The following is a 56,484-nucleotide window of genomic DNA, read 5'->3' as shown; positions in this document are numbered from 1 at the left end:
AGTAGACGTCGATGCCGTCGGGCACCGCGGCCTTCAGCTGCTCGGCGAAGTCGGGGGCGCGGTGGTCGAGTGCGACGTCGAAGCCGAACTCGTCGAGCAGGGCGGCGCACTTCTTCGGCCCGCCCGCGATGCCGACCGCGCGGGCGCCCTTGATCTTGGCGATCTGCCCGACCGCCGAACCGACGGGTCCGGTGGCGGCGGCGACCACGACGGTCTCCCCGGCCTTCGGCTGGCCGATCTTCAACAGGCCGGAGTACGCGGTGAACCCGGGCATACCGAGCACGCCGAGCGCCGTCGAAACCGGCACCTTCTCGGGATCGAGCTTGCGCAGGCTCGAAGCGGACGCGACATCATGCGACTGCCAGCCCGAATGGGCCAGCACCACATCACCTTTCGCGAATCCTGAGTCGCGGGACTCGACCACCTCGGCGACCGTTGCGCCGACCATCACGGCGCCGACCTCCACCGGCTTCGCGTACGACTTCGCGGCACTCATCCGCCCACGCATATACGGATCGAGGGACAGATACAACGTCCGCAACTGCACCTGCCCCTCTTCCAGGGGCGGCAACTCAGCCGTTTCGGTGCGGAAGTTCGCCGCGGTGGGCGCACCTTCCGGGCGGGCAGCAAGCACGATTCTCGTCGTCTCGACCATGGATCCGAGCTTAGCCCTGAGATCATCGGCCCCCGGCCGGAAGTCAGTACCCCGGGTGATCGAAAGAATGGTCGCCCCGCCGGCTGATCCGGCACTACTCCTGCGCGCCGACAACCTCGTGACCAGCGACAACTAACGGCGATAACGGTAGGTCCGATAGGCCAAGTGTCGGATGCCACGACAGTAGCTTTTGCGCGTCGAACGAAAGGAGCGCCGAAATCGGTAAGAAAATGTGCGGCGCGCGGCGTGCGAGTTTGCTCACTCCGGCATCCGCTGACCTCGCGGCCGATCGGCACCTGGCCGCACCCTGATAGGGCTCCGCTCTGTCTCGTCTACGACCACCTGCATAGGGAGTTTCTCTTGGCACGCCTACCTCGCACCCGCGTCGCACTGACGATGACCACCGCCGCGATGGCGGTCCTGCTGACCGCGGGGACCGCACAAGCCCGTCCGATCGGCCCGTTCGATGTCGGCGGGGCGATCGAGGTCGAGTACGACCAGGCCGGCGGGGGCGGCGTCTTCGGCGACCCGGTCAACCCGGAATCCGATGCGGGTCGCGGCGGCAAGTACCAGGCCTTCGAGCGCAACGCCTCCATTTACTGGCACCCGGCCACCGGGGCCAACCAGATCGGCGGCGCGATCCGCGACAAATGGGGCAACCTCGGCTTCGAGAACGGGCTGCTCGGCTACCCCGTGACGCGGGAAGAGTCGACACCCTCGAAACCCGGTCGCTACAACCACTTCCAGGGTGGCTCGGTCTACTGGTCCGTCGGCACCGCCGCGCATCAGATCGGCGGCGCGATCCGCGACAAGTGGGGCTCCTACGGCTGGGAGAACAGCCCCCTCGGCTTCCCGATCACCGACGAGGCCACCGCCAAGAACAACGGCCGCTACAACCTCTTCGACGGCGGTGCCATCTACTGGTCCGGCGCCACCGGCGCGCACGTCATCTGGGGCGCGATCCGCACGACCTGGGAGGCCAGAGCGGGCGTCAACGGCGGCTACGGCTACCCGACCAGCGACGAGTACGACTACCAGAACGGCAAAGCACAGGACTTCCAGGGCGGCCGCATCACCTGGCAACCCTGACCTGCGCGAGCGCTGGTCGGGCTCGCATGCCATCATCGCCTACCAACGCTCCGCCCTGTCTCGTCACCGAATAACGCCTGACTGAGGAGTTCTCTTGGCCCGCCTTCGTACCCACCGCCCGTCCGGCCGCGCCGCGCTGGCCACGGCCACCGTCGCGCTCGCGATGCTGCTGACCGCGGGCACCGCGCAAGCCCGTCCGGTCGGCCCGTTCGAGGTCGACGGCGCGATCGAGGCCGAATACGACGCGGCGGGCGGCGGTGGCGTCCTCGGCGACCCGACCTCGCCCGAGTCCGACGCCGCCAACGGCGGCAAGTTCCAGACCTTCGACCGCAATGCCGCGATCTACTGGCACCCCGACACCGGCGCGCACGAGCTCGGCGGCCCGATCCTGGACAAGTGGCGCGGGCTCGGCGCGGAGACCGGCGGCCTGCGCTATCCCGTGACCAGCGAAACGTCCACCCCGGTCAAGGCAGGCCGGTTCAGCCACTTCCAGGGCGGCTCGATCTACTGGTCGGTGGGCACCTCGGCGCATCAGGTGGGCGGCGTCATCCGCGACAAGTGGTATGCCCTCGGCGCGGAGAACAGCCCCCTCGGCTTCCCGGTCACCGACGAGGCCCCCGCCAAGAACAGCGGACGCTACAACCTCTTCAACGACGGCGCGATCTACTGGTCCAAAGCCACTGGCGCACACGCGGTGTGGGGCGCCATCCGGACCAGCTGGGAAGCGCGAGCGGGCGCCGACGGCGTCTACGGCTACCCCACCGGCGACGAATACGACTACGAGAACGGTAAGGCCCAGGACTTCCAGGGCGGCCGAATCACCTGGCGCCCCTGACGAATTCGACCACGCTCAGGCGGGCTGGCCCATCTCGCTCGGGAACTCGGGCCTGCCGTCGCCTGCGGGCAGGGTTGGGTAGGCGGCGCGCAGGCGTTGGTGTGCGGCGGGGGTCGCGTCGAGGTGGTCCAGGCCGAGCAGCGCGGCCCCGAGAACCGGTGGGGCGACGACTATTCGGGGTTCGGCGAGGGGCGCGGCGGCGGCGAGCCGGGTCTTCACGTTGTCGATCAGCAGGGGTTGGCGGGCCGCGAGGACGCCGCCGCCGAGGATGACCGGGGTGGGCTGATCCAGCAGGTCCAGCTTGCGCAGCACGACGAACGCGAGGCGGGTGATCTCGTCGGCTTGGCGATCGATCAGGCGCAGCGCGGTCGGGTCGCCCGCCTCCGCGGTGGTGAACAGGACGCGGACCAGTTCGTGCAGCCGGTGCTCGGCCAGCTGACCGAGGTGCATCGCCTCGGCGACCGCATTGGCACCGGCCAGCCCGAAATACGCACCGATGGCGGCGGACAGCGCGGTCGGCTCGCCACGACCGTCCTCGGCACGCGCGGCATGCCACATGGCCTCGGCCGCCATGCCGCCACCGCCGCCCCAGTCACCGGTCAGTACGCCGAGGGCGGGGAACCGGGCGGTGCGGCCGTCCGGCAGCAGACCGACACAGTTGATCCCGGCGCCGCAGACCACCGCGACGCCGCGCGGACCGTCGGTGCCCGCGCGGAGCAGGCCGAAGGTGTCGTTGACGACGCCGACGGTCAGTCCCCACGGCCGCGCCGCCATTGCCGCATGGATCCGCTGTTCCTCGATGGGCAGATCGACATTGGCCATACAGGCGCTGACCCGAGTGGTGAGCACCCCGCCGCGGGTGAGACCCGCCTGCCTGGCCACCGCCTCGACCAGCGGGCTCAGCCCCTCGATCGCCTTGCGCGCGCCGGTCTTGTGCGGCTGGTAACCGCCGCCTCGCGCGGCGCCGAGGATGGATCCGTCGCGCGCGACCAGGGCAACATCGGTCTTGCTGTTGCCGGCATCGATGGCGAGCACGCCCGGAACCTGTTCATTCTGTGGGAGTTTCATCAGACGCTTCCCCCGCCAGCAGTTAACGGTGTTTGTCGGCATGATCACGCCCAATCCAGGTAGGCGCGGTTGTGGGCGATCAGCCGGTCGGTCAGCTGCTCGGCCAGTTCGTTCTGGCCGACCAGCGGGTGTGCGAGTAGAGCGTCGAAGACCCGGCCGCGGCCGCCTTCGAGCGCGGCCCGCAATGCGAGTTGCTCATAGGCGGTGACGTGGGCGATCAGGCCCGCGTGTAGGGGTTCGACCGGGTGTTGCGGAAGTGGGCGCACCCCTGCGGCGTCCACCTCCGCTGGCACTTCGATCACGGCGTCGTCGGGCAGGAACGGCAAGGTGCCGTTGTTGCGGGTGTTGACCACTTGGACGCTGGCACCGGTACCGAGCAGCGCGGCTAGCAGATGGACCGCGGCCTCCGAATAGAAAGCGCCGCCGCGTGTTCCGAGCAATTCCGGTTTGGTATCCAGGGCAGGGTCGGCGTACATCGCCAGCAGCTGCCGCTCGATGGCCGCGACTTCGGCGGCGCGGGAACCCTTGGTCGTGAGCTCCTCGACCACCACGTCGTGCTGATAGAAGTAGCGCAGGTAGTACGACGGGACCACGCCGAGGTGCTGGATCAGCGAAAGCGGTAGCCGCACATCTGCGGCGATCTCGGCGCCGAAGTCGGCGAGGAGCTTGGGTAACGCCTCGTGCCCGGTGCCCGCGCCCGGGTGGTCGAGCACGGTGACCCCGCGCACCCAGGTGAGGTGATTGAGGCCGACGTGGTCCAGCCGGATCAGTTCCGGCTCGATACCCAAGTGCGCGGCGAACTTTCGCTGGAAACCGATGGCGACGTTGCACAGGCCGACGGCCTTGTGTCCCGCGGCTTGCAGTGCGCGGGTGACGATGCCGACCGGGTTGGTGAAGTCGATGATCCAGGCGTCCGGGCTGGCCCGGCGCACCTGCTCGGCGATGTCGAGCACCACCGGAACCGTGCGCAGTGCCTTCGCCAGCCCGCCCGCTCCGGTCGTTTCCTGTCCGACGCAACCACATTCGAGCGGCCAGGTCTCGTCCTCGTTTCGCGCGGCCTGCCCGCCGATCCGCAGCTGGAGCAGCACGGCGTCGGCGTCGGCGACCCCGTCCGCGACCGAGGTAGTCGCGGTCACCCGCGCCCCGTGCCCCTGTTTGGCCAAAATCCGGCGAGCCAGCCCCGCGATCAGCTCCAGCCGATCCGCGGCCGGATCTACGAGTACCACCTCATCGATCGCCAAAGTGTCACGGAGCCGGGCGAATCCGTCGATCAACTCCGGCGTATACGTGGAACCACCACCGACTATGGCTATTTTGAGTGCGCGCATCAGCCTTTGACCCCTGTCAGTGTCACGCCTTCGATGAAGGCTTTCTGTGCGAAGAAGAACAGGATGATCACCGGCGCCATCACCAGCAGGGTGGCGGCCATGGTGAGATTCCAGTTGGTGTGGTGGGCGCTCTTGAACGACTCCAGGCCATAGCTGAGGGTCCAGGCGCCGGGGTTCTCGCTGGCATAGATCTGCGGCCCGAAATAGTCGTTCCAGCAATAGAAGAACTGGAACAGTGCCACCGCCGCGATGGCAGGCTTGGCCATCGGCAGCACGATCCGCAGCAGGATGCGCAGTTCGCCGCAGCCGTCGATGCGGGCGGCCTCGAGGTAATCGTTGGGGATGGTCAGCAGGAACTGCCGGAGCAGGAAGATGGAGAAGGCGTCGCCGAAGGCCAGCGGGATGATCAGCGGCCACAGCGAGCCGGTGAGGTGAAACTGCTTGGCCCAGATCAGATACATCGGGATAACAGTCACCTGCGGCGGCAGCATCATCATCGAAACGACGGCCATCAGCGCCAGATTGCGGCCGCGGAAGCGAAACTTGGCCAGTGCGTAGGCCACCGGGATGCTGGACAGCAGGGTCAGCGCGGTGCCCGCCACGGCGTACACCAGCGTGTTACGCCACCAGGTGAGGAACCCTGGTGTGTCCCAAACCTTTACATAGTTGCCCCAGTGCCATTCGGCGGGCCAGAGGTCGGCGGTGAGCGCCTGCCGGTCCGACATCACCGAGGTGAAGAAGACGAAGACGAACGGCATCAGGAACAGCACCGCGGCCGCGATCGCGAGCGAGTGCGTCGCCACCCAGTTCAGCGTGTTCTTCCGGCGCGCACCCTTGGCCTCGGTAGTCGGCACGGTGACCGGAACCGGCCGCGTCGTCGTCATGGTCATCGCTAGTCCTCCTGCAGGAAGCCGGATTTGCGCCGCAGCAGCAACGCGGTGAAGGCCATCGACAGGGCGAACAAGATCACCGCGACGACACACGCGGAGCCGAGGTCGAAGCGCTGGAAGCCGAGGTTGTAGACCATCTGCGGCAGCGTCCAGGTGGAACCGTGCGGATAGCCCGCCTCGAACGCCTCCCCCGAGTTGCCCGCCTTGCCGCTGGCGACCTTCCCGGCGACCATCGCCTGGGTGTAGTACTGCATCGTCTGGATCACGCCGGTCACCACCGCGAACAGCACGATGGGCATGATGTTCGGCAGCGTGACGTACCGGAATCGTTGCCAGGGGCCCGCGCCGTCCAGCTCGGCCGCCTCGTACTGCTCCCTGGACACGTCAAGCAAGGCCGCCGTGAAGATGACCATCAGGTCACCGATGCCCCACAGCGCCAGCATGGTCAGCGCAGGCTTCGACCAATCCGGGTCGGTGAACCAACCCGGTTGCGGCAGACCGAGATTGCCGAGCAGGTGGTTCACCGGCCCGGTCCCCGGGTTCAGCAGGAAGGCGAAGGCGATGGTGGCCGCCACCGGCGGCGCGAGGAACGGCAGATAGAACACCGTGCGGAAGAACCCGAGCCCGGTCTTGATCTTGGTGACCAGCAGCCCGATGCCAAGCCCGAAGATCACCCGCAGCGACACCATGACCACGACCAGCCACAGCGTGTTGCCGAGTCCCTGCCAGAAGAAGGGGTACTTGTCGAGGACGTAGTCCCAGTTCTTCAGGCCGGTGAAGGTCGGCGCGGCGAACCCGTCGTACTTCATGAAGGAGAAGTAGAGGGTGGACAGCAGCGGGTAGGCGAAGAAGAAGCCGAACCCGATCAGCCACGGCGAGAGGAACGCCAGGGTGCGCAGCGTGCCGCGGCGGCGCTTGCGTTTCAGCGCCGCCGGGACGGTCGCGGTCATCGTTGCCATCGCTACATCACTTCGCCTGGACGATCGCCTCGTCGATTTCCTTCGCGGTCGCGGCCAGGCCCGCCGCGAGATCGGTGCTGCCCGCCTCGTAGTCGTAGCCGAAGTTGCGCAGCGAAAGCTGGTACGCGCCACCGTTGATGCTGGACGGCGTGGTCGAAGAGTTCGGGTTCTTGGCGATGTCGATGAAGGTCTTGAAGTTCGGATCGGCCGTCAGTTTCGGCGAATTCAGCGACTCGATGGTGCTCGGCACGTTGTGGATGGCGTTGGCGAAGCTGACCACCGCGTCGGTGTCGGTCGTCAGATATTTGACCAATTGCCAAGCCGCGGTCTGCTTTTGGCTGGAGTTGGCGATGCCGATGATGGTGCCGGTCTGGTAGCCGCGACCATAGGTGGCTGCCTGATCATCCGGGACCGGGAAGGGCGCGGTGGCCCAGTCGAAACTCACCGGATTCTCCGCGATCGAGGCGGTGCGCCACTCCCCGTCCAACGACATGGCCACCTGGCCGGTATGGAACGGATTCTTGGCGCTGAACTCCTCGCCGAAGGTCGTGCGGTATTTCTCCAGCTTGTCGTACCCGCCGAGCTTGGCGATCAGATCCTTCTGCCACGCGAACATCGCGGCGACCCTGGGATCGGTCGCGATGTTCGACTTCCCGTCCGCGGCGAAATAGTCGGCGCCGTACTGCGCCAGATAGCGGGTGGCGGCGGTCTCGTAACCGTGATAGTTCGGCAGGAAGCCAAGCTGTTTGAAGCTGTCTCCCTCGGGGATCGTCAGTTTGCGCGCCGCCGCCTCGAACTCACTGAATGTCTTTGGTGGCGAGGTGATTCCGGCCGCCGCGAACGCGGTCTTGTTGTAGTACAAGCCATACGAATCGCCCAGCAACGGCAGCGAGCACTGATTGCCCTGGAACTGGCTGTACTCGAGCATCCCGGCCGGGAACGTCTTGGCGGGGTCGATGCCGTCCTTCTTCATGAACGGCGCGAGATCGGCCCAGACCTTGGCGGCGCAGAACTTGCCGACATTGTCGGTGGTGAACGAGGACACCACATCCGGAGCGTCCCGGCCGCCGCCGCGCAGCGCCTGTTCGAGCTTGTCGTCGGCGATATTGCCGACCGGCTTGACGTGGATGTTGGGGTGCAGCTTCTCGAACGCGGCGATGTTGTTCTCGATCGCCTTCACCTCGCTGTCCTGACTCCAGCCGTGCCAGAAGGTGATGGTGACGTCCTTGCCGTCGGCGGAGCCGTCGTCGCCGCCACTGGAGCTCTGCCCCGTGCAGGCGGTGACGAAGAGCGCGGCAGTCGCGCATGCGGTGAGGGCGGCGAGGGTGCGGCGGGTGGTTCTGCGCATGTGCGGTTCTCCTGGTACTGCTGGGTGTGCGGTGGATCAATGGGTCGAGAACACGTTGTCCCTCGTGGTGGCCAAGGCGCGTTCGAGCGCTCCGTGCAGTACCGGCGAGCCCGGCAGGGTGCTGGAGCGCACCTCGGGTCGCGGAAAGGTGAGCTCGGTGAGCGCGTCTTCGACGAGTGCGCGCAGCCGTTCGCCGCCCGCGCTCGGCACGTCACCGGCCAGGATCAGCAGTTCCGGGTCGACCACCGAGACGATCGAGGCCAGCCCGAGGGCCAGGCGGCCCGCGAATTCGGCGAGGAACGCGTCGCCGGCGCCCGGTGTCCGCAGCGCCTCGGCCACCACCCGGGCGGCCGTCGGCGCGGCCAGCCCGTGCCGCTTCGCCAGCGCCAGAACCGCTGGCGCACCGGCCAATTGCTGGAACCCGCCGGAATTCTTCCGGCGCACGTCGTGCACGATCGGCGCACCTGGCAGCGGCATGTAGCCGACTTCGCCTGCGCCACTGTGGAAGCCACGGTGCAACCGGCCCGCGATCACGATCGCCGCACCGACGCCGACGCCGGTCCAGAGCAGCACGAAATCCTCGCAGCCCTGCGCCGCGCCGTGCGCCTGCTCGGCGATGGCGGCCAGGTTGACGTCGTTCTCGATCGACACCGAGCAGCCGATGGCCGCCGTCAGCTCGTCGACCAGGTGCGGGGAGTGCCAGCCGGGCAGGTGCGTCGCGTAGCGCAGCTTGCCGGTGGCCGGGTCGAGCGCACCGCCGATGCCGATGACCACCTCGCAGCAGACGCCATCGGCGAGCCCGGCCAGCTCGACGGCCGCACCGACCGCGACGCCCACCCTGGCTGTGGTCTCGGCGGCAGGCCAGCCCTTAGTGGAGACCTCGTGTTCGGCGAGCACGCGACCGGTGATGTCGGCGACGGCGATTCGAATCCTGGAGGCTGTCACATCGAGCCCGGCCACATAACCCGCGGCCGGATTGACTTGGTACAGCTGCGCATTCGGCCCTCGGCTGCCTGGCAGGGTGCCGACCGGAACGACCAGCCCCGCCGTCTCCAATCGGGAAAGCAGCTGGGAGGCGGTCGGCTTGGACAGGCCGGTGAGCGTGCCGATCTGGGTTCGCGACAGCGGGCCGTTGGCGAGCAGCAGTTCCAGCGCGGCGCGATCGTTGATGGCGCGCAGCAGGCTCGGCGTGCCGGCGAGGGTCTGTCGCGTCGTCACCGTGACACCCCTCCCCCACCCAGCGCCGGGTGAACTATTAGGAAAGTTTCCAATTACTTTGAGGAGCGACTGTATGTCCGGTTTGACCGCCTGTCAATCGCTGTCCGCGTGGCGAATACCCAAACGTCATCCGTGCCGACCTCGCGGTTGACCTCAACCACTATTGAGGAAATAGCGTCGTCCTCGACCGACCGGAACCGAAGGGGCTGCTATGAAGATTCGCGAAGTAACCATCAGCACAACAGATCTCGATGCGGCCGCCGACTTCTATCGGAACAAGCTGGGACTTCAGGTCGCCGCTGACGCCGGTCGCGTGACAGTGAATATCGGGTTCAGCAAGCTGGTCTTGACCCCCGGCGCACCGTTCGAGGGCGTACATCATCTTGCGTTCGGCATTTCCCCAGACGATTTCGATCTTGCGCGGAAGTGGTTGCGCCGTCAGGTCGAGCCCATCACGGTCAACGCGCCTCGGCCGCTATCGATCAGCGAGGTCGGCTTCGACTTGCCCGACGTCGAGCAAGCGACCGGCGAGCTCGGTGAATCGTTCGGTCCGCAAGGATGATCAGTTACTTGCGCGGCGCCGCTTGTCGTATGCCGCACGGAGATTCGCGGTGGCCTTCTTGGCGGCGTTGTGCGCTTGCTGTCCGCGCTCGGAATTGAGCAGCTGCCTGGCGGCCTCGCCGGTGTGCCGACTCGCGTCCTGCCCTAGCCGACGGAGCTGGGCCGCCTGGGTCGATTCGCGCACCTGCCGGAGGCGGTCGTCCTCGGCAAGCTGTTGCGCATGTTGCTTCATGGCGTTGGTGACCGCTTGCATTCGCTCGCGGCCTAACTGGGTGCCCCGTTCGACGATCGCCGCGTCTCGCGCGGCCTGCCATGACTTTTGGTAGAGACCCGCGCGAACAACCGTTGTCCCCGCGACGCGGTCGATCATGGTTCGGCCGCCCGCCAAGGGGACCGCGTTGAGTACCAGCGCCGCGACGGCGACAACCCAAAGGGTAAGGGACAGAACGAACTTCCCCGCGAGTAGCGCGATACAGGCCCCGGCGTACAGTCCGACATCCAGCAGGGTGCTCGCGAAGGCCCTGCGGGCCGACTGCCACTTGCCGAGGGCACCGTGCGGATCCGTGAGCGAATGAACTCGGATGTCCAGCAAGAACTTTCCGAGCGTGCGCCCCTTCCAGGCCAGGGACGCGAACTGGTACGCGAACACCATCAACACCAGTGCGACGAACGCCTCGGCGATCAGTAGCAGGATTTCACCGAAGACGTCCCACCCGAACGCCTTTCCCGCGCCGCCCCAGTCTCCGTTGGCGCGGAACAGGTCCCAGCCGCCCGATTCCGCGAGCCCGGGCCAGCCCGAGAGGTAGTCGGCGATCCGGTAGTGCGTGACCGAGCCGAGCAGCGCGGCCGCACCGAGAATGAGAGCGAAGTCGATCGCCCACGCGGCGATTCGCCGTCCGGCCGGAGCGCTATCGGGTGGCGGGACGTGCTCGGCCATCGTGTGCACCTCTTCGCAGTACCGGAGAACCAGGGTTACCACCCGGCTATCCGGCGGTCCGTTCTTGCCCCTCACAGATTCCTCGCCGTAACGAGGTCACACCATCGGCCGAACAACCGACACTCGACAGGAATTACGGGTCGATGGCCGAATTTGCCGTCGCCTGCCCGGTCAGGAGTCCGCAGCGCGACCGCGAGATAATGCAGGGACGCCGAAGATGTAGGCGGAGAAGAGGTTCAGAGATGCGGCGCGAGATGTGCGCGCTACGCGGATACGCTCGGGGAGGGCGTGGTACGGACGTCTACGGCAACAGCCCGACGTCGGGGCGCAGGCCGCCGCTGCGCCAAATGCGCGGCCACCACCACACCGTGCGTCGCGATCACGACGGCTGACGCAGTACCGATTCCCACCAGCAGTAAACCCACGACAGATACCGATCCTTCCAATGCACGGTTCCGAGGGCGCCCTGTGCGCCGTCGGGCAGTATGCCCCGACCCCCGCAGCCCAAACGGCGTGTGATCCAGAACACATCATCGAGCCACGCGGGCAGCCCGGCACTTCCATGATCGTTAGGCTGACGTGGTGATCACCTGCGTTGTGGAATATGTGATCGATCCCGCGAAGATCGACGCGTTCGAGCGATTCGGTCGCCGATGGATGGAGCTGGTAAATCGGCACGGCGGCACCCATCATGGCTATTTCCTGCCCTCGGAGGGGGCCAGCGACAAGGCCATGGCGCTGTTCAGCTTCGCCAGTCTCAGTGCCTACGAGCAGTACCGAGCGCTGTTCGGTGTCGATCCGGACTTCATTGCGGCCGATCGCATCCGGGAAGAGAGCGGATGTGTACTCCGGTACGAGCGCACGTTCATGCGGCCATTGCTCCCGGACGGTGCGGAGCGGACGTAGTTCCGGTCAGGCAGGGGCACGGACGTGCACGGGCACGTCGTCGGCCCACGGCTGCCGAGTCACCATGTCCGCGACGTAGACGAAGCCGCGCTCGAATTCGCCGGTGGCGGCGTCGACGAGGCGATACTCCTGCGTCCCCTTGTTGATCGGTTGTGCGTCGAGCAGCACCACGCGTACTTCGCCGGGCTCGAACCGGCACCGCTGCTGCATCGCGGCGATGAGCTGCTCGTTGTGCATGTGACCGTCGCCGAAGTTCCAGCCGACCGCGGTGCTGCAGATGCGCTCGCCGTCGGTGATGGTGTACTCGTTTTCGCGTCCGGCGGGCATGGCGCGATGCACCAGGGTGAACAGCGCGCGCCCGTGCGTGTTCATGGCGCGGAAGGCATATCCCATGTACATCGGAATCTGCGCGCGGTCCTTGCCATAGAACCGCTCCAGCTGCGCCTGCGGCATGCTGGCGATCGCGACGATGCCGCGGCCGATCTTCGCCGCCGCCGACGGCGTGACACACCACATCGTCGTATCCCAGTTGCCCGCGTAGTAGCGCATGCCGGGCAGGAACGAGATGGCGCGCGGGAACAGATTTCCGGCGATCACGATGCCCGCGATTACGACGAACAGCAACGCCACCAGGACGGGGTGGTGCAGGTCGCCGACCCCGAGATCGGCGTGCGCGACGAACAAGACCAGCACGCCGAAGATCATGAAGACGTTCCACTCCAATGGCACGCCCATCGGCACGGCGGTCAGGATTCCCAGGTGGAAGCCGACCATCACGACCGCGGCAATCGCCGTCACGAGGCCGCCATGCGAGAAGAACAACGCCACCGGGACCAGCATCTCCACGGCCGTCGCACCGTGCGCGAACAGGCGAGACAACCGGCCCGGCCGCAGATCGTCGGGAAAGTCCTCGAAGAACTTGCGCTTGAGCGACTTTCGCCGGAAGACCGGGCTGTTGGACATCATGGTCGAGATCACGAACGGGAAGTGCTTGTTCAGCTTCGACAGGGCCGCGCCCATCCAGATCACCAGGAAAACGAATTTCGCGGCGACGATGCTGTCGACGCCGGTGAACAAGAAGGCGACGACCAGCGGGGCGTAGACCTCGCCGCGCGCCGCCAGGAAGATCACCTTGTCGCGCAACCCGAGCACCGCGAGCAGGACGAGAACCGCCACGATCTGCCATACCGGCAGCAACCCCACCGTCGTAGCCAACTCCGGTATCGGGCCGGTCCCGTTGGACAGCAACGCGATCACGGTCATCACCAGCAGCGCGGCATACAGCGCGACATCCAGCACCGATCGGTTTGTGCCCCTGGTCAACGGAATACGCCCCGGCCATGGCGGCAGCCGAATGGTGTTGGGCCGCAACCAATACAGGATCGAACCCAATGGCGGGAAGAACCTGTTGTTCAGCGGCCCGAACCCACAACCGAGCCCGACCACCTCGAAGAGCAACGTATACAGCACCGCCTTCTGGAAGACGATCGGCTCCGACCACCAGTCACCGACGCTGGTGAATCCATCGATGCCCCTGGTGCACAACACGATCAGCCAGCCGCCGAGCACGTAGAGGCAGATCTTGCCGACATAGAACAGGTGCAGCGCGACCGGCGTCCCGAAGCCAACCTCGGCCCAGTGCCGGGCCATCGGCCGTATTCGTTCGCTCCGAGTGCCCTTGCTCCACTCCGCCATATCGACGACGGGCAGTTCGGGCTCGAGAAACCCCATAGAGCACTCTCCGATTCGACAACACCGAAGCGCCAAGCCTGATCAGGCACCTCATGGTCCTTCGATACGTTGACAGGAACTGGAACACGTGTCAATTCTGTAGGCTCTATCTGATCGATCCGACGGAGTCGCGCGCGGTAGGCAGGGGTCACCGGGACAATCACCGGACGCGGGCGGCGGTCGCCGGGATAATCGGTGGGGTGCGTGCCGCGGCACGCCGGTCGAGAGGAGACCTTCGTGTCCGAATCGCACAATTCCCGTTCGTTTGCCGTAGGCACCATGGCCGGTGTCAATCCGCCGCTGGGTGCCGCGCGCTTCCTGGTGCGGATGGCTCGGCTCGGCCGGTTGGATTCCGTGCTGGCGCCGGATCATTTGATCAGCGTGTTTCCCAAGGCCATCTGGGACACCGATTTCACCCCACAGGCGAAGACGCTGCGCAGTCCGGACGAGCAGTTCGATTACGCGCCACTGCTCGCACATCTGGCCGCCGGGGCCGGGCGCGTGCAGCTGGGGGTCGGCGTGACCGATCCACACCGCAGGCATCCAGTACTGCTGGCACAGACCTTTCTCACGCTGGCACATATGACGAAGGTGCCGCCGATCCTCGGTCTCGGGTCCGGCGAGACCGAAAATCTCGATCCGTACGGGTTCACCTGGAATCGTCCGGTCGATCGCCTGGAGGAGGCGTTGCAGGTGATTCGCGCGGCGCTGACCGACGCGAAATCCATCGACTTCGCCGGCAAGTACTACCGAATCGACGGGGCGCCAATGGATTTGAATGCTCCGGCGGACCGGATGCCGCAAATCTGGCTCGGCGCGCACGGGCCACGCATGCTCGAACTGACCGGGCGCTACGCCGACGGCTGGTATCCGTGGGAGACACTCGCCCCTGATGAGTACGAACGCCGACTGAAGCTGGTGCACACCGCCGCCCGCGCCGCCGGTCGCGACCCCGACGCGATCGTCCCCGCGCAGATGATCCAAATGCTCACCGCGCGAACCCAAGCCGGGCTACGGCGACTATTACGCGCCCCGGCCGTCCGCTACCTCGGCTTGCTCGCGCCGGACCCGGTGTGGGCGCGCTACGGCGTGAAACATCCTCTCGGCGAAGGCTTCCGCGGTCTGATCGATCTGATGCCGCATCAGCTCACCAAGGCCGAGGTGCAGGCGGCGATCGCGGAGGTCCCCGACGAGGTACTGCACGACTGGCTCATGATCGGCACTCCCCCAGAGATTCTCGCGCGCATCCGCACCCTGGCCGACGCGGGCCTACGGCACGCCATCGTCTTCCCCACCAGCGCCCTGGTATCCGGCGCCGACGCGGCCTTCGGTTACGGTGCCGTGCTCTGGCTGGCGGCACGATTACGGCGACATCCGGCGTGAATCGCGCGGGCGGATCGATGCGCATCCTCATCTCCGGAGCAAGCGTCGCCGGACCCGTGCTCGCATACTGGCTCAACCGGTTCGGCTTCGACGTCACGGTCGTCGAACGCACCCCGGCACCACGAAAGACCGGCGGCGGCCACGCGGTAGATCTGTTCCGTCCCGCCATGCGGATCGTGGAACAGATGGGAGTGGTCGACGAGATCAGGGCGAAAGCCACGGGGACCGACACCCTCGTGCTACGCCGACCCGGCGGCAAGCCGGTAACCCTGGATCTGCACAAGCTCTTCACTGCCGTGTCCGACGATCACGTGGAGATCATGCGCGATGATCTGAGCGAGATCCTCTACAACACAACCAGTTCCGACGTCGCCTACCTCTTCGCCGACTCGATCACCGCCATCGGCGACGACGGCGAGGTCACCTTCGAGCGCAGCCCGGCGCAGCGCTTCGACCTGATCGTCGGGGCCGACGGTCTGCACTCGAACGTCCGCTCATTGGTGTTCGGCCCGGAGTCCGGCTTCACCACCTGGCTCGGCGCCTACCTTGCCATCCTTTCCGTGCCCAACCATCTCGCGCTGGATGGGGCGATGGAGATGATCGTCGATCCCGGCCGGATCGCGGGCGTCTACAGCGCCGCCCACATGGACGACGCGCGAGCGGGATTCTTTCTCCGCACACCGCAACCGCTGGACTACCACCACCGTGACACCGAGCAGCAGAAAGAGTTGCTGCGTAACCACTTCCACGACATGCGGTGGGAGGTTCCCCGGCTGCTCGCCGAACTGGACGACACCCCATCCTTCTACTTCGATTCCATCACGCAATTACGATTGGATACCTGGTCCCGTGGCCGGGTCACCCTGGTCGGCGACGCCGCGTACTGCCCAGGCCCGGCGGTCGGCGGCAGCACCAGCATGGCGGTGGTCGGCGCCTACATTCTCGCGGGCGAACTGGCCACGCACGCCGGCGACCATTCCGCCGCCTTCGCCGCCTACGAGAACGAGATCGGCGAATACGTCCGACGCAGTCGCAGTTTCGCCCGCACCGCCGCGAAGACCCTCGTCCCCGCCGGCCGCTTCGAGGTGTGGGCAATGGTCAACGCCATCCGCCTGATCACCGTGCTGCCCGCACCCGTGAGCCGGGCAGCCGCCAAGCTCAACAGCAAAGGCGTGCGCCTACACGATTCGTTCGCGGTAAAAACTACGCGGCATTCGACAAACATGAATAATGCTGTTGGACAAGTGATCACGGGGAACTGGTGTCGGTGGCTCTCGGCCGATACCAGCACCATTTCCCCGTGATCGGCTGACCAACAGTCGGAACGCGTCCGCTGCCGACAGCGGGGGCGGGGTGGGTCGGTCGTTGCTCGCGGCGGTGTCCGCCAGATGCGGTCGGTCTTGACCTCTGACCAAGGATTCAGGGGTAGTCCGGCGCAAAGTCTGGGCCTGATTCGGTTTCCACTAGTTGCCAACCGAATGCATGCAGGCTGATGTCATTTCGGGCACCGAAGTGCCGCAACAGATCCGCGACAGAGCTGACCGGAAGGCGCGCGGCGACGTCGTTGAACAGTAACGATGGATCCACTCCCAGCCTTTCCGCCACGACGAAATGAACTGCGATGTCGACCATCAGATCGCGAGGATCGCCGGGGTTTTGCAACTCTGCCGCTGCCGTTGCCAGAAGTGCGTCTGTCAGCAGGATGGTCGAACCTTCGCGCAATGCCACGGTGACTTGTCGCGCACCGTATCTGGCGAGTGCGACATTGTCGCGGCTGTCCAGGGTTTCGAGGAAGCTCTCGCTGATCGTGTCCGGAATCCGCCGCAGGATCTCTTCTGCTCGCTCGTCACCATCGGCAGAAATCCGAACAAGATTGGGCTGCACTTTCGCAGTTTAGGCAGAATCCGCAGCGACCGTCCCCCGTTCGGCTACAACCCGCCCAAACATGTTGCGTGGGTTGCCAGTTCGCGCGCCCGCCACTGGACCCGCACGCCGCGCAAAGGACGTCGACGTGAGTCAAATGGTCGCCAGTTGATCTTCAAAAGCAACCATTCGACTCACCTCAACTCGGCCGACGCTTTGCAGGTGCTGGGACAGGGGTGGGGCGGATCGGTAATGATGTTGTCTTATGGTGGATTACGCGACGACATTCGACCGGGTTCGAGGATCTCTTGTGGGTGGGGCGATTGGGGACGCGCTGGGGTGGCCCATCGAGTTCTTGAAGTGGGATCAGATTCAGGGACGGTACGGGGAGCAGGGGGTGACGGGCTTTCTGCCGCAACACAACGCGGGTGCGCCGCAGGAGATTACCGACGACACGCAGATGACGCTGTTTACCGCCGAGGGGATGCTGCGGGCGGCGGCGGGAGCCGACCCGGTGCCTGCCTTGCGGCGGGCCTACCTGCGGTGGTTGCAGACGCAGCGGGAGGAAGGGCCTGCGGCGCATACCGATGGATGGCTGGCGAGTTTGCCGTTTTTGTATGCGTCTCGGGCACCGGGAAACGCGTGCATGTCCGGGCTCGCCCAGCAGTCGCGAGGATATGTCGCGCCGGCACCGTTCGGCGAGAACGGGCCGGTGAATGCGCACTCGAAAGGGTGCGGGACGGTGATGCGATCGGCGCCGTTCGGGCTGGCGGGGATGGGGCCCGATCGGGCGTTCCACACGGCGGCGCGGGCCGCGCAGTTGACCCATGGGCATCCAACGGGATACCTGGCGGCGGGCGCGTTCGCGGCGATTCTCGATCGCGTGGTGAGCGGCACGGTATTGCCGATCGCGGTGCAGGAGACACTCGTTCAGCTCGACGGGTTCCCGGCGACCGCGGAGACGGTGGACGCGCTGACCAAGGCCGTCACGTTGGCCGAGGAACCGCCGACGGCCGAGCAGGTCGAGCAGGTCGGCGCGGGGTGGATCGCCGAGGAGTGCCTGGCCATCGCGGTGTACTGCGCGCTGCAGTCGGCGAAGTCCGGCGATGTGCGCGCGGGCCTGCTGCTGTCGGTGAACCACTCCGGTGATTCCGATTCCACCGGCGCGGTGGCGGGCAACCTGATCGGTGCCGTCCACGGTATCTCCGCGCTGCCGATGGACTTGGCGTCGACGGTCGAGGGACGCGACGTGCTGATCCAGGTCGCCGATGACCTCGTCATGAACTTCGGGGTTGGCGACCGGTCCGGACTCGACGCGCGCTTCCCGCTGGACGCGGGCCTGTGATCGGTTAACGACTTACCCGAACGGATCGATGAACAACAAGATCGTTGGGGTGGACTCGACATGGGAGACGATATGAAGCCAATTGTGTTGGCTATAGCGGCAATCGCCGCGGTAGGTGCGTTGACTGGGTGTACGGACAGCGGGAAGAGCTCTGTTACCAGCGGCTCATCTGATACGGGCGTACCGGTTTCCGCGGGCGCCACGGAACGCGCACCGCAAGGTAATTCGACCGCGGCACCGGAGACAGCGGCTGGCGCCGCCACTACGAAGCTGCCCTCTCGGGACGACGCGACCGTCGACGCGCGGGACTATGCGAGCGACGGCAAGTACTACTTCCAGTCGCCGAGCGGCAACATCCTGTGCGGGTTCATCGAGGCCGACGGCATCGGCACCGGTTGCCAGCTGGCACACGCGTCGGTGGTACCCGCGGAGCTCCCCGACTGCGGCACTCGCGCTAACCGCGAGGTGTCGGCGCAGATATTGGGCGGTAAAGGGCAATACCGCTGCCTGAGCCAAGGCATTTTCGTCGGCCCGCCGCTGGATGGCGGCAACAGGGGCGGAGGCAAGGTGCTCGGCTACGGCCAGACCATCATCGTCCGGGGCACCGCGTGCACCTCGATGTCCGCCGGGGTCAGGTGCGATCAGGGTGGCCACGGTTTCTTCATCGCGGCGGACGCGCAGTCGCTGTTCTGACCGATACTCCCCGGCCGCATCGCGCGCCGGGGAGTATCGGAACCGGTCAGCAGCCTAGTGTTTCGGCGAGCTCGACGAAGCTGGTGACGGTCAGATCGCTGCGTGTTTCGTCGGCGCGATCGGCCTTGTGCTCCGGCCCCTTCTCCTGCGGGCGCTCGAGGAAGGCGGTCCGCATGCCTACGGCGCCCGCGCCATCGATATCCCAGGTGTGTGCCGCGACCATGAGGACCCGGGCGGGCTCGACGTCGAGCAGACCGGCGGCGGTACGGTACACCTGCGGCTCGGGCTTGTAGCTCTGTGCCAGTTGCGCGGACAGGATGCAGTCGAAAGGCAGACCCGCCGCCTTGACCAGCCGGGTCAACAGCGCGAAACCACCGTTGGACAGCGCGGCCAAGGTGTACCGGTTGCCCAGGCGGGCAAGACCTTCCACGGAGTCGGGCCAGGCGGGCAGCAGATGCCAGGCCCGGACCAGACGGCTGCGGGACTCCTCATCGAGGGCGGCGCCGTGGCGGTCCAGCAGCTCGTCAAGTGATTCCCGGTGCAGGGTGTCGAGGTAGACCCACGGTCGCTCGCCGTCTCGAACGCGTTGCATGCCAGGCAAATACATGTCGCGCCACGCGTTCGTGAAGGCCGCGGCGTCGAGATCGACACCGGCCGTGCGGAATACCTCGGCGGCCCGTTGGGACACCCCGGTGTACCAATCCACGGTGGTGCCGAAGATGTCGCAGGCCACTACCTGGATGGCCGCTCGATCGAACTCGGACATCTGTTCTTCCCTCCATCCGACAACAACATCGCACAGATCGAAACCGGGTGCTGCTACCAGTCGACGATGCCGAGCTCGTGCAGCTTGCGGAACACAAGCATCGAGCCGGGCGCCACCTGATCCATCGCGGCGTACTCGCGCACCGTGAAGTAGCGCAGCTCAGCGATCTCGCTGGTCGGCTCCGGCTCACCATCCAGTTCGGCGGTGAAGCACGTCATGTGCAACCGGGTTCCCGCGGCGTGGCCGACTGCCTGCGCCTCGAAAACGCCGAGCTGGTCGAAGGACACGACGCCCACGCCGAGTTCCTCGCGCACCTCGCGATGTAGTGCGCCCTCGGGCGTCTCGCCGGGATCGATCTTCCCGCCCGCCATATAGAAGATGTCCTTGCCGATCGATCGCGTCTGCAGCAGACGACGATCCCTGATGTGGGCCAACGCGGCTGTGCGAATCACCGGACCACCCTACTTTTCCGGCTCGGGTCGCGGGCAAGCGAATATCCGTCACGATGCCGGCACCGGGTACTGGATGTGTACTCGACCCGGTCAGCGGCACCAAACCGGTCCCGCAACCATTATCGTGACGGAGCGAAACTGTTCAATTGGCGAGAAGCACGGGGGAATACACGTGAACACCACTCAGGGTGGCTGGTCGACCCTCCCATCGGAGTCGGAGCGCGCCCGGCACAATCGCAAGGTTCTGGTCGGGCTCGTGGCAGGCGGGGTGCTCTTCGCGCTCGTCGTGGCGGTCTGCGTCGGAGTGGTCGCACGGGACCTCACCAAGGACTTCATCGGCACGCCGCGACCGGTGCAGAATGCCAGCCAGGTTCCGGTGGCCAACCAGCTCCCCGCGGCGCCTGCGGGCGTCACCGACAACGGTGCGATCCGGATCGGTGACCCGGGTGCGAAGGTTGCCGTCCGCGTCGTCGCCGACCTGCAGTGCCCGGCCTGCAAGGCTTTCGAGGCCGCCAACGCCAAGGTGCTCGAGGACGCCGCGACCAGCGGTTCGGCCCTCGTCGAATACAACGTCATCTCGTTCCTGGATCGAGCGTCGAGCAGTCAGTACTCGTCGCGCGCGGGCAACGCGTCCTACTGCGTCGCCGAAGCGGACCCGTCGAAGTACCAGGCCTGGCTCGCGGCGATGTTCGAGCAGCAGCCCACCGAGGGCGGTGACGGCCTCCCCGACGACCAGCTGATCGAGATCGCCCGCACCACCGGCTATGCCGATCCCGCAGTGGCCCAGTGCATTACCGACCGAAAGTACGACGCGTACCTCCGCGCCAAGACCACGGAAATCCTCGCCAGCGGCATCAAATCCACCCCGTCGGTGTTCATCAACGACCGGCAGGTGACCGACGCCAAGCAGATCTTCGCCCCGGACGGTCTCGCACCCCTGATCACCGCCGCGCGATAGCGAGCGCCCGGGTCTGTGCGACTCACGGTGTCCGGCTGCGGAGTTCATCGAAGTCGGCCGCTGAGTCGGGGCTCAGCATCGGCGGGCACCGGACTGGGTGGGCCGCAGGCTCGGATCGCCGAGACCATGCACAGCACCGCCAGCGGTAGCTCGGCGCCGACGGCCATGATGAGCGCGGTAACGAACTCGCCGCCGTCCTTCGCGGTGACCACGTCCAGCCAGGCATCGACGGTAAGCACTGCGGCCGCCGCGGCGGCCGCTACCGGATGCCGACGGTCTCCTCGGATGGCCAGCAGCCCGGCGGCCAGCAGCCCGGCAGCCTCTAGGCTGTCCACCCCGACCCAGGCGATGGACCAGCGTGGCACCGTGGTCGATGAGGGCAGCGTCGTGGCGAGGACGATCAACCACGGGAGCAATACCAGCCCGGCGGCGATCATCGTCACCGCGCCGATTCCGGGTCTCGGCGGCGATGCGGGACGCGGCGGCGAAGTCCAGTGCGGAGTGTTCATTCAGATCGTGTCCTGTCTCGAGTGATCAGAGCACGCTTCAGTGTTGACGAGCGGTCTCGCCCTGTCGGTAGCGGTGGATTCCGACCTTTTGGTGGCATTGGTTTCACCAAGAAACGGATACTGGCGCCATGGTCAGCAGGGGAAACCGCATTTACCGTGGGGAGATGCCGATGCCCGTGGACGCACCCGCTCGACCGCCACAGTCCGTCAGGGAAACCGCACGATTGTTGGCGGCCAACGGGATAGGTCTGCTGGTTCAGCTCGGCATCGCGCTGCTGCTGATATTGCCGTGGCGGTGGATTCCGGCTTCGTTGCCCGCGGTCACGCTTTTTCTCATCACCGCCCCGGCCGCCGCGGTGGTGCTCGGAACGCCACTGCTCACCCGGGCGCATCGTCGCCGATTCCGTTGCGCGGGACTGGAGATCACCGAATCCGCCGAGGACCGAACGCTGTGGTCGACCACCCGGCTACGGCAGCTCGGCTACCACGTGATCGCCGGTCCCCTATTGGCCGGCAGCGGTATCGCCATCCTGCTGCTGTGGATCTGGACACCGATCGCCGGGACCGTACTCGTGTGGATGTGGCTGGTGCCCACACATCTGCGACCGACCCGGATAAGCCATGCTGTGCTCACCACAGGCATCGCGATGGGAGCATTGTTCGTGTTGCCCATGCTGACTCGCGCCTGGCCGCGCGCCGACCGCCGGATCGCGCGCCTACTACTGGCACCGAGCCGGGAAGAGCAACTCGCGCACCGGGTCGACGTACTGACCGAGACGCGGGCCGGGGTGGTAGACGCGGCCGACGCCGAGCGGCGGCGGATCGAACGAGACCTGCACGACGGCGTCCAACAGCGCCTGGTGTCACTCGCGGTCAACCTCGGCATCGCGAAGGCGAGCCTCACCGATCTACCCGAGGAGGCACGAAAGGTGATCGAGGAGGCGCATGTTCAGGCCAAGGAAGCCGTCGCGGAGCTCCGCCAACTGGTTCGCGGACTCCACCCCGCCGTGCTCGAGGATCGCGGCCTGGACGCCGCGCTCTCCGGGCTCGCGAACAGCGTTCCCGTGCCCGTCGAGATAACGGTGCATATGCCGTTTCGTCCGCCACCGACCGTCGAGGCGGCCGCGTACTTCGTCATCTCCGAAGCACTGACGAACGTGGTCAAGCACGCGGAAGCGGATCGCGTGGAGGTCATCGTCGAGTGCGCCGACGAACAGCACATGCGAGTGCTGGTCCGGGACAACGGCGTCGGCGGCGCGGCACCGGCGACCGGCAGCGGGCTGGCCGGGCTGGCCAAGCGGGTCGCCTCGGTGGACGGCGCATTGCGAGTTACCAGCCCGCACGGCGGTCCAACGGTCCTGGTCGCGGAGTTCCCGTGCGCGCGGTGATCGCCGACGATTCCCTCCTGCTGCGCGTCGGTGTGGCGAAGGTACTGCAGATGTCGGGGTTCGAGGTCGTGGCCGAGGTAGCCGACGCCGAATCGCTGTTGTCCGCCGTCGAACTGCACCGCCCCGACATCGCGGTGGTGGATGTGCGCATGCCACCCGGATTCCGCGACGAAGGGGTCCGCGCCGCCTCGGTCATTCGCCGGAACTGGCCGGAAACCGCGGTCGTACTGCTTTCGCAATATGTCGAGGAGCGGTACGCCGCCGAACTATTGGCCTCGCACAACGTCGGTGTCGGGTATCTGCTCAAACAGCGCGTCGCCGACGTCGAAGAATTCGGTGCCGCGGTGCGGCGGGTCGCGGCGGGCGCGACGGTGCTCGACCCTGAGGTGGTATCCCAACTGCTGCTACGTCGCGACCGCGATCGGCTCGACGTGCTCACTCCGCGTGAACGCGACGTTCTGGAACAAATGGCCTGCGGCCGCTCCAACGCCGGGATCGCAGCACACCTGGTGATCAGCGACAGCGCGGTCGCCAAACACATCAACAGCATTCTCACCAAGTTCGGACTGCCACAGGCCGATACCGACCACCGCCGAGTCCTTGCCGTCCTGCGTTTTCTCGGCATGGACTGAAAGCGGCCACGGCCGGATTGCCGCTTTGCCGAATGTTTTTCGGCGTTATCGGCTACTTTGCACGCTATGCATTCACGTTGGGGCGCCGCGTTCGCCATCTCCGTCCTATCGTTGTCCGGCCTGGTCGCGGGCACTGTTCCGGCATCGGCCGGGCCGCCTGTGGTGTCGTGCGGTTTCACGCCGACCGCGCCGGACAATCCGGCCGCCCGTCCGGTGGTGTCGCCGCCGCCGGTCGCGCTGGCCGTCGGCACCATGGATGTGACGTTTCAGTTCAACTATGGCCCGGTGACAGTGCGGCTCAATCGGGGCGGGGCGGCACCGTGCGGGGTGCAGAACATGGCAAGCCTGGTGCTGCAACGCTTTTACGACCAGAGCCAATGCTGGCGGCTGACCGACAGCGCCCGCCTGGGCGTGCTGCAGTGCGGTGACATCGTCGAGGTGGAGAAGGGTGGTCCCGGCTACCAGTTCCCCGACGAGGTCGACGGTACCGAGACCTACGAGCGCGGCACCGTCGCCATGGGCAATCAGGGCCCTGGCACCAACGGCAGCGAATTCTTCATCGTGCACTCGTTCGCGCATATCCCGGCGAACTACTCGGTGCTCGGCCAGGTCGTGAGCGGAATGGATGTGCTCGACCGGATCGTCGCGGCGGGGATCACGCCGACCGAGCGCGGTCCACTCGACGGGCTGCCCGCCGAGCCGGTCGTGATCAACGCTGCCCGTTTGGGGTAGCCCCGCCAAGGCCCCCGAGCAGGTCGAATGTCGCGAGACCCCAGAGTTGGGGGGCGCTGCGGGCCAAACGGTTTCACGTTGCGGTGCGGTAACTTCGTACGGGTGAGTACATCGAAAAGCAGTATGAAGCGTGGCATCGGCAGTGTGGTCTTGGCCGGCGGAGTGGTTGTCGGTGTCTTGGCAGGATCGGGGACGGCGGCCGCGGAAAGCGGGCAGGCCGTCGGCACGTCAGCGATAGCCGACGATGGTTGCACCTTCTCGTCGGTCGGTGGTTCGTGCACTGATCCGGGGCCGGTGGGCGGCGCACTGATCGCCTTCAAGAATTGGCTGAAGACCATGGGATACGGGACCGGAAGCTCATCGGGTACCGCCTACTTCTTCTGACGGTTGTGCCAATGCCCCCGCTCCGGCGGGGGCATCGCCATTCCTGGGTCAACGGGCTGGTTTTGGGGAGGAACAGCGATGCCAGAGATTGCTGAATGGTCGAAGCAACGTCCGTGGGGAGTTCGGGTCGACTGGGGTTTGGCGGGTGCGCGGGCTTTAGGGCCCGATAGCGCGGCCATCGTCGTTGTCGATGTGCTGTCGTTTTCGACGTCGGTCTCGGTGGCTGTCGACGCGGGTACGCGGGTCTTTCCGTATCCGTGGCGCGACAAGACCGCGGCGCAATTCGCGGCCGACCGTGACGCGCGCTTGGCTGTCGGGCGGACCGCCGTGTCCGAGCGGCAGCCGTGGTCGCTGTCACCCGCTGCGCTGCGACGGGCACCTGCCCCGGCACGTCTGGTGTTGCCCTCGCCGAACGGTTCGGCGATTTCCGCCGCCGTCAGCGGAGTACCGGTGCTCGCGGCATGCCTGCGCAACGCGTCCGCGGTTGCTCGCTGGATTGTCCAGCAAGGCTGGGGCACCGCGGAGCGGCCGATCTCCGTAATCGCCGCGGGCGAGCACTGGCCCGGTCAGGACGTCCTGCGGCCCGCGATCGAGGACTGGTTCGGCGCGGCCGCGGTCATCTCGGCCCTCGCCGAGAACGGTGCCGGGCCACTGTCGCCGGAGGCATCGGCGGCCAAAACCACCTATGACGCGACCGCCGACGTGGCCTCGCTGATCACCCAGTGCGCCTCCGGACGCGAACTCGCGGAAATCGGATTCGCCGACGATGTCGCCGTCGCGATCGAAATCGGCGCGGGCGCGGCAGTACCGGTGCTGGTAGACGGCGCTTTTACCGACGCGGCACACTGGAGTGGCGGACAATGATGACCGAAATGTGACGTCGGGCCCGCCGGGGACTTTCCGTCCCGGAGCACGAGTTATACGGGGGGCCGATATGAGGAGGTCATGTGGCACAGGAATACAACAGGAATCCCGCGGCCGTCGCCGCCCTGTCACCTGAGCAGTACCACGTCACCCAGGAGAACGGGACCGAGCGGGCGTTCACGGGTGAGTACTGGGATAATCACGAACCAGGCATCTACGTCGATGTGGTGTCCGGTGAGCCGTTGTTCGCTTCGGTCGACAAGTTCGACAGCGGATCGGGATGGCCGAGTTTCACCAAGCCGATCGACGCCGCGAATGTGGTCGAGAAGCGAGACTTCAGCCACCTGATGATTCGCACCGAGGCGCGTTCGGCGCACGGTGGCAGCCATCTCGGACATGTCTTCACCGACGGACCGCGCGCCGAAGGCGGTCTGCGGTATTGCATCAATTCGGCGGCGCTGCGCTTCATCCACCTCGATGACCTCGAGGCGGAAGGTTATGGGCAGTTCCGGACTCTGTTCACGAAGGAGGACGCGTGACTGACACGCGCAAGGCGATTCTGGCCGGCGGATGTTTCTGGGGCATGGAGGAGTTGATCCGCAGGCAGCCCGGAGTGGTGTCGACGCGGGTCGGCTACACCGGTGGGCGCAACGACCACCCCACCTACCGCAACCATCCCGGCCACGCGGAGGCCGTGGAGATCGTCTACGACCAGGCCGAGACCGACTACCGTGCGCTGCTGGAGTTCTTGTTCCAGATCCACGATCCGACCACGAAGGACCGCCAGGGCAACGACATCGGTAGCAGCTACCGGTCGGCGATCTTCTACCTCGACGAGGAGCAGAAGCGGGTCGCGCTGGACACCATCGCCGACGTGGACGCCTCGGGCCTGTGGCCGGGCAAGGTGGTCACCGAGGTGACGCCGGCCGTTGAGTTCTGGCAGGCCGAGGCCGAGCACCAGGACTACCTGCAGAAGTACCCGGACGGGTACACCTGCCACTTCCCCCGGCCCGGCTGGAAGCTGCCGAAGCGGGAGAACGCCGCGAAGTGAGCCGCTGTGCCCGGCAAAGACGTTCGGGCACAAGGTGACTGAGTAAACTGAAATCCCGCACAACCGACTGCGCCGCCTGATTCAGGGGGCGCAGTCGTCATTCCGCCGGTCCCGTTGAACCGATGACGGTGTAACCACGTGCGTTACCTAAGAGGGAGCGTGGTTGCACCACGCTCAGAAGGTAGGCATGGTGGGACGAACGGAATCCGGGCCGTCGCGGGAGGAACCGGGGCCGAGCCGGGAGTTACGACTGGTCTCCGGCGACGGCTATCCCGACTGGGAGGCCGTCTATCGGGACAACGTCTCCTGGGTGTTCGCACTGATGTTCACCAAGGTCGGGAATCGGCCGGACGCCGAGGATCTGACCGCCGAGGTGTTCATGGCCGCGCTGAAGCCGCTACGGGTGTCGGCGAGCGTTGCCGAGGTGCGCGCGTACCTGCGGGCCACCGCGCGCACCGTGCTCGCCGGATACTGGCGAACGCGGATGGGCCGGGAGATCACCACGATCGAGGACGATATCGTCGATGATCGGCCAGACCTCGAACCCCCGGATCCCGCTACCGCGGTGCGGGCGCGGGCGGTGCTCGACCGGCTGCCGGATCGCTATCGCCGGATTCTGGAGCTACGGTTCCTGCAAGGGCTGTCGGTGCGAGATTCCGCGAATACGTTGGGTGTCAGCGTGGCGAACGCGAAAGTGCTGCAGCATCGAGCGTTACAGATGGCGGCGCGGCCGAGTGCGGGAGGTGGCGAGTGAGCGGACGAGACGTGCGGCGGTACGTCGAGCAGTTGCTGTCCGGGCGCAGTCCGCGCGCGTTCCGGCCCGACGCGGAGGAGGCCGAGCAGATGCGTACGGCCATCGATCTGCGGGCCGCACGGCTCGGCAGCCAGGCACCCAGCGAGGAATTCCTGGCCGATCTGCATCGTCGGCTAGCTACCGAACTCGACGGCGCCGCAACCGAATCCGGCTCCGGCGTAACGACCCCGCGCCGCCGGGTGGTGATCGGGACCTCGGCGGCCGCGGTGGCGGTGGCCGCCGGTGCGGCGATCGACCATGCCGTCGCCGGTCGTGAGCGATCGAACGAGCCTGCGGCACAAGAGACTTTGACGCCGAACAACGGTGCCTGGCACGCGGTCGCGGCCAGCTCCGAGTTCCCCGAGGGCGGCATCATTCACTTCGATGTCGGCACCCTGAGCGGGTTCGTGCGCCGGGTCGACGGCGTGGTGTCGGCCGTGTCCGGGGTGTGCACTCACCAGGGCTGCAAGCTGTGGCTGGACTCCCCCGCCGCCCAGCTCCGCTGCCCATGCCACTCGACCTCGTTCGCCGCCGACGGCCGGGTGCTCACCCATCAGCTGCCGATTTCCCCGGCACCGCTGCCACGCCTGAAGGTGCGTGAAAACAACGGCGCGATAGAGGTTTTCGCGCCGACCGAGCCAGCCTGAGCCGACGGTGTAACCCCGGCCGCTATCTATCGGTGAGGGCCCGCACCGGCGGGCAGACCCACCCCGGATGGAGGACCGGATCGATGAGACGTATCCCAGGCGGCCGACGAGCAATAGTCGTCGTCGCGGCAGCGGTAATGCTGGCGGTCGTGAGTGCCTGCGGCGGCCAAGGCTCGACCAACCCCGCGCCGACCCCCGTATTCGCTTCCGGCACAGAGACTCCCGGCTTCGTTCCGGGCGGCGGCATGCCCGGTGCCATGCCCGGTATGTCGATGCCGCCCCCGACGCAGGGCGCCGCGCCTGCCGGGCCGAACGCCGTGAACATCGATAATTTCGCCTTCGCGCCGGCCGCTCTCACGGTCAAGGCGGGTACCAAGGTCACCTGGGTCAACCACGACGAGGAGCCGCACACCGTCGCCGCCACCGACGGCAGCTTCCATTCGCCGGGAATGGGTGCGGGCGCGACGTATTCGTTCACCTTCGCCAAGGCGGGCACTTTCGCCTATATCTGCTCGATCCATCCGTTCATGAAGGCGACGGTGGTGGTCACGCCATGAGCGACCGGCATCAAGAACACACCGATCCGCGCGACCCGCAGGCGATGACGCGGCGACAGCTCATCCGGCACAGTGCCTGGTTCGGTGCCGCGGTGGGGCTGACCGTGCTCGGTGGCGAGGTCATCTCGCATGTCGCGGGCGCGGCACCGGCTGTGGCGGACGATCGCCCGACCTTGCGCTTCGCCCAGGTCAGCGACAGCCATATCGGGTTCCAGGGCACCGCCAACGCGAATGTCACCGACACCTTCACCGAGGCGATCGGTCAGGTGAATTCGCTGGGGTACCAGCCGGATTTCGTCATCCACACCGGCGATCTCACCCACCTGGCAACCCCGGAACAGTTCGACCAGGTCGCGCAGATGATGCAGAGTTTGAACACGCCGCACGTGTTCACCGTTCCTGGAGAACATGATTCGACCGACGACGCCGGTCAGAAGTACCGTTCGGTGTTCGGCAAAGGTACCCGCGGCGACGGTTGGTACAGCCTCGATATCGCGGGCGTTCACCTGATCGCCCTGGTGAACACGCTGAATCTGCAGACGCTCGGGCATCTGGGGCAGGACCAGTTGGAGTTCGTGCGCAAGGATGTCGCCGGGTTGTCCAGCGACACACCGATCATCGTGTTCAGTCACATTCCGCTGTTCGCGATGTATCCCCAGTGGGGTTGGGGCACCGACGATGCCACCGAGGCGCTGAGCTATCTGCGGCGATTCTCCTCGGTCACCTGCCTCAACGGTCATGTGCACCAGCTGTTCACGAAAACCGAAGGCAATATCACCTTCTACAGCGGCACCACCACCGCCTATCCCCTGCCGAAACCCGGCGACGGGCCGACGCCGAAGCCGGTGACGTTGCCTGCGGGAAAGCTGCATGACGCCTTGGGGATTCGCGAGGTGACCTATCAGAAGGGACAGCAGATGCTGGCGATCAAAGAACAGACGCTGAAATGAGGCGTCTGCTCTCGGCTGATCTGTTCGCTCGCGTGGGGATCAGCGCGAGCCTCGCGGTCAGCGGTTACCTGCACGCGGACCTCTATGCCCGCGGATATCGCTACATCCACCTCATCGGCCCGTCGTTCCTGCTGCAAGCTGCGGCCTCGTTCGCGCTCGCACTGTTACTGCTGGCCGGCCCGTGGACCTTGCGGGTCGCGGCGGGCGGGCTGGCGGTCGGTGCGTTGGGAGCGTTCGTATTGTCTCGCACCACAGGGCTTTTCGGGTTCAGCGAGATAGGTTGGGAGCCGTCGCCGCAGGCCGCACTGAGCGTGGGTGCCGAAATCGTCACCGTGCTCCTGTGCGCGGCATCGCTGCTGATGTACCGGACGCGGCACAATCGCGACGCGACGTCGAAACCTATTGCTTGACAGCGGTATCGGCGACCGAACCATCGCCGGTCGCCGATACCGTTTCCGGCCAGGCCGCTATGGTGACCGCCCGGCCGAAATGGCGGACGAAGAATCGGCCGAGTTGTCGATCCCGGATCCGGACACCTAGCCCAACTCGACCTCGTCGTATCCGACGGTCAGGCTGTGCCGACGCTCGCGCAGCACGTTGCCCTCGCGATGGACGGTCCCCTCGCCGAAGTCGATGCGCAGCTTCGCGCGATGGGCATAGACCTCCCGCACGACCCCACAGATCCCACTGAACGGCCCCTCCGGGAAATGGACCACATCGCCTGGCGCATATTCGGTAAACCCCACCCCGCCACAGTAATCCAACTCGGCGCCCACCCCCTGGTAGCGCCGAGCCGATCGAGGCGAGTCATAAGGTCGCCAAATGATCTTGCACAGCGACCATTTGACTCACGTCAACGGAAGGCAGGCCCGGGTGTGCGTTGACGTGAGTTGAATGGTTGCTGTTGAAGATCGTTAAGCCACCCTTTGACTCACCTCGATGCGGGCGGCGCCGGGGGTTGGTTGGTGCGGGATAGCCAGCGGCGGCGGGGGCTCTTGCGGCGGGGGCTGCGAGGCGGGGTGAGCCAGGTGGGTAATGGTTCTCGTGCGGCGAGCCAGGTCGGCGGTATGCCGGTGCCGGTGCCGGGTGCGGTGCCGGTGCTGGGTGCGGTGCCGGTGCTGGGTGCGGTGCCGGTGTAGGCGGCGACTATGCCGCCGACGATGGCGCTGGTGGTGTCGATGTCGCCGTCCGCCGCGATACAGGTGGTGATCGCGGATGGATAGTCGCCCAGATGGGTTGCCGCGACCCACATTGTGAACGGCACCGTGTCCTGCGCGGTCACTCGAGATCCGTTGCCCAGCTCGGCTGCCGCCTGTTCGGCGGAGGCCCCGAGCAGGGTGCGGGCGTGGCGAATCCGGCGGCTCGTTTCACCGTTGCCGAGATTGTCGAGCACAGCGGTGATGAATTCCGTTGGCGTGGGACGGATCCCGGTCAGTCGCGCTTGTGCCGCTCGACCGGCCGCAAGCGCCACCGCCACCGCACCGGCCACCCCTTCGGGATGCATGTGGGTCACCTGCGCCGACCGAACCGCCTCCGCGACAATCCTTTTCGGATCATCGGCGTAGTAGGCACCCAGCGGGGCAACCCGCATGGCAGCACCGTTGCCGCAGGACCCCTGACCGTCGTACGCGGCCCCCGCCACCTCGCGCCACGGCGCGCCGCCCTGAATCCGGCGCAACGTACTGACTGCGATGAACCCGTAGTCCCGCCCGGGATCGAACCGCCGCGCGAAAGCCGCGGCAAGCCGATCCTGATCGATCGCACCACGCGCACCGAGCTCGGCAACCACCGTGCAGGCCATTTCGGTGTCGTCGGTCCACTCCCACGGCCCCGCCGCGAGATTGCCACCGCGAATATCCTGAATCGACCGCCGCATCACCGGGAACTGCTGACCCAACGAGTCCCCCACCGACAGCCCATCCAGCGAATCGAACATCAATTCACTACGCATCGCCTCCGATCGTAGCGATCGCCGCTACTCGGGATACGACCCCAGGCCGTCGCGCAGTAGATCGAAGGCGCGGTTGGTGGCTCGGACCGCTGCCGGGTAGCGGGCCGCGGCGGACTGACCGTTGGCGAGGTGTTGCTGGTTCATCTTGGCGAGTTCGCGGTGGACCACCATCACCTGGGCTGCGACGAGGCGGGCGGTGACAGGGTCGAAGTCGTTCTCGCGCAATGCGTCTGCCAGTGTGTCGATCCCGCGTGCGATGTAGCGCGTCAGCCTTACCGTCAAACTTTCGGTGCCGGAGATCAATTGGAAGAAGGCCATGGCGTCGGGGTCGTCGTTGAGGCCGGTGTTCGGATCGCGCCGTCGCAACGCCTCGAGCAGCGCTTCGCGCAACGCGTCCAGGGGTGATTGATCGGCCCGGCGCGCAAGGACCGTTCTGGCCGGCTCGTCCTCGTGGTCAGCGATCCGTTGCAGGACAAGGTCTTCCTTCGTCGCGAAGTACGCGAACAGGGTGCGGCGGGAGACTTCCGCCGCTCGCGCGATGTCGGTGATCGAGACCTGGTCGAAGCCTGATTCGAGGAACATGCGGATCGCCGTGGCCGCGATCTGCTCGCGGATACGAACCTTCTTGCGTTCGCGCAGTCCCATCGGTTCGGTCATGGATTCACTCTAGCGCATTAGTAGATTCAGTGTATTGTTGCACTCAGTCTACTAATGGAGATGACATGAAGACAGAAGTGATCGTGGTCGGGGCGGGCCCAACGGGGTTGATGCTGGCGAATGAGCTGACGCTGGCCGGAGTACCGGTGGTCGTGCTGGAGAAGCAGCGCACCCGTAGTAAGCAGTCCAGGGCGGGCGCGCTGCAACCGCGCACCGCGGAGGTGCTCGACCTGCGCGGACTGCTGGATCCGCTGCTCGACGGCGTGCCGCCGGGTGCCGAGTTCGGTGGGCATTTCGCCGGGCTGCCGGTCGAGTTGGATTGCCGGCCGTGGCACACCCGCCATCCGTATCCGGTCCGCATCCCACAGGCCAAGCTCGAGGCGTTCCTCGAACAACGCCTCGTCGACCAAGGCGTTCCGGTGCTGCGCGGATCCGAGGTGTCGGCCATCGAACAGGATTCCGACGGCGTCACGGTCGGAGATATTCGTGGCAGTTATCTAGTCGCGTGCGATGGCGGACACAGCACGGTCCGCAAACTGCTCGGCGTACCGTTTCCCGGGACCGCGGGCACGATGTCCTCGGCGGTCGCGGACCTCACTCTCGCCTCCCGATCGGATACCGTCCCAAGCACTTCCGAACATTTCAGCCGGTACTTCAAGAGCGCCGACGGGTACATGACTATCCTGCACCCCATGGAGGGCGGCCTGTACCGGATGATCTTCGGCAAGGTCACCGGCGAGCGGCCCGATCGCGAAACACCCGTCACCGCGGCGGAAGTCGACGAGGCACTGCAGGCGGTGTACGGACCCGAGACACGTTTGGGCGAATTGCGCGAGGCTTCCCGGTTCAGTGACGCCACCCGGCAGGTGGAACGTTACCGCGAGGGCAGAGTGTTCTTCGCCGGCGACGCGGCCCACATCCACCTGCCGATCGGCGGTCAAGGCGTGAACCTCGGCATCCAGGACGCGGTCAATCTCGGCTGGAAACTCGCTGCGACAGTTAATGGTTGGGCGCCCGAGGGGTTGCTCGACAGCTATCACACCGAGCGCCACCCCGTCGCCGCGCGGGTACTACGCACCACCCGCGCGCAGGGCATGATCGTGAACCCGGACCAGAACGAGGGCGTCGCCGCGGTCCGCGACATGTTCACCGAACTGCTCCAGCTACCCGAAACCAATTACTACGTATCAGGTTTGATGTCGGGTCTCGACACCCAGTACGCCGGGCTCGGCCCACGCGTGATCGACCTCGACCTGACCACCCTGGACGGTCCGACCCGGGTGAGCCAACTGCTGCAGTCCGGCCGCGGCCTGCTGCTTTCGCTCGATGACACACCCAGGTCGATCGACCGCTGGTCCGACCGCGTCGACCACGTCACCGCCAAGGCCGACGATGACACCACCACGGTCCTGATCCGGCCCGACGGGTACATCGCCTGGTCCGCCACCGACGACGAACCACTCGACGCCGCCCTCACCCGCTGGTTCGGCTGAGCATCGCGCTACAGGGTGGGCGGGCCCTGGTTGATGCGGCGCATCACCGGGGCGAGGCGGTGCAGGGCGGCGGTGGTCATGAGCTGGCGTTCGTCCCACCAGGTTGCGCCCGCGTCGGCGTAGGGTGCGATCAGATCACGCGCCTTGGCGGGGTCGCCGGGGCTGATGCCGCCGACTACCACCTCGAAGTGGCTGCCCTGCCGTCCTTTTCGGTGTTCGCCGACGTAGTCGATGAGGTCGCGGAGCTCGTCGATGGGCGGCAGGTTGCCGTGCCCTGCTGTGCTGAACAGGGGGACGACGCCGTCCCAGCGCGCGGCGCGGCGGATCGGCCTGCGGTGCGGCCAGAAGCCGGCGATCCAGACCGGCGGGCGCGGGCGCTGCGTCGAGGCCGGCAGCAGCGCGACATCGTTGACCTGGTAGTGCTTTCCGATGTGGTCGACCCGCTCGCCGGACCAGTAGCGCTGCAACAGGTCAAGGCCCTCATCGAGGCGCTCGGCGAGCAGGACCGGGTCGGTCGGCTCGCCGAAGCTGCCGAATTCGTCCGCGATCGGTCCGCCGAGGCCCGCGCTGAAGATCACCCGCCCGCCGCTGAGCGCGTCCAAGGTCGCCACCTGGCGAGCGAGTTGCTCGGGGCGTCGGCGCGCCACCGGGGTGACCAGGGTGCCCAGCCGCAGGCGGGAGGTCGCCAAGGCCGCCGCGGTGAGCAGCATCCACGGATCGCCGAAAGGCTGACCCTGGCGCTCCTTCTTGTCGTGCACCATATGGTCCCAGATGAACAGTGCGTCCCAGCCTGCCTCTTCCGCCGCGGCGGCGGCCATCGCCACCGTCCTGGCATCGGCAAAGTCCCCGAAATTCGGAATGTTGATCGAGAATCGCATACCGAGATACTGCGGTGCGAGACCGCGACAGGCAAGCGGATCGGATTCTGCGGCAACGATAGTCGCTTGCCTGTCGCGGATTGTTCAGCCGTGCGCGGCCGGTCGATACGGTCTGATCCCGGTTTCTGTCGGTGGCTCATGCCAAGGTGTGCGGGTGACCATCGGCGAGTACCCCACCGACCTCCGACCCGCCGCCGCGCCGTGGCCGGTGGTCGACACCGATCTGCTCGCCGCGAAGGAGCTCGTCTATGAGCCCTGCGGTTTCGCCTGCTCGGATCCGGTGCCCGAAGCCGAGAGCGCCGCGTATGCCGCCCACTCGTTCACCGTCGACGGCCGCTCGGTTCGGTTTCGTGCGGCCAAGACGACGCCGACCAAGGTTGGTCAGTTCGTCACCGTGTGGAAGCGGTCTGCGGGCGGGCCCATCGAGCCCTTCGACGTTGCCGACCCGATCGATCTCTTCGTCATCAGCACCAGCGATCGGGATCGATTGGGCCAGTTCGTCTTTCCCGTTGACGCGCTTCGGGAACGCGGAGTGCTGGCGGTGGATGGTCACGGCGGCAAGCGGGCATTCCGCGTCTATCCGCCGTGGGTGATTACCACCAACCGCCAGGCCGCCAGTTCGCAAGCCTGGCAACTGGATTATTTCCTGCACGTTCCGCGCGACGGGCCGCTCGACACCGCGCGCGCCCGAATGCTCTACCGGCAGTAGGTGATCCGCTCGACTACCAGGGCAGGACACCGGCGGCGTCGAAGTAACCGCCGGTGGGGCCGTCGGGTGTCAGCTGGGCCATCCGGACGATGATCTCCGCGCCCTCCTCGACGGTCTGCGTTCCCGTGTGCCCGTTCAGGTCGGTCGCGGTGTAGCCGGGCTCTACCGCGTTGATTCGCATGCCAGGGAACGCCTTCGCGTATTGGACGGTGATCATGTTGACCGCGGCCTTCGACGCGGGATAGGCGACCCCCATATAGGCATACGTGGGTGTGTCCGGGGTGGTGACGCGGGTCAGTGAGGCCAGGCCGCTGCTGACGTTCACCACCACCGGCGCGGCGGATCGGAGCAGCAGCGGGAGGAAGGCGTGGGTCACGCGGATCACGCCGAAGACGTTGGTGTCGAAGATCGGCCGCATGAGGTCGGCCGTGACGGCCGCCGCGCCGATCACGGCGCTGTCCCGAGATTGTCCTTCGAAGCCCGAGATGCCCGCGTTGTTGATCAGCACATCCAGCCCGCCGTCCGCCTCGATGGTTTTCACCGCGGCCGCGACGGACGTGTCGTCGGTGACGTCGAGGACGACCGCCCGCGCACCGAGCTGCTCGGCGGCACGTTCGCCGCGTGCGGCGTCCCTGCTGCCGACATAGATGGTGTGGCCTGCCGCGACGAGTCGGCGGGCGGTCTCGAAGCCGAGTCCCTTGTTCGCTCCGGTGATCAGTGTCGTTGTCATGTCTCCAGCCTCACGCCGGCCAGGGCTGCCAGCCAGTCGTCTGGTCTTCCTGGGACTGCCGATACCAGGCACGTGGAACGTTCGACGGGCAGACTGAGAACCATGGCAACAGCGGAATTCGGGAAGGCGGTGCGCCGCTGGCGCGACCGGGTCGCGCCCGACGCCGCCGGGCTGCCCGCCGGTGGGCATCGACGCGCTCCGGGGCTGCGCCGGGAGGAATTGGCGTTGCTGTCCGGCATCTCCGTCGATTATGTGACCCGCCTCGAGCAGGGCCGCGCGTCCAATCCGTCAGCTCAGGTCGTCGACGCACTGGCCAGAGCCCTGCGGTTGGCCACGGTCGAACGCGCGCATCTGTTCCGGCTGGCGGGGTTGGCACTGCCGGACCCGGATACCGTTCCCGGCTACATCACCTCCAGCGTGCAACGCGTGCTGGACAGGCTGACCGGGACACCGGTTGCCGTGTACGACGCGTCCTGGACACTGCTGCAATTCAATCAACCGTATGCGGCGTTGATGGGCGATCCACCCGGACCACATGACCCCGACCGCAATGGGGCGTGGCGGCATTTCGCGGGCCGCGGCATTCCGTCCCGTCGCACCCCGGAGGCCACCCGCGCACACGAAATATCACTGGTCTCCGACCTGCGCGCGGCCGCGGCCCAGTATCCAGCCGACCAGCGCCTGCGCAAGCTCATCGCGGACTTGCGTGCCAAGAGTGTCCGATTCGCCGACCTGTGGGACTCCGGCGCGGTCAGCCGCCGCGAGGCCGCGCAGAAGACGATCGATCATCCGCGAGTAGGTCCGCTGACGATGGATTGCGACGTCCTCACGGTGGCAGGCAGCGATCTGCGCATCATGATCTACACGGCCGAACCGGGCACCGAGGACGCCGAACGCCTCGCACTACTGACCGTGCTCGGTACTCAGACGCTGAGTGGATAAGCGAACGCTATTTCTCTGGCAGGGTTGGCTTTCCGACAGACTTCGCGAACGGTACGGCAGTACTGGATCTGATGCCATAGGTCGCCGGGCTCAGCCGCGGGGGCGAGCAGCGCGCAAACGGATGCCGCTGAAACCCAGTGAGCTGGCTGTCGTGGCGTCCCAGAAATCCCAGAGGTTCGGCAGAATTCGGAGCTGAATTCCGGCGTGCTCATGCAGTTTCAGCAGGTCGCCGACCTTGTGTGGCGGCGCGATGGGCGCGACGGGCACCGTTGCGACGCAGGCATGCGGTACCGGGTCGCCGAAGGGACGGAAGGGCGCCGCGGGTAAGCGGTACGCGTACAACGTGACACTGCGCAGCATGTCGAACCAGCCGTACTCGATGGCATGGACGCGCTCGCCGCCGCCGCGCCCGATGATGGCGTCGCGATCGGCGGCGGTCGTTTCGCCGGTGACCCACGCCATGGCGCGCGGGCAGGCGCGCGGGAACCAGTAGTCGGGCGATCGGTCCCGGTCCACTGCCCACACGTAAGCCTCGGGCTGCCGGGCGGTCGGCGCGGTATGCGGGACGAAACGGTCGATGGTCGGGTCCTCGGAGAAGTGCAGAACCTCGCCCGGCTCGGGGTACATGAGACTTCGCTACCACACTTCGGACCGGTCGGCGCGAAAATCGAACCGGTCCAATGCCTTACCGGCGGGGCGCATCGACCGGCGTGGCGGACCGAAACACTGGCGCGGCGTGGCGCGATGGGGACGGTATGGGTACCGACCTCACATGCGGTGAGCGGCGGCAAGCCGTACGACGGCTGGTCGCCGTGTGTCATCTGATGAATCAGCTTGTCGACCTGGCCGAAGGTGGGTCGTCGGAGTCGTTGATCGCGCAGGCGCACACCACCCGTCGACTACTCCAGGATCTCGTGCTCGACATGGTCGCCGTCACTTACACCCGTCCCTGAACGACCCCGCTTGAACGTGTCGCCGATATTGCTTCGGCGCGCCGACAATCCAGACGGGGGACCAGACCGAACGTAGATGTGTAGGCATCGACGTTTCGGAATGAGGTCGCCATGGGCACGCCCGCACGTTTGGTCCATCCCTGTCATCGACGCTCCAGCGCACGATCGACAACCGGCGAACGGCCGTCGTCGTGAACCGCACTCCGCCGAAGCGCACCGATGGTTTCGCGTTCAACAAGATGCCCGCGGCGAGATCGGTTGCGCAGCAATCCATGACCGCGCGTCCCGCCCTGGGATTCGCGCGGCGTTTGCGGTGCCGCGATGACACCGTGCGGCTATCATTTAGTTAATCGTTCGGGGTACCGGGGGTCGGGTGGTAGCCGAGAGCGGCTCGGCGAGTCATGACAAGGCAGGGGTTGAGTGGCCACGATCGCGCAACTGAGGGCAATTCTCGCGGTGCTGCATATCGATCCAGGCGACGCCGACGCCCCCGCGCACAACGACACCGCGGTCGAACGCGCCAAACTGGCCGCGTTACTGCAGCGCGTTTTCAGCAGCGAGCTACGCAGCGCGGTCACCAACGCGCCGGATCAGAACGAGCTGGCGCGGCGCTGGACCGCGGCGAGCACCCAGCCCGCGCTGGACGGCGAAAACGCCACCGAACAGGCGCATTTCGACGCGCACTGGCTACACAACCGGATCGACGCGCTGGCCCCGCGAGACACCTCCGACCAGGCACCGGTGCTGCTCGACGCCGCGGCGCGCGCCGCCGAGGCCGCGCAGGTGCTGCTCTCGCTGAGCAGCGGCAACCCGCACGGCGACGGCACCGAATCGCTCTGGCAGACCGCACTCGACGACCTGGCGTCCGCGTTTCACCTGATCAACGACGAACACAACGCGATCACCCAGCCCATCGAGTAGCTCAGCTCCGGCCGACCTTGCTGTGGTTGAGCCGGAATTTGAACAGCGCGACCAGTCCGCCCGCCACGCCGACAGCTATCAGGATCAGACACGGCTTGACGATGTCGCCGAACCCGGCACCGTGCAGGATGACGTCCTGATATCCCTTCAACGCCCAGTACTGCGGCGTGTACGGCGACAACGCGCGCGCCCAGGCGGGCAATGTGTCGCGCGGGGTGATCGTGCCCGCGAGCCCGCCGATGGCCAGCGAACCCACCTGCGCCATGATCGCCAGCTGATCGATGCTGCGGCACAACGACACCAGGGCGATACCGAATCCCCACGTCGCCACCGCCAGCGAGGCGGTGAGTGGGACAAGCAGCCACGTCGACCCCTTGCTGTGCAGGTCCCACAGCGTGAACGCGATCACCCAGAGAAAGGTGAGCTGAAAGACCGAGAACAGTACCGACGGGAACGACTTCCCGACGATGATCTCCACGGCGCGCACCGGCGCGGCCCGCAGCCGATCCCAGGTTCCCCACTCGTGTTCGCGGAAGAACGAGGCACCGAGCAGGGTGGTGATGAAGAACGCGAACAGCACGATGGTGCCCGGCCCGGACTGTTCGATGCCGGTGGCATCGAAATAGCCGGTCAGGCGCAGCTGCGCCCGGTTCGCCGGCGTCAGGAACGCCATCATGCCGATGGGCAGCACCATCATCACGATCAGCTGGGCCGGATCGGAGCGAATGCGGCGCAGGTCCGCCCAGGACAACGCGCGTACTCGATCGACGGCAGAGTCATGCAACAGCATCTCGGATCCCTTCCACGGGCAGATCGTCCGCGTCGTGCGCCGCGCGCATGATCGCCAGGTACGCGTTCTCCAGGTTCGGGTGATGGATCTCCGCGGCAAGCAGCTGGTCGGTATCGGTGTCCAGGGTGGCGAACAGTTGCGCGAGCAGCTGTCCCGGCGCGTTGGTGGGAATGTTCAAGCGCTTCGACTCCAGCACCACGGCGCCGGGCGCGGCGAGGAACCCGCCGAGGCTCGCGGGGATGGCGGCCGAGAATTCCAGGCTCACCGCGGATTGCGCGTACTGCTCCACCAGATCCGAGGCACTGCCCTGGGCCAGGATCTTGCCTTGGTGCAGCACGACCACCCGCGCGTCGAGCACCTCGAGTTCGGGCAGATAGTGCGTCGCGTAGACCACCGCGGCACCCTGATCGGCCAGATTGCGGACCTCGACGAGCAGGTCCTGGCGAGCCGAGACGTCGGCGCCGACGGTCGGCTCGTCGAGCCAGAGCACGTCCGGCTCGTGCAGCAACGCCATCGCCGTGTGCAGCCTGCGCTGCTGACCGCCGGAGAGCTGGTGCGCGCGGGTCTTCAGGAACGCCGTGACACCGAGCCGCTCGCCGACCTCGCCGATGCGCGCGGTCAGGTCTTTGCGCCCGACACCCATCAGCCTGCCGAAGAAGATCAGGTTCTCCTCGGCGGTGAGCGTGGGATACACGCCGAGTTCCTGCGGTGCGAAGCCGAGCTTGCGACGCGCCTGGCGCGGGTTGCCGGTGATGTCGATGCCGTCGATGCGCACCGTGCCGGAATCGGCCGGTGTCAGGCCTGCGACGATCGACGCCGTCGTGGTCTTGCCCGCACCGTTGGGGCCGAGCAGCCCGACGATCTCGCCCGGCTGCACGGTCAGATCGATCCCGGTGAGGACCTGTTTCTTACCGTACGACTTGTTCAGGTCGGCGATCTCCAGCATCGCGCACCTCCTCACTCAGAATTGGCCATGGGGCGCCCCATCCGGCGGCGCCGAGTACTGAAACTTCCCCGGGTACAGCGGCTTCCGAGGAGAACGCACTGACGATGTCGGCGGCGACCGGCGCGATGGGGTTGCTCACGGCACGTCCGCCCGGCGTATTCGTCAGGTCGGTCCACAGCCGCGGTGGACGCACCACCACGACGTTCCATGGGTGGTGTCGCGCAACGTATTCCGCGAGACCCTCGACGGCCGCCTTGGCCGCCGCGTAGTGCGGCCACCAGCGGGGCGGCGCGAGCACCGCCTCGGAGGAGATCATCACCACCGTCGCGCCTTTGCGCAGCCGGGGCACGCACACCGACAGCGGGGCGAAGACCAGACGGGTGCTCGCCGCCATGAACTGCGCGGCGGTCTCGACCGCGTCCGGTGCCAGCGGCAGGGTCGGAATCGCCGGTGCGGCAAGCAGAACCACGCCATCGAGCTGACCTTCCGGCAGCGCGGCTCCCAATGCCCAGCCGTCGCTGGCGTCGGCGAGTACCGGCCACAGGCGATCGCGATAGGCATGCGAGGCCGACGCGAGCACCTCGGGTGCCCGGGTGCAGCTCACCAGCACCCGCGCGCCCTGGCTCGCCAAACCCAGTGATACCGCGGCGCCTAAGCCGCGACTGCCGCCGACGACCAGAATGGTGCGTCCGGCCAGCGCGTCCGAGGGTGGCAGGACAGCGGCGAGTTCCGCTGGATCCGGCCCGGGTACCGACTCTCTGATCAAACTCTGCACCGTGACGTCGGCGCTCGCACCGCAGCGCATACCGGCACGCAAGGTGACGAGGCCGGACCGCCGGTCGACCTCGGGTTCGCTGGTCTCGAATTCCACTGCGCCGGAGCCTGATCCGTGCAGCACGACGGTGCACGCGACGAGCAACGCATCCCGGCCGGGTGTGCACATCCCGGTCCAATAGCTTGCCCAACCGAGGACTGCGGCAACATGTTCGGGGACACGTCCGCCGATGACCCGCGATACCAGACCCGCGATCAGTGGATAGTCCACCGAGTAGGACCCGCTCTCCTGGCCGGGTGCCTGCGCGGAATCCCCGGCCAGATCCGCCAATCCGAGCACCCGAGGGGCGTCCCGGCGCGGCTGGTCCTCGGCGGCGGGACCGCACCACGGCAGCACCGATCCGAGCCTGCACCGAATGCCGACCACCTCGATACCGCCGAAGCTGACCCGGCCGCGAGCCTCGCTCTCCGACACGGTCCAGTCGACCTCGTAGCGCCGGCCCGGAATCGTGGGCTGGCGGAACGTCGCCCGGATTTCGCGCACCGCCATCGGATCGGTCGTCTCGGCCAGCGCCGCCAGCGCGAGGGTGACCACCAGCGCACCGTGCGCCACCGGCCTGCCATACGGCGATCGATGGCCGAAGTCGTTGTCCACGTGCAACGGGTTGCGGTCGCCGACCGCGGCGGCGTAGGTCGCCACATCCGTATCGGTAACCCGGAAGACCCGGGAATTCATGACACCCGCTCCTGCCGTGCGGCCGCAACGGCGGCGGCGATCTCGGCCAGCGACGGTTCCGAGGTGAGCGTGCTCTCCGGAAGTTCCACCGCGAACGCACGTTCCACCGCGTAGACGAGGCGCACCTGGGCGAGTGAGTCCCAGGTGTCCATGTCGCCGCGGACGGTGTCGGGGCCGTGCGCGGCCGGCTCCCCGACCACCTCGGCGAACAGCTCTAGCAGCTGCTCCATCACATCAGTAGCCATGTTGCCTCTGCGCCTCTCGCACATGCGGGCTGCGCGCGAGCGCGCCGCCCGAAAGGTCGTATCCGAATACCGACCCCTGTTCGGACTCCGCGTCGAGCGCGAATCCGTGCCCGGGGTACAGATCGCGCACCAGCGCGTTGCGGGCGGTCGGGATGTACCGGCCCACCAATCGCGAACTACCCTGTGCCAGCGCCCATTCCGCGGCGGCGGCCAGGAGATTGTTTTCCGCGTTCCTGCCGATGACCCGACAGCTGAGCAGCAGGGTATCGATCTCGACGGTGTCGCCGCCGATAGCCTCGGCGAGTAGCACGCCGACGATGCCGTGGTCGGCGAATCGGTCCCGCAGGCGCAGGGTGGCCGCGAACCACTGCGGGTCCTCGGCCATCTTCCTGACCTGGGTCTGGGTGTGCCTGCGGGTGGTCAGGTTGAACTGGTTGGTCTTGGCGATCAACTGCGCGGCACGATCGAGGGTGGTGCTGTTGATCGGCTCGATCGTGGCCACCATCTCCAGGCCCGCGAGGAACTCGTCGAGGTTGTCCGTCACGGTCCGTTCGGCGGCGGCGAGCGCCTGGTACGAGCGTTGCCTGGTGAAGTCCTCGCTGGACAGCGAGCCCGGATGCAGCCAGGGCAGCGCCGCGAGTTCGGTGGCGAATCTCGCGGGCGACGCGGGCAGGCACAACGCGCGCACCTCCGGGCGCGCGGCAACCACCTGCGCGCATTCGGCCGGGTTGTCGTCCACGAAGGCAAAGCTGTTCAAACCGAGCCGGATCTTGTCCGAAATTTCTTGGAGCTGTTCGGATTTGGGTCGCCAGTCGGCGACGATGTGGGTGAAGTCCTCGACCCGCAGCACCATCCCCGGCGCCTCGCCGATGGCGCGCAGCGCCAGGTCGCGATCGTTCTTGCTGGCCACCGCGAGCAGCACGCCGCGTTCGGTCAGCGCGCGCAGGTAGCGCTGGAAGTCGGCGAACGCCTCGCCGTCCGGGCCGGTGCCGACCCGAATGCCGTCGATGCCGTCGTCGCCGAGGACGCCACCCCACAGGGTGCCGTCGAGGTCGACGACGACGCAGCGCGCGCAGCGGCCGCGGTCGGCGGCGATCGTGTCGGCGATGGCGGCGGCCAGCCACGGCAGGCTGTCCGGCGCGTACGGCTGACGCACCCGGTACCAGCTGCGCGGGTCCTCCCACTGCCGCAGGCCGACCTGGGCGGCAAGCTGCTCGACGTCGACGAAAAGCACTCGGCCTGCGGCCTGTTCGGCGAGGCGCGCATTGATCTCACGGACGCGATACGACAGCGATTGCGGCGCGCGCCAGGCCGCCGGACCGTAGGCGTCCACCGCGGGGGGTGCGAAACCGAGTTGGACGACCCGCACGCCGGTGCGCGCGGCCGCGTCCCAGAGCCCGACCCAGCGGTTGACGGTCTCGTCCACCGTGCCGGTGACGTCGTGATGGGTACCGGCCAGCACCACGTAATCGCCTTCCCGGAACGGTGTTTGTGGCGCGAGCAGCACCTGCTCGACCTGGCCGAACGGGAATTCCAGCAGCTCGGGGATCAGTCCGGCGCGCGCACCGGCCAGCGGCAGCAGCTCGGCGAGGAAGTCGGTGGTGTAGGTGGCCAGCAGCGCCATCCGCACCGCGACGCCGGGCAGGACGGGTTCGCGCGCAAGCGTTTTCGCTCGCTGCGTCCACGCCAGGTAACCGTCGGCGGGGGAAAGTTCTACTGCCACATCGGTTGTCATGGCTACTCCCGCTCCGTGCGCGGGAGGTGCGCGAAAGCCAGGTGCTTGCCCTCGTATTCGGCGAGCGACAGCAGTGTCTCGGCGATGTGCGCGGTCTGCACGGTGCCACCCGCGGCCGCCCGCATCCTGGCGTGCATCAGCAGCGGCGGCAGCTTGCGCCACTGCGTGACCGCACGTTCCCAGTGGTCGCGTCCGGCCGCGTCGAGCAGCTCGGGGTCGAGGTCGGCGGCCCACAGCAGCAGTTCGCGCTGACGCAGCGCCTGCCACAGATCGTCCAGCTGGGTGAAATCGTCTGGTGTCGAAGCGAACTGGTAGCGGCTGGCCAGCGCAATGAGCGCGTCAGCGCCCACCAGACGATCCTCGCGGGGTGACAGTGGCGCGACCGGATGGGATTCCAGCCACCGGTAGGTCTTGCCGAGATGAATCGCGTCGGAACCGGCCATCGCCCGTTCGCGCAGCAGCGCGACCGTGTCGTCTCGGCCGAGGCCGACCGACCATTCGCGTAGCTCCGCCGCCGAAAGCACCGGAATCCGTTGCCCGGTCTGCTTGCCGAGCTCGGTGGTCATCGTCAGCGGATCTTCCACCACCCAGCCCTCGATGGTCTCGACGATGGCCAGCCAGTGCGGCGCGTGCCAGCGCTGATACCCGTGCTGCCACGGCAGGTGGAAGACGTCGGCGAGCAGCACCACCGAACCGTGCTCGGCCACTTGCTCTTCGAGCGCGTGACAGGCCGTCGCCCAGTCGTCGTCGCCGTTCACGCGCAGGCCCAACGCGGGCAGCGGCGGGGTCGCGTCGTGCTCGAACAGCAGCAGGTCGTCCTCGGCGGGGCGCACCGACAGGGTCGGCCCGCCCGCGAGTAGCGGCCGCCACCACCGGGTTTCGCCGCGCGCCACCAGCGCGCTGGCCAGCGCCGCGGTGAAGCAGGTCAGCTTGTCGCCGTGGGTGGCGAGGGCCGTCGTCATTTCGCGCCCCGGAGGGTGCCGTCGAGGTAGGCGGTGCGTGAGGCCGAGCGTTGGATCTTGCCGCTCGAGGTGCGCGGGATCGTGCCAGGGCCGAGCAGCACCACCTCGTGCACACCCACATCGTGAATGCTGAAAATGGCCTGGCGCACCGCGTTTCGCAGTTCCTCTGCGGTCGTTTCGTCGCCACCGGGGATCCTGGCCTCGATGAGCACCACGATCTTTTCCTGCACGCCGACCTCGACGGAGAAGGCCGAGCACCGGCCGGGCAGCACCAGCGAATGCGCCTTCTCGGCCGCGTCCTCCAGGTCCGGCGGATAGTAGTTCCGGCCGTCGATGATGATCAGGTCCTTGAGCCGGGTGGTCGGATAGACCTCGCCCTCGTGCCGGAACCCGATATCGCCGGTGCGCAGGTAATACTTGCCGTCGCGCGGCGAAAGCTCGCCGCGGAAGGTGTACTCGGTCTCTTCGGGCCGGTTGTAGTAGCCCGTGCAGACGGCGGGGCCGGACACCCAGATTTCGCCGAGCCGGTCGTCGGGCAGTGCCTGCTTGGTCTCCGGGTCCACGATCTGGATCGTGGTGCCGGGTGCCGCCGCGCCACCGCTGACGATGTCCGCGCCATCCTTGGCGACGACCACCTGACCCGAGGCGAGCGCCGCGCGATCCACCGTGACGGTCTGTACGCCGGACAGGGTGCGCCAGTTCACCGACACGATCAGCGTCGACTCGGCCAGCCCGTACCCGGCGATCAGCGTCGACCGGGCCAGGCCATGGCCTGCGAACGCCGCGTGGAACTTGTCAATGGTGCTCACCCGCACCGGCTCCGCGCCGGAGAGGGCATAGCGCCAGCGGCTCAGGTCGATGCCTTCGAGTTCCTTCGGGCCGATGCGTTCGGCGCACAGCTCGTAGCCGACGTTCGGGGAGGCCGCGAAGACCTGCGCGGGGTTGTCGCTGATCGCCTGCAGCCAGCGCTCCGGCCTGCGCAGGAACGACGTCGGCGACATCTGCACCACGCCGTGGCCGCTGATGATCGGCATGACAACGCCGACCATCAGACCCATGTCGTGGAACAGCGGCAGCCAGCTGACGAAACCGACCTCGTCTTCGGCGCAAATGCCGACGTGGTACATCATTTCGTAGACCTGCCTGGCGTTGTCGAGCAGTCCGCGATGCGGCACCATCACCCCGGCGGGCGTGCGGGTGGAGCCGGAGGTGTACTGCAGCAAGGCGATCTGCTCGCGGTCCACCAGGACCGGCTCCCAGTCGATCGCGAGTTTCTCGTCGACCTCGCCGGTGGTGACGATGAGCCGGGTCGTGTCGGTCGGCGAATTGTCCAGCCACGCCGTCACATTCGCGAGCGCGCCGTCGGTGGTCACGATGCAGGCCGGGTCGGCGTCGACGCAGACCGCGTCGATGCGCCCGTTGGCGTTGTGCGCGCTCGGCGGATACAGCGGCACCGCGATGATTCCGGCGTAGAGGCAGCCGAAGAACGCCTGCACATACTCCAGGCCCGGCGGCAGGAGCAGCACGGCCCGGTCGCCGGGGTGCGCGACCTGGAGCAAGGTGGCCGCGTATGCCCTTGCCGCGCGGTCGATCTCGGCGTAGGTCAGCGACTCGGTCACCCCGTGCTTCGAGGTCGAATCCGGGTAGCTCAGGAAGCTGTAGGCGACCTTGTTCGGCCGTTGCGCGGCCTGGTTTGTCAACGCGCGCACCAACGTGTCGTATTCGAGCGCGCCCCCGGTGAGCAGTGTCGTGGTCATACTCCGACCTCCTGTGGTGACGGCGCGGCGAGGAAGCCGACCTTCCGGAAGTAATCCAGGTAGCGGATGAACAGGTCGCGGGAGACCGGCGGGCAGTGCACGCCGACCCCATCCAGTGCGCTGACGGCCTTGTCGACGTCGAACTGGATCAGCGGAGTGAGCCCGTCGTTGGCGCTCAACAGGCTCAGCACGCTGAAGGACGCCGATCCCGGTCCCGCGCTGGCGGCGTGGGCGGCGATCGCGTCGCGCCACTGGTCGAGCGGGACCAGTCGCACCGGCCAGCCGCTCTCCCGCAGCCAGCCGATGGCGTCGGTGAAGGTGCATGGCCGCGGGTTACGCAGGTGGTAGATGTGCGCGCCCGGCTGTGGGGTGCGCGCCAGCTCGACCATGGCCGAGCCGGTGAAGTCGGCCGGGGCCAGGTCGACCGCGAAGTCGACCTCCGGCGCGAGACCCACCTCCTGGCTGGCCTTGACGAGCAGCCAGAAGAAGTCGCTGGTCTGGCAGGCGCCGGTGCGGCTGTCGCCGCCGATGCGGCCCAGCCGGAACACGCTCACCGGCAGGCCGCGCTCCCCCGCCTCGGTGACCAGTCGCTCGGAAACCCACTTGCTGCGCAGATATCCGAGGGAAAGCTGCGAGGAGTCCTGCGCCGGTAGCGGTTCGGCGACCCGGCCGTCGACCGCGTCGCCGGGGCCGAGCACATACAGCGAGGACACGAAATGCAGTGGGGCGCCACTGGTTCGAGCCAGCGTGATGAGCTCCAGGGTGCCCTGGACGTTGGCCGCCTCCAGCACCCGGTACGGCAGCGCGAAGTTCACCTGCGCGCCGTTGTGATAGATCGCGTCGATGGTGCGGCCGAGCAGCAGGAACTGCTTCTCGGACAGGCCGAGTCGCGGCGCCGCGAGGTCGCCGAGGACCGGGATCACCCGGTCGAACGCCTCGCGCGGCAACTCGTAGCTGTCGAAGGTGGCGGCCAGCCGCGCTAGACCTTCTTCGCGGCTGTCGGCCCGCACCAGGCAGTGCACGCGGGAGTCGGTGCGCGCCAGCAGTTCATGCAGCAGGAACGCGCCGACGAAGCCGGTGGCGCCGGTGAGCAGCACCTCGCCTGTGCTTGGCGGTGTGCCCGTCCACGGTGCGGCGGGCCACGATTCGATCGCGGCGGCCACCTCGGCTTCGAGGTCGATCGCTTCCTCGGCTGCCGTCTCGCCGGCCAGCAGCGCGACCACACCGGCCACCGTCGGCCGGGCGAACAGCGAGCCGAGCGGAATGTCCTCGCCGAAGGTCTGTTTCAGCCGCAGGATCAGCTGGGCCGCCAGCAGCGAGTGGCCGCCGAGGTCGAAGAAGTTGTCCTCGCGGCCGACCCGGGGGATGCCGAGGACGTGCGCGAAGACGCCCGCGACGCGCTGCTCTAGGGGGGTGCGCGGCGGCTCGTACTCCAGGGTGTTGCGGCGTAGCACCGGTGCGGGCAGTGCGCGTCGATCCAGTTTTCCGTTGGTGGTCAACGGGAATTCGTCCAGCACGAGGACCGCGGCGGGCACCATGTGCTGCGGCAGTCGCCGCGCCAGGTGGGCGCGCACGTCGACGACCAGGTCGTCGCGGGCCTTGACCCGCAACGGATCCGAGATGACGAGGTCGTCCGGCCATTCGGCGTCGCGTGCCCCGGGGACGGACGGCAATGCCACGTCCCAGCCGGTCACCACCACGTCGTAGCGTCCGCCCGGGCGGCGCAGCGCCTCGATCCGGTACGGCACCCGATCGGCAAGGGCGAGATAGTCTTCCGGGCTGACGCCGCCGGAATCGGCGAGCGCGGCGCGGAGCTGCGCGGCACCGGCCCGGCCGCGCGACAACTCGGCGACCACCGCGAGCGGACCGGCCACCCTGGCGTCGAGGACGTCGGCGATCAGCACCGCCGCGGGCCGATCCCGGTCGAGCAGTTCGGCCAGCAGCTGCGGTGTTGTCGACGCGTCCAACAGCTTCGGCCGCACCGGCAGACCACGCTGGCCCGCGAACAACACCGCGTCATAGCGGAATCGGGACATCTCGTTGAGGTACTCGCCGCGCTTGAGCCGGATCCTGGAGCCGGACAGCGTCGGATGGGTCGCCACGAAATCTTCGAAATACCGTGGCGCGACCACCAATTCGGCATCCCGATCCAGGGCGGCCCGCACGGCGGGGGCGAGCTCGGCGGCACCGGCGGTCGGTGCGTTGATAGCCTCGACGGTCGCGTGGAACGCCTCGCTGAGGGTGAGGTCGCGGACGTCGCCGACGAACAGCACGCCTTCGGGGGCGAGCAGGCCGACGACCGAATCCAGCACCCGGGTCAGGTAGTCGGCGCTCGGGAAGTACTGCACCACCGAGTTGATCAGGATGACGTCGTACGGTCCGGCGACGTCGTAGGGCAGTTCGTCGGCGGCGCACCGGTCGAGCCGGACGTGCTGGAGATCGGCGTTGCCCTCGACGATCTTCGTGCGCACGTTCTCGATGGCCGAGGCGGAGACATCGGTGGCGTCGTAGACGGCGCACTGCGGTGCCAGCCGGGAAAGCAACAGGCCGGTGCCGCAGCCGATTTCGAGTACCCGTTGCGGGGCGAGGCTGCGCACCGCGGCGACGGTCGCGTCCACCCATTCCCGCATGTGCTCCTCGGGGATGGCGGCATTGGTGTACGAGTCGTTCCAGCCGGAGATGTCGAAATCGGCGTCGCCGTCGTGGCCTTGGCGATAGGTGCTGTTGAACACGATCTGCCAGTTGGCGACCTGGTCCTGCTCCGCGACGGCCGCGTCGGCGGTCGCGTCGCCCGGCGTGAAATAGGCGACCAGGGACAGGCTTCCGCCGGTGTCCTTGCGGGCCAGCACGACCGACTGATCGACGCCGGGGTGCGCGGTGATCGCGGCTTCGATCTCGCCGAGTTCGATGCGGAAACCACGCACCTTCACCTGCTGATCGATGCGGCCCAGGTATTCGAGGTCGCCGTCGGCTCTGCGGCGGGCGAGGTCGCCGGTCCGATAGACGCGGTGGCCGAGCACCGGGCTGTGCACGAACCGTTCGGCGGTGAGGTCGTCGCGGTTCAGGTAGCCGCGCCCGACGCCGGGCCCGGACACGAGCATCTCTCCGGCTACGCCGTCCGGCACCGGGCGGCCCGCCGGGTCGACGATCAGCACGCCGAGATCGGGCAGCGGGACGCCGATCAGGCTGCCCGCCGCCGACTCCACGTCGGCGCGGGTGAGTTCGCGGTAGGTGACGTGCACGGTCGTCTCGGTGATGCCGTACATGTTCACCAGCCGGGCGGCTTCGCCGAAACGATCGAACCACGGTGTGAGCGTGGATAAATCGAGCGCTTCGCCGCCGAAGATTATCCAGCGCACCGCGAGTTCGATGCCCGGCGTGTTCTCCAGCGCGCGCAGCAGCTGGGTGAACGCCGACGGTGTCTGGTTGAGCACCGTGACCTGTTCGCGGGCAAGCAGTTCCGCGAATTCGGCGGTGGACCGGCTGACCGAGCCGGGTACCACGACGAGGCGTCCGCCGTAGAGCAGCGCGCCCCACATCTCCCAGACGGCGAAGTCGAAGGAATACGAGTGGAACATCGTCCAGACGTCGGCCGGGCCGAAGTCGTACCAGCGGGCGGTCGTCGAGAACAGGCGAACCACGTTGGCGTGCTTGATGACAACGCCCTTCGGGACGCCGGTGGAGCCCGAGGTGTAGATGACGTAGCACGGGTCGTGCGGCCCGGCCTTCTCCAGCGGGAGGTCGGGCACGATCACGTTGGCTTGCTGGTCGATGAGCAGGAGTTCGGGACCCGACGCCGAGGCCGAGACGAGCGAGCTGTGGCTGATCACCAGCCGCGCACCGGAGTCGGCGATCATGAATTCGATCCGGTCGGCCGGGTACATCGGGTCCAGCGGGACGTAGGCGGCGCCGGCGCGCAGCACCGCGAGGATGGCGACGACCACGTCGGCGGAGCGGTCGAGGTGGATGCCGACGAACGAGCCACGGCCGACGCCGCGGGCGCGCAGGCGCTGGGCCAGCAGGTGGGCGGCCGCCGCGAGCTCGCCGTAGCTCAGGGCGTTGTCGCCGAAGGTGAGCGCCACCGCGTCGGGGGTTTGGATCGCCTGCGCCGCGAAGAGCTCGTGCAGGGTGCGGGCGGGTTCGGCGGCGGGCTCGCTGGGCAGTGCCGCGGCGATGGCTCGTTCCCGCTCGTCTGCTTCGAGGAAGTCGAGTTCCGGCAGCGCGGTGTCGGGGTTGGCGACCACCGCGGTCAGCAGGGCGACGAAGTGGCGCGCGATGGCGGCGACGGTCGGCTCGTCGTAGAGGTCGACGTCGTACTCGAACGCGCCGACCAGTTCCGCGCCGACCTGGCGCAGCGTCACCAGCACGTCGAATTTGGTTGTGCCAGAATGCACTTCGACGTACTCGGCGCTGAGCCCGGGGATGGCGAGTTCGGGCAGCGCGGTGTTCTGCAGCACAACGGCGGTGCGGAACAGCGGCGAATGGCTCAGTTCCCGATCGGGGCGCATGTGCTCGACGACGAGGTCGAACGGCACCTCCTGGTGATCGAACGCGTCGAAGACGACCCGCTGCTCCCTGGTCAGCAGTTCACGGAAGGTCGGCGCGCCGGACAGGTCCGTGCGCAGCGCGAGCGCGTTCACGAAGAACCCGATGAGCGGCTCGATCTCGGGCCTGGTCCGGCCTGCGATCGGCGTGCCGACGGTGATGTCCTCCGCGCCGGTGTAATAGCGAAGCAGCGCTTTGAATCCCGCCATCAACGCGATGAACAGGGTGGCGGGGCGGTCGTTCACCCTGACCTCGTCGGCGAGGCGCCGCAGGCCGGACAGCACCGGCGCCGGGATGGTGAACAGCACTCGGGCGCCACGGTTTTCCGGCTCCAGCGCACGCGGCCGGTCGGGATGGAAGGTCACCAGCGGCGGCTCGTCGCCGAGCACGCCACGCCAGTAGTCGAGGTCGGCGCCGAACTTGTCCTGCTGCGCGAGATCCTGCAGCCAGGTCGCGTAGTCGGGGTACTGCAGCGGCAGCGCCGGCAGTTCGGGGAGGTGCTTGCCCGCCGTGAGATCGGCGTAGGCGGACATCAATTCGGTGGCGAACACCCCGAGCGACCAGCCGTCGGAAATGATGTGGTGCATGGCGACGGCGAAGATCGAGTCGTCCTCGCTCAGCCGCACCAGCAGCACCTCGACCAGTCGACCGGACAGGTCGAACACGGTCCGGCTGAACTGCTCGACCTGCGCGGTCGCGTCCGCCAATGGTCGATTCGGATCCAGCTGCGACGACGACACCATGGTCATCGGCAGCGGCGCCACCGGCCCGACCACCTGAACCGGAACACCGTCGCGCACTTCGATGCTGGTGCGCAGCGACTCGTGCCGGGCGACGACCAGCGACAGCGCGCCCTGCAGGGCCGCGACGTCGAGATGGCCGCGCAGGCGCAGCGCCAGCGGCATGGTGTAGGTCGCCCGATCCGGGAACAGCTGTTCCAGGAACCAGATTCGCTGCTGCGCGGCCGAAAGCGGCGCGGCGGCAGTAGCATCGGGGCGGCGTGGAATACCGGCCCGCGGCGTGCCGCCCGCGGCCCAGCGCCGCAGCAACGCGCGACGGGAGGCGCCGGTGTCGACGAGTTCAGGCATTGTTGCTCCGTTCTTCGGCCGCCCCCGGCTGGTTGAGCAGCAACTCGACCTCGCTGTCGGACAGTTCGTCCAACCGCTGCATCAGATGCGCGGCGATGGCGTCGGCCATCCCCGCCGCTGTCGGGCTGGCGAACAGTTCGCCGAGTGCGAGATCCAACGGGAAGATGGACCGCAGCTGCGTCGCGACGTGCACGGCGAGTAGCGAATCTCCGCCCAGTTCGAAGAAGTTGGCGTCGGTGCCGACCTGCTCGATGCCGAGCGCCGCGCACCACACCGCGACGACCTGGTTGCGCACCGAGACGACGAAATCGTCCTCGTCGGAGGAGGCGGTGGGCTCGCTGTCGACCGGTGCCGGTGCGGCGGGCTCGGCTGGTTCGATACGCCGGGGCCGGGTTGCAGTGATTTCGGGCGGGTCGACCCAATAGCGCTTCAGGGCAAAGGGATACGTCGGCAAGCTGACCGATACCGGGGTCTCGCCGCCGTAGATGGCGTCGAAATCGACCGCGACACCGGACAACCACAGTCGGGCCGCCGCATCGACGATCGCGGTCTCCGGTGCGCCCGCACCGAGACCGATACCGAGCGTGCCGACCGTCGCCGCGGCGCGATCGGCGGTGCGCAGGAACGAGACGAGGGACTTGCCGGGGCCGACCTCCAGCGCGACGGTGCCCTGGTTCCGGCCGACCAAGCCGACTGCGGCCTCGCGGAAACGGACGGTGCTTGTCATCTGCCGGGACCAGTAGCCGGGGTCGACAGCCTGCTCGGCGGTGATCGGCGCGCCGGTGACGTTCGACCAGAACGGCACCCGCGGCGCCTGCCGCGGAACACCGCGCACCAGTTCGGCGAAGCGTGCCGCGGCCTCGTCCATGAGCGGGGTGTGGAACGCGTGCCCGACGGGCAGCAGCGAACTCGGCACGCCCTCCTCGGAGAGCTCACCGGCCAGCCGGAACAGGGCGGCGGGCGCACCCGCGACGACGCAGCGGCTGGCGGAGTTGTCGGCGGCGAGCCAGACGTCGTCCGGCAGGCGCTCGGCGATGATGTCCGCGCCCTTGGAGATCGCGAGCATGCCGCCGGGCGGTGCGGCCGCCATGATCCGGCCGCGCTCGACCACAAGTGCCAGCGCGTCGGCGAGCTCGAAGACGCCAGCGACGGTGGCGCAGACCAACTCGCCGAGGCTGTGCCCGAGCAGTTCCTTGGGTTCGGCGCCGAACTCGCGCCACATCTCGGCCAGTGCGTACTCGACCGCGAACAGTGCGACCTGAGACTGTTCGGTGCCCTCGGCATTGCGCACCGCGGCGTCCAGGTCGAAGCCCGCACGTGCACGGAGGATCTCGGCGCAGGCCCGGTACCGGTCGCCGAACGGGCGGACCGTCGCGGCGAGTTCGAGAACGGCCGCGCCGAGCGCGACACCTTGTCCGGGGAACAGCCAGGCCAGCGCGGGGGCGGGCAGGGCCTCCCCTGCCGCCGGCTTACTCAATGCGGCGGCGGCCTCCGCTGTTGTGTGTGCCACGACCATGCGGCGGTGCGGGAAGCGACGGCGGCCATGCGCCAAAGTCTGTGCCACCGAGGCCAGTTCGTCCGATGCCTCGCGCAGGTGCGCGGCGAGCCGAGCCGCGATCCGGTCGGCGTCCTGCGCGGTGCGACCCGAGATGAGCAGTGCGCGTGGGCCGGACCGCACCGGGGCGGCCGCCCGCGTCGGCGGTTGTTCGACGATCACATGGGCATTGGTCCCGCCGATGCCGAAGGCGCTCACCGCCGCCCGGCGCACCTCGCCCGACCAGGTCCGCAATTCGGTGTTGACGAAGAACGGGGTTGCGGCGAAGTCGATTTCGGGGTTCGGCCGGGTGTAGTGCAGGCTGGCCGGGATGCGGCCCTCGCGCACGGCGAGCACCGCCTTGATGAACCCGGCCACGCCGCCCGCCGAGTTGAGGTGGCCGACATTGGATTTCACCGAGCCGAGCGCGCAGTACTGGGCGGCCTCGGTGTGCTCGCGGTAGGCCGCGCTCAGCGCCGCCACCTCGATCGGGTCACCCAGTTTGGTTCCGGTGCCGTGTGCTTCGACGTAACCGATGGTGTCGGCACCGATTCCGGCCGCCGACAACGCTTCCCGGATCACGGCACGCTGACCGGCGATGCCGGGAGCGGTGAAGCCGATCTTGTTGCCGCCGTCGTTGTTCACCGCGGAACCGAGGATCACGGCGTGGATGTGGTCGCGGTCGGCGATCGCGTCGGCGAGCCGCTTGAGCACGACAACGCCGACACCCGAACCGAAGACGGTGCCGCCGGCCTCGGCATCGAATGCCCGGCAGTGACCGTCCGGCGAGAGGATCGAGCCCTCCTCGTAGATGTATCCGGCTTCCTGCGGTACCTGCACGCTCGCGCCGCCGGCCAGCGCCACGTCGCACTGGAAGTCGAGCAGCGCCTGCGCCGCCTGGTGCACGGCGACCAGCGAGGTGGAGCACGCCGTCTGCACCGCGACACTCGGCCCGGTCAGGTTCAGCTTGTAGGACACCCGGGTGGCCAGGTAGTCGGAGGCGTTGCCATGCAGCGCGTGCAGCTGCGAGCTCGGCGTCTGGAACAGGCTCGCGTGGGCGGCCAGGTTCCGCAGCAAGTAGGTGCTGATGCCCGCGCCCGCGAAAACACCCACCGGCGTGGGGTTTTCGGCGGCGATATGACCGGCGTCCTCCAATGCCTCCCACGCGCACAGCGTGAACAGCCGATGCTGCGGGTCGGTGAGTTGCGCTTCGCGCGGCGGCATTTCGAAGAACTCGGCGTCGAACTTGTCCGCGTCCGCCAGCAGCGCGCCCGCGTGCACGTATCCGGCAGGCGGGTCGACGGGCATGGACTCCGGGGCGAGCGGGCGCACCGATTCGCGGCCATCGCACAGGTTGCGCCAATAATCCTGGACCGTGTCCGCGTCGGGAAAGCGGCACGCCATGCCGATTACCGCGACCCGGAACTCGTTGTCGTCGTGTGTCATCGCTGGCTCCCAACGCTGTCCGGCATGGTCTCGGTCGCCTGACGGTGCGCGCGGCGGCGGGCGGCGGCCGCGCGCCGGTCCTGACCTCGGTCCGCGTCCTGCTGCGGGGCGGTGCGGCCGGCCAGCGACTTGGCCAGCCCGTCGACGGTCGGCGCCGCGAACAGGTCGGTCATCGCCAGGTCGACGCCCAGCCGGCGCTCGAGCAGGCCACGCACCCTGGCCAGCGCGAGCGAATGTCCGCCGAGGTCGAAGAAGTTCTGCCCGAGACCGATCTCGCGGTCGAGCACCTCCGCCCATACCTCGGCGACGACACGCTCGAGCTCGGTGCCCGGCGGGGTGTACACCGGCGCCGCGGCCGGGGCGATCTTCGGCAGCTTCGCGCGATCGAGCTTGCCGGTGAGGCCGCGCGGGAGGCTGTCGAGGACCAGGTAGGCCGACGGAATCATGTAGTCCGGCAACCGAGTACGCAGGAATGCCGAGAGCTCGAGGTAGTCGGGCTCCAGCGGGCCGTCCTGGGTGAGGTAGGCGACCAGCCTTGGCACGTCCGCATCGGCGTCGAGTACGACGGCGGCCTCGGCGACCGTCGGATGCGACCGCAGGAACGTCTCGGCCTCGCCCGGTTCCACCCGGTGGCCGCGGATCTTGACCTGGCGGTCCTTACGGCCGACGAAGACCAGCCTGCCGTCGGGCAGCCGCCGGGCGAGATCGCCGGTCCGGTAGTACGGCACACCGTTGGGGCCGGTGCCGAACACCTTCTCGGTGAGTTCCGGCCGATGCCAGTAGCCGAGCGCGACGTACGGGCTGCGCAGCGCGATCTCACCGTAAACCTCGGTGGGACGGCCACTTCCGTCGACCAGGTCGACCTCGACGCCCTCGACCGGGTGGCCGATCGGCACGCCGGCGCGGTCCGCGTCCTCGGGAGTGATGATGTGCTGCAACGCGACCGAGCATTCGGACGGGCCGTACAGGCTCACCAGCTGGCAGGCCGGGGCGAAATGCTTGCCGAAGTCGACGACGTCGCCGCGGACCACTTCCTCGCCGCCGAGCGCAACCAAGCGCAACGCGTCCGGTACCCATGGGCCGTCGGTGTCGCTGAGCAGGTAGCGGAAAAGCGTTGGCGTGCAGTGCAGCACGGTGACACCGGCGCGTTCGATCTCGTCGCGCAGACCGGCGGGGCCGAACAGGTGCGGGTCGATCACG

The 56,484-nt window shown here is 67.4% G+C and carries 55 protein-coding genes (2 of these 55 running past the window's edge); 26 read left to right on the top strand and 29 right to left on the bottom strand.

Annotated features, from left to right (window positions below; all coding sequences use genetic code 11):
- A protein-coding gene (locus tag ACIA8C_RS35255) for an NADP-dependent oxidoreductase (protein WP_397142360.1) crosses the window boundary here: on the bottom strand, positions 1-655 show its 5' portion. 365 nt of this gene lie to the left of the window's left edge; the window shows 655 of its 1,020 coding nt (coding positions 1-655); it begins with the start codon at positions 653-655; the stop codon falls past the left edge of the window.
- Between the two features lie 360 nt (positions 656-1,015).
- Between ACIA8C_RS35255 and ACIA8C_RS35250 the strand changes: the two genes are divergently transcribed.
- Together ACIA8C_RS35250 and ACIA8C_RS35245 are read left to right on the top strand one after the other, a co-directional pair.
- A complete protein-coding gene (locus ACIA8C_RS35250) occupies positions 1,016-1,744 on the top strand; it encodes an LGFP repeat-containing protein (protein ID WP_397142358.1) in 729 nt (242 codons plus the stop codon).
- Positions 1,745-1,838: 94 nt separating this feature from the next.
- On the top strand, positions 1,839-2,579 hold the full coding sequence (locus tag ACIA8C_RS35245) for an LGFP repeat-containing protein (protein WP_397142356.1): 741 nt from the start codon (positions 1,839-1,841) through the stop codon (positions 2,577-2,579).
- Between the two features lie 15 nt (positions 2,580-2,594).
- Here ACIA8C_RS35245 and ACIA8C_RS35240 read toward each other — a convergent pair whose 3' ends face one another.
- From ACIA8C_RS35240 to ACIA8C_RS35215, 6 genes are read right to left on the bottom strand one after another with little or no spacing between them, the layout of a single operon-like run.
- On the bottom strand, positions 2,595-3,647 hold the full coding sequence (locus ACIA8C_RS35240; protein ID WP_397142354.1) for an N-acetylglucosamine kinase: 1,053 nt from the start codon (positions 3,645-3,647) through the stop codon (positions 2,595-2,597).
- A gap of 44 nt (positions 3,648-3,691) precedes the next feature.
- Positions 3,692-4,975 (bottom strand): 6-phospho-beta-glucosidase, encoded by a 1,284-nt coding sequence (locus ACIA8C_RS35235; protein ID WP_397142352.1) that lies wholly within the window; start codon positions 4,973-4,975, stop codon positions 3,692-3,694.
- The gene (locus ACIA8C_RS35230; protein WP_397142351.1) at positions 4,975-5,865 is read right to left on the bottom strand and encodes a carbohydrate ABC transporter permease; all 891 of its coding nucleotides are present in this window, start codon (positions 5,863-5,865) and stop codon (positions 4,975-4,977) included. The genes ACIA8C_RS35235 and ACIA8C_RS35230 overlap by 1 nt, the downstream gene beginning before the upstream one ends.
- 2 nt (positions 5,866-5,867) lie before the next feature.
- Positions 5,868-6,824 carry a carbohydrate ABC transporter permease gene (locus tag ACIA8C_RS35225; protein WP_397142349.1) on the bottom strand — a complete coding sequence of 319 codons (957 nt, stop codon included), beginning with the start codon at positions 6,822-6,824 and terminating at the stop codon, positions 5,868-5,870.
- A 7-nt stretch (positions 6,825-6,831) separates the two neighbouring features.
- Positions 6,832-8,172 carry an ABC transporter substrate-binding protein gene (locus ACIA8C_RS35220; protein ID WP_397142347.1) on the bottom strand — a complete coding sequence of 447 codons (1,341 nt, stop codon included), beginning with the start codon at positions 8,170-8,172 and terminating at the stop codon, positions 6,832-6,834.
- A 36-nt stretch (positions 8,173-8,208) separates the two neighbouring features.
- A complete protein-coding gene (locus ACIA8C_RS35215) occupies positions 8,209-9,390 on the bottom strand; it encodes an ROK family transcriptional regulator (protein ID WP_397142345.1) in 1,182 nt (393 codons plus the stop codon).
- 211 nt (positions 9,391-9,601) lie between these two features.
- Between ACIA8C_RS35215 and ACIA8C_RS35210 the strand changes: the two genes are divergently transcribed.
- The gene (locus ACIA8C_RS35210; protein ID WP_397142343.1) at positions 9,602-9,952 is read left to right on the top strand and encodes a VOC family protein; all 351 of its coding nucleotides are present in this window, start codon (positions 9,602-9,604) and stop codon (positions 9,950-9,952) included.
- Here the strand turns inward: ACIA8C_RS35210 and ACIA8C_RS35205 are convergent, their stop codons facing one another.
- On the bottom strand, positions 9,953-10,888 hold the full coding sequence (locus ACIA8C_RS35205) for an RDD family protein (RefSeq protein ID WP_397142341.1): 936 nt from the start codon (positions 10,886-10,888) through the stop codon (positions 9,953-9,955).
- 582 nt (positions 10,889-11,470) lie between these two features.
- Between ACIA8C_RS35205 and ACIA8C_RS35200 the strand changes: the two genes are divergently transcribed.
- Positions 11,471-11,794 (top strand): NIPSNAP family protein, encoded by a 324-nt coding sequence (locus ACIA8C_RS35200; protein WP_397142339.1) that lies wholly within the window; start codon positions 11,471-11,473, stop codon positions 11,792-11,794.
- 6 nt (positions 11,795-11,800) lie between these two features.
- On the opposite strand, the gene ACIA8C_RS35195 is transcribed toward ACIA8C_RS35200, so the two are convergent.
- Positions 11,801-13,525 (bottom strand): DUF3556 domain-containing protein, encoded by a 1,725-nt coding sequence (locus ACIA8C_RS35195; RefSeq protein ID WP_397142337.1) that lies wholly within the window; start codon positions 13,523-13,525, stop codon positions 11,801-11,803.
- A gap of 237 nt (positions 13,526-13,762) precedes the next feature.
- Between ACIA8C_RS35195 and ACIA8C_RS35190 the strand changes: the two genes are divergently transcribed.
- On the top strand, positions 13,763-14,908 hold the full coding sequence (locus ACIA8C_RS35190) for an LLM class flavin-dependent oxidoreductase (RefSeq protein ID WP_397142335.1): 1,146 nt from the start codon (positions 13,763-13,765) through the stop codon (positions 14,906-14,908).
- Between the two features lie 17 nt (positions 14,909-14,925).
- Positions 14,926-16,212, top strand: coding sequence for an FAD-dependent monooxygenase (locus tag ACIA8C_RS35185; protein ID WP_397142333.1), 1,287 nt, complete (start codon positions 14,926-14,928; stop codon positions 16,210-16,212).
- A gap of 115 nt (positions 16,213-16,327) precedes the next feature.
- Here ACIA8C_RS35185 and ACIA8C_RS35180 read toward each other — a convergent pair whose 3' ends face one another.
- Positions 16,328-16,792 (bottom strand): hypothetical protein, encoded by a 465-nt coding sequence (locus ACIA8C_RS35180; protein ID WP_397142331.1) that lies wholly within the window; start codon positions 16,790-16,792, stop codon positions 16,328-16,330.
- A gap of 289 nt (positions 16,793-17,081) precedes the next feature.
- Here ACIA8C_RS35180 and ACIA8C_RS35175 point away from each other — a divergent pair, with 289 nt between their 5' ends.
- On the top strand, positions 17,082-18,116 hold the full coding sequence (locus tag ACIA8C_RS35175) for an ADP-ribosylglycohydrolase family protein (RefSeq protein WP_397142329.1): 1,035 nt from the start codon (positions 17,082-17,084) through the stop codon (positions 18,114-18,116).
- A 72-nt stretch (positions 18,117-18,188) separates the two neighbouring features.
- Complete coding sequence (locus tag ACIA8C_RS35170) at positions 18,189-18,809, top strand: hypothetical protein (RefSeq protein WP_397142327.1); 621 nt, start codon at positions 18,189-18,191, stop codon at positions 18,807-18,809.
- A 46-nt stretch (positions 18,810-18,855) separates the two neighbouring features.
- On the opposite strand, the gene ACIA8C_RS35165 is transcribed toward ACIA8C_RS35170, so the two are convergent.
- Positions 18,856-19,575, bottom strand: a complete 720-nt coding sequence (locus ACIA8C_RS35165; protein WP_397142325.1) for a haloacid dehalogenase type II — start codon at positions 19,573-19,575, stop codon at positions 18,856-18,858.
- Between the two features lie 53 nt (positions 19,576-19,628).
- Positions 19,629-20,027, bottom strand: coding sequence for an NUDIX domain-containing protein (locus ACIA8C_RS35160; RefSeq protein WP_397142323.1), 399 nt, complete (start codon positions 20,025-20,027; stop codon positions 19,629-19,631).
- A gap of 172 nt (positions 20,028-20,199) precedes the next feature.
- Between ACIA8C_RS35160 and ACIA8C_RS35155 the strand changes: the two genes are divergently transcribed.
- A complete protein-coding gene (locus ACIA8C_RS35155) occupies positions 20,200-20,985 on the top strand; it encodes a DsbA family protein (protein ID WP_397142321.1) in 786 nt (261 codons plus the stop codon).
- A 44-nt stretch (positions 20,986-21,029) separates the two neighbouring features.
- Here the strand turns inward: ACIA8C_RS35155 and ACIA8C_RS35150 are convergent, their stop codons facing one another.
- The gene (locus ACIA8C_RS35150) at positions 21,030-21,494 is read right to left on the bottom strand and encodes a hypothetical protein (RefSeq protein ID WP_397142319.1); all 465 of its coding nucleotides are present in this window, start codon (positions 21,492-21,494) and stop codon (positions 21,030-21,032) included.
- Between the two features lie 164 nt (positions 21,495-21,658).
- Here ACIA8C_RS35150 and ACIA8C_RS35145 point away from each other — a divergent pair, with 164 nt between their 5' ends.
- From ACIA8C_RS35145 to ACIA8C_RS35090, 12 genes are all read left to right on the top strand, one after another.
- Complete coding sequence (locus tag ACIA8C_RS35145; RefSeq protein WP_397142317.1) at positions 21,659-22,882, top strand: sensor histidine kinase; 1,224 nt, start codon at positions 21,659-21,661, stop codon at positions 22,880-22,882.
- The gene (locus tag ACIA8C_RS35140; protein ID WP_397142315.1) at positions 22,870-23,514 is read left to right on the top strand and encodes a response regulator; all 645 of its coding nucleotides are present in this window, start codon (positions 22,870-22,872) and stop codon (positions 23,512-23,514) included. The genes ACIA8C_RS35145 and ACIA8C_RS35140 overlap by 13 nt, the downstream gene beginning before the upstream one ends.
- Before the next feature lie 66 nt (positions 23,515-23,580).
- Entirely contained in the window at positions 23,581-24,246 is a 666-nt protein-coding gene (locus tag ACIA8C_RS35135; protein ID WP_397142313.1) for a peptidylprolyl isomerase, read from the top strand.
- Between the two features lie 102 nt (positions 24,247-24,348).
- Positions 24,349-24,630, top strand: coding sequence for a hypothetical protein (locus tag ACIA8C_RS35130; protein WP_397142311.1), 282 nt, complete (start codon positions 24,349-24,351; stop codon positions 24,628-24,630).
- Between the two features lie 78 nt (positions 24,631-24,708).
- Positions 24,709-25,494, top strand: coding sequence for a 2-phosphosulfolactate phosphatase (locus ACIA8C_RS35125; RefSeq protein WP_397142309.1), 786 nt, complete (start codon positions 24,709-24,711; stop codon positions 25,492-25,494).
- Positions 25,495-25,577: 83 nt separating this feature from the next.
- Complete coding sequence (gene msrB / locus ACIA8C_RS35120) at positions 25,578-26,033, top strand: peptide-methionine (R)-S-oxide reductase MsrB (protein WP_379285964.1); 456 nt, start codon at positions 25,578-25,580, stop codon at positions 26,031-26,033.
- Positions 26,034-26,077: 44 nt separating this feature from the next.
- Positions 26,078-26,545, top strand: a complete 468-nt coding sequence (gene msrA, locus ACIA8C_RS35115; RefSeq protein WP_397142580.1) for a peptide-methionine (S)-S-oxide reductase MsrA — start codon at positions 26,078-26,080, stop codon at positions 26,543-26,545.
- Positions 26,546-26,732: 187 nt separating this feature from the next.
- Positions 26,733-27,299 carry an RNA polymerase sigma factor gene (locus ACIA8C_RS35110; protein WP_397142307.1) on the top strand — a complete coding sequence of 189 codons (567 nt, stop codon included), beginning with the start codon at positions 26,733-26,735 and terminating at the stop codon, positions 27,297-27,299.
- A complete protein-coding gene (locus ACIA8C_RS35105) occupies positions 27,296-27,985 on the top strand; it encodes a Rieske (2Fe-2S) protein (protein WP_397142305.1) in 690 nt (229 codons plus the stop codon). The genes ACIA8C_RS35110 and ACIA8C_RS35105 overlap by 4 nt, the downstream gene beginning before the upstream one ends.
- 137 nt (positions 27,986-28,122) lie before the next feature.
- Complete coding sequence (locus ACIA8C_RS35100; RefSeq protein WP_397142578.1) at positions 28,123-28,542, top strand: cupredoxin family copper-binding protein; 420 nt, start codon at positions 28,123-28,125, stop codon at positions 28,540-28,542.
- A complete protein-coding gene (locus ACIA8C_RS35095) occupies positions 28,539-29,492 on the top strand; it encodes a metallophosphoesterase family protein (RefSeq protein ID WP_397142303.1) in 954 nt (317 codons plus the stop codon). The genes ACIA8C_RS35100 and ACIA8C_RS35095 overlap by 4 nt, the downstream gene beginning before the upstream one ends.
- Positions 29,489-29,902: a hypothetical protein gene (locus ACIA8C_RS35090; protein ID WP_397142301.1), complete on the top strand. Its 414-nt coding sequence runs from the start codon at positions 29,489-29,491 to the stop codon at positions 29,900-29,902. The genes ACIA8C_RS35095 and ACIA8C_RS35090 overlap by 4 nt, the downstream gene beginning before the upstream one ends.
- A gap of 126 nt (positions 29,903-30,028) precedes the next feature.
- Here the strand turns inward: ACIA8C_RS35090 and ACIA8C_RS35085 are convergent, their stop codons facing one another.
- From ACIA8C_RS35085 to ACIA8C_RS35075, 3 genes are all read right to left on the bottom strand, one after another.
- A complete protein-coding gene (locus tag ACIA8C_RS35085; protein ID WP_397142299.1) occupies positions 30,029-30,238 on the bottom strand; it encodes a hypothetical protein in 210 nt (69 codons plus the stop codon).
- 185 nt (positions 30,239-30,423) lie between these two features.
- Positions 30,424-31,443 carry an ADP-ribosylglycohydrolase family protein gene (locus tag ACIA8C_RS35080; RefSeq protein ID WP_397142297.1) on the bottom strand — a complete coding sequence of 340 codons (1,020 nt, stop codon included), beginning with the start codon at positions 31,441-31,443 and terminating at the stop codon, positions 30,424-30,426.
- 24 nt (positions 31,444-31,467) lie between these two features.
- Positions 31,468-32,100, bottom strand: coding sequence for a TetR/AcrR family transcriptional regulator (locus ACIA8C_RS35075; protein WP_397142295.1), 633 nt, complete (start codon positions 32,098-32,100; stop codon positions 31,468-31,470).
- Between the two features lie 65 nt (positions 32,101-32,165).
- Between ACIA8C_RS35075 and ACIA8C_RS35070 the strand changes: the two genes are divergently transcribed.
- Positions 32,166-33,593, top strand: coding sequence for an FAD-dependent monooxygenase (locus ACIA8C_RS35070; RefSeq protein WP_397142293.1), 1,428 nt, complete (start codon positions 32,166-32,168; stop codon positions 33,591-33,593).
- A gap of 8 nt (positions 33,594-33,601) precedes the next feature.
- Here the strand turns inward: ACIA8C_RS35070 and ACIA8C_RS35065 are convergent, their stop codons facing one another.
- The gene (locus tag ACIA8C_RS35065) at positions 33,602-34,471 is read right to left on the bottom strand and encodes an LLM class flavin-dependent oxidoreductase (protein WP_397142291.1); all 870 of its coding nucleotides are present in this window, start codon (positions 34,469-34,471) and stop codon (positions 33,602-33,604) included.
- A 154-nt stretch (positions 34,472-34,625) separates the two neighbouring features.
- Between ACIA8C_RS35065 and ACIA8C_RS35060 the strand changes: the two genes are divergently transcribed.
- A complete protein-coding gene (locus ACIA8C_RS35060) occupies positions 34,626-35,180 on the top strand; it encodes a MepB family protein (RefSeq protein WP_397142290.1) in 555 nt (184 codons plus the stop codon).
- Between the two features lie 13 nt (positions 35,181-35,193).
- On the opposite strand, the gene ACIA8C_RS35055 is transcribed toward ACIA8C_RS35060, so the two are convergent.
- Complete coding sequence (locus tag ACIA8C_RS35055) at positions 35,194-35,910, bottom strand: SDR family oxidoreductase (RefSeq protein WP_397142288.1); 717 nt, start codon at positions 35,908-35,910, stop codon at positions 35,194-35,196.
- Between the two features lie 102 nt (positions 35,911-36,012).
- Between ACIA8C_RS35055 and ACIA8C_RS35050 the strand changes: the two genes are divergently transcribed.
- Positions 36,013-36,852 (top strand): helix-turn-helix transcriptional regulator, encoded by an 840-nt coding sequence (locus ACIA8C_RS35050; RefSeq protein WP_397142286.1) that lies wholly within the window; start codon positions 36,013-36,015, stop codon positions 36,850-36,852.
- A 90-nt stretch (positions 36,853-36,942) separates the two neighbouring features.
- Here the strand turns inward: ACIA8C_RS35050 and ACIA8C_RS35045 are convergent, their stop codons facing one another.
- A complete protein-coding gene (locus ACIA8C_RS35045; protein WP_397142284.1) occupies positions 36,943-37,479 on the bottom strand; it encodes a DUF6886 family protein in 537 nt (178 codons plus the stop codon).
- A gap of 128 nt (positions 37,480-37,607) precedes the next feature.
- On the opposite strand from ACIA8C_RS35045, the gene ACIA8C_RS35040 reads away from it, so the two are divergent.
- Together ACIA8C_RS35040 and ACIA8C_RS35035 are read left to right on the top strand one after the other, a co-directional pair.
- Positions 37,608-37,805: a hypothetical protein gene (locus tag ACIA8C_RS35040; protein ID WP_397142282.1), complete on the top strand. Its 198-nt coding sequence runs from the start codon at positions 37,608-37,610 to the stop codon at positions 37,803-37,805.
- A 420-nt stretch (positions 37,806-38,225) separates the two neighbouring features.
- On the top strand, positions 38,226-38,726 hold the full coding sequence (locus tag ACIA8C_RS35035; RefSeq protein ID WP_379285997.1) for a hypothetical protein: 501 nt from the start codon (positions 38,226-38,228) through the stop codon (positions 38,724-38,726).
- Between the two features lies 1 nt (position 38,727).
- Here ACIA8C_RS35035 and ACIA8C_RS35030 read toward each other — a convergent pair whose 3' ends face one another.
- The 10 genes in view from ACIA8C_RS35030 to ACIA8C_RS34985 are tightly spaced (at most 2 nt apart) and all read right to left on the bottom strand, a layout consistent with a single transcriptional unit that may run on beyond the window.
- Entirely contained in the window at positions 38,728-39,516 is a 789-nt protein-coding gene (locus tag ACIA8C_RS35030) for an ABC transporter permease (RefSeq protein ID WP_397142280.1), read from the bottom strand.
- Positions 39,503-40,462, bottom strand: coding sequence for an ABC transporter ATP-binding protein (locus ACIA8C_RS35025; protein WP_397142278.1), 960 nt, complete (start codon positions 40,460-40,462; stop codon positions 39,503-39,505). Before ACIA8C_RS35025 ends, ACIA8C_RS35030 begins: the two co-directional genes overlap by 14 nt.
- Positions 40,425-41,972 carry an SDR family NAD(P)-dependent oxidoreductase gene (locus tag ACIA8C_RS35020; protein WP_397142276.1) on the bottom strand — a complete coding sequence of 516 codons (1,548 nt, stop codon included), beginning with the start codon at positions 41,970-41,972 and terminating at the stop codon, positions 40,425-40,427. The genes ACIA8C_RS35025 and ACIA8C_RS35020 overlap by 38 nt, the downstream gene beginning before the upstream one ends.
- Entirely contained in the window at positions 41,969-42,217 is a 249-nt protein-coding gene (locus ACIA8C_RS35015; protein ID WP_357384295.1) for an acyl carrier protein, read from the bottom strand. The genes ACIA8C_RS35020 and ACIA8C_RS35015 overlap by 4 nt, the downstream gene beginning before the upstream one ends.
- Positions 42,207-43,952, bottom strand: a complete 1,746-nt coding sequence (locus ACIA8C_RS35010) for an HAD-IIIC family phosphatase (protein WP_397142273.1) — start codon at positions 43,950-43,952, stop codon at positions 42,207-42,209. The genes ACIA8C_RS35015 and ACIA8C_RS35010 overlap by 11 nt, the downstream gene beginning before the upstream one ends.
- Positions 43,953-43,954: 2 nt before the next feature.
- Positions 43,955-44,914: a hypothetical protein gene (locus ACIA8C_RS35005; protein ID WP_397142271.1), complete on the bottom strand. Its 960-nt coding sequence runs from the start codon at positions 44,912-44,914 to the stop codon at positions 43,955-43,957.
- On the bottom strand, positions 44,911-46,671 hold the full coding sequence (locus tag ACIA8C_RS35000; RefSeq protein ID WP_397142269.1) for a fatty acyl-AMP ligase: 1,761 nt from the start codon (positions 46,669-46,671) through the stop codon (positions 44,911-44,913). The genes ACIA8C_RS35005 and ACIA8C_RS35000 overlap by 4 nt, the downstream gene beginning before the upstream one ends.
- Complete coding sequence (locus ACIA8C_RS34995) at positions 46,668-52,304, bottom strand: amino acid adenylation domain-containing protein (RefSeq protein WP_397142267.1); 5,637 nt, start codon at positions 52,302-52,304, stop codon at positions 46,668-46,670. Before ACIA8C_RS34995 ends, ACIA8C_RS35000 begins: the two co-directional genes overlap by 4 nt.
- On the bottom strand, positions 52,297-55,284 hold the full coding sequence (locus tag ACIA8C_RS34990; RefSeq protein WP_397142265.1) for a type I polyketide synthase: 2,988 nt from the start codon (positions 55,282-55,284) through the stop codon (positions 52,297-52,299). Before ACIA8C_RS34990 ends, ACIA8C_RS34995 begins: the two co-directional genes overlap by 8 nt.
- Positions 55,281-56,484, bottom strand: the 3' portion of a protein-coding gene (locus ACIA8C_RS34985; protein ID WP_397142263.1) for a condensation domain-containing protein. The gene runs 3,812 nt beyond the window's last position; only the last 1,204 of its 5,016 coding nucleotides appear in the window; its start codon lies beyond the right edge, outside the window — the gene reads right to left on this strand; the stop codon is at positions 55,281-55,283. The genes ACIA8C_RS34990 and ACIA8C_RS34985 overlap by 4 nt, the downstream gene beginning before the upstream one ends.

Source organism: Nocardia sp. NPDC051321, from assembly GCF_044455225.1.
Lineage (GTDB): Bacteria > Actinomycetota > Actinomycetes > Mycobacteriales > Mycobacteriaceae > Nocardia.
This window is presented reverse-complemented; position numbering and strand designations above follow the sequence as displayed.

What these genes read in the sequence shown, in the direction of transcription:
- ACIA8C_RS35230 (WP_397142351.1), bottom strand. Translation starts at nt 5,865, where the DNA reads ATGACCATGACGACGACGCGGCCGGTTCCGGTCACCGTGCCGACTACC.
- ACIA8C_RS35240 (WP_397142354.1), bottom strand. Translation starts at nt 3,647, where the DNA reads ATGAAACTCCCACAGAATGAACAGGTTCCGGGCGTGCTCGCCATCGAT.
- ACIA8C_RS35145 (WP_397142317.1), top strand. Translation starts at nt 21,659, where the DNA reads ATGCCGATGCCCGTGGACGCACCCGCTCGACCGCCACAGTCCGTCAGG.
- ACIA8C_RS35135 (WP_397142313.1), top strand. Translation starts at nt 23,581, where the DNA reads ATGCATTCACGTTGGGGCGCCGCGTTCGCCATCTCCGTCCTATCGTTG.
- ACIA8C_RS35000 (WP_397142269.1), bottom strand. Translation starts at nt 46,671, where the DNA reads ATGACCACGACACTGCTCACCGGGGGCGCGCTCGAATACGACACGTTG.
- ACIA8C_RS35100 (WP_397142578.1), top strand. Translation starts at nt 28,123, where the DNA reads ATGCTGGCGGTCGTGAGTGCCTGCGGCGGCCAAGGCTCGACCAACCCC.
- ACIA8C_RS34990 (WP_397142265.1), bottom strand. Translation starts at nt 55,284, where the DNA reads ATGACACACGACGACAACGAGTTCCGGGTCGCGGTAATCGGCATGGCG.
- ACIA8C_RS34995 (WP_397142267.1), bottom strand. Translation starts at nt 52,304, where the DNA reads ATGCCTGAACTCGTCGACACCGGCGCCTCCCGTCGCGCGTTGCTGCGG.
- ACIA8C_RS35080 (WP_397142297.1), bottom strand. Translation starts at nt 31,443, where the DNA reads ATGCGTAGTGAATTGATGTTCGATTCGCTGGATGGGCTGTCGGTGGGG.
- ACIA8C_RS35095 (WP_397142303.1), top strand. Translation starts at nt 28,539, where the DNA reads ATGAGCGACCGGCATCAAGAACACACCGATCCGCGCGACCCGCAGGCG.
- ACIA8C_RS35170 (WP_397142327.1), top strand. Translation starts at nt 18,189, where the DNA reads ATGAAGCCAATTGTGTTGGCTATAGCGGCAATCGCCGCGGTAGGTGCG.
- ACIA8C_RS35235 (WP_397142352.1), bottom strand. Translation starts at nt 4,975, where the DNA reads ATGCGCGCACTCAAAATAGCCATAGTCGGTGGTGGTTCCACGTATACG.
- ACIA8C_RS35225 (WP_397142349.1), bottom strand. Translation starts at nt 6,824, where the DNA reads ATGGCAACGATGACCGCGACCGTCCCGGCGGCGCTGAAACGCAAGCGC.
- ACIA8C_RS35165 (WP_397142325.1), bottom strand. Translation starts at nt 19,575, where the DNA reads ATGTCCGAGTTCGATCGAGCGGCCATCCAGGTAGTGGCCTGCGACATC.
- ACIA8C_RS35150 (WP_397142319.1), bottom strand. Translation starts at nt 21,494, where the DNA reads ATGAACACTCCGCACTGGACTTCGCCGCCGCGTCCCGCATCGCCGCCG.
- ACIA8C_RS35205 (WP_397142341.1), bottom strand. Translation starts at nt 10,888, where the DNA reads ATGGCCGAGCACGTCCCGCCACCCGATAGCGCTCCGGCCGGACGGCGA.
- ACIA8C_RS35070 (WP_397142293.1), top strand. Translation starts at nt 32,166, where the DNA reads ATGAAGACAGAAGTGATCGTGGTCGGGGCGGGCCCAACGGGGTTGATG.
- ACIA8C_RS35075 (WP_397142295.1), bottom strand. Translation starts at nt 32,100, where the DNA reads ATGACCGAACCGATGGGACTGCGCGAACGCAAGAAGGTTCGTATCCGC.
- ACIA8C_RS35125 (WP_397142309.1), top strand. Translation starts at nt 24,709, where the DNA reads ATGCCAGAGATTGCTGAATGGTCGAAGCAACGTCCGTGGGGAGTTCGG.
- ACIA8C_RS35055 (WP_397142288.1), bottom strand. Translation starts at nt 35,910, where the DNA reads ATGACAACGACACTGATCACCGGAGCGAACAAGGGACTCGGCTTCGAG.
- ACIA8C_RS35210 (WP_397142343.1), top strand. Translation starts at nt 9,602, where the DNA reads ATGAAGATTCGCGAAGTAACCATCAGCACAACAGATCTCGATGCGGCC.
- ACIA8C_RS35015 (WP_357384295.1), bottom strand. Translation starts at nt 42,217, where the DNA reads ATGGCTACTGATGTGATGGAGCAGCTGCTAGAGCTGTTCGCCGAGGTG.
- ACIA8C_RS35020 (WP_397142276.1), bottom strand. Translation starts at nt 41,972, where the DNA reads ATGAATTCCCGGGTCTTCCGGGTTACCGATACGGATGTGGCGACCTAC.
- ACIA8C_RS35050 (WP_397142286.1), top strand. Translation starts at nt 36,013, where the DNA reads ATGGCAACAGCGGAATTCGGGAAGGCGGTGCGCCGCTGGCGCGACCGG.
- ACIA8C_RS35005 (WP_397142271.1), bottom strand. Translation starts at nt 44,914, where the DNA reads ATGACGACGGCCCTCGCCACCCACGGCGACAAGCTGACCTGCTTCACC.
- msrA (WP_397142580.1), top strand. Translation starts at nt 26,078, where the DNA reads ATGGAGGAGTTGATCCGCAGGCAGCCCGGAGTGGTGTCGACGCGGGTC.
- ACIA8C_RS35040 (WP_397142282.1), top strand. Translation starts at nt 37,608, where the DNA reads ATGGGTACCGACCTCACATGCGGTGAGCGGCGGCAAGCCGTACGACGG.
- ACIA8C_RS35030 (WP_397142280.1), bottom strand. Translation starts at nt 39,516, where the DNA reads ATGCTGTTGCATGACTCTGCCGTCGATCGAGTACGCGCGTTGTCCTGG.
- ACIA8C_RS35185 (WP_397142333.1), top strand. Translation starts at nt 14,926, where the DNA reads ATGCGCATCCTCATCTCCGGAGCAAGCGTCGCCGGACCCGTGCTCGCA.
- ACIA8C_RS35195 (WP_397142337.1), bottom strand. Translation starts at nt 13,525, where the DNA reads ATGGGGTTTCTCGAGCCCGAACTGCCCGTCGTCGATATGGCGGAGTGG.
- ACIA8C_RS35045 (WP_397142284.1), bottom strand. Translation starts at nt 37,479, where the DNA reads ATGTACCCCGAGCCGGGCGAGGTTCTGCACTTCTCCGAGGACCCGACC.
- ACIA8C_RS35090 (WP_397142301.1), top strand. Translation starts at nt 29,489, where the DNA reads ATGAGGCGTCTGCTCTCGGCTGATCTGTTCGCTCGCGTGGGGATCAGC.
- ACIA8C_RS35010 (WP_397142273.1), bottom strand. Translation starts at nt 43,952, where the DNA reads ATGACAACCGATGTGGCAGTAGAACTTTCCCCCGCCGACGGTTACCTG.
- ACIA8C_RS35025 (WP_397142278.1), bottom strand. Translation starts at nt 40,462, where the DNA reads ATGCTGGAGATCGCCGACCTGAACAAGTCGTACGGTAAGAAACAGGTC.
- ACIA8C_RS35220 (WP_397142347.1), bottom strand. Translation starts at nt 8,172, where the DNA reads ATGCGCAGAACCACCCGCCGCACCCTCGCCGCCCTCACCGCATGCGCG.
- ACIA8C_RS35065 (WP_397142291.1), bottom strand. Translation starts at nt 34,471, where the DNA reads ATGCGATTCTCGATCAACATTCCGAATTTCGGGGACTTTGCCGATGCC.
- ACIA8C_RS35110 (WP_397142307.1), top strand. Translation starts at nt 26,733, where the DNA reads ATGGTGGGACGAACGGAATCCGGGCCGTCGCGGGAGGAACCGGGGCCG.